Raw genomic sequence first — 57458 nt, 5'->3', positions numbered from 1 at the left:
GCGCGCTGCTCGCCGATCGGGTCGCGGTGCTGGCACATCGCGGCGTCGACGGGCCGATGGCTGTCGCCTGGGTTGATCGCGACGCACCGGGCCTCGAGATCATCGACGACTGGGATGCCGTCGGGCAGCGAACCACGGCGAGCGGCACCGTCCGGTTGACCGAGGTCGCGGTCACCGACGAGTGGATCACGCCGTACGCCGTCATGTTCGACACCCCGCAGACGTACGGCGCTTATGCGCAGCTTCTGCACGCGGCGATCGACGCCGGGATCGCTCGCGCGGCGCTCGACGATGCCGCCGAATTCGTCCGCACGAAGAGCCGCCCGTACCCGGATGCAGGCGTGGAACGCGCCGCGGACGACCCGCTGGTCGTGCAGGCGTTCGGCGAGCTGGAGCTTGCCGTGCGGGCCGCGGACGCCGTACTCGCTGAGGCGGGTCGCGCGCTCGATCGCGCGAACGGCGACCTCACCGCGGAGTCGGCAGGTGCCGCCAGTCTCGCGGTGGCCGCGGCGCGGGCGATCACGACGAAGACGTCCGTCGAGGTGTCGAGCAGGTTGTTCGAGGTGTCCGGCACCCGATCCGCGCTGGCCGAGCTCGATCTCGACCGGCATTGGCGCAACGCGCGCACGCACACCCTGCACGATCCCGCGGCGTGGAAGGTCCAGCACCTGGGGCGCTGGGCCGTGGACCGCGTACTCCCGCCACGGCACGGACAGATCTGAGAGGACCTGGATGTCAGAACAGCTCAAGTTCCATTGGTTCCTGCCGACCAACGGCGGCGACGGCCGTCAAGTGGTCGGCGGCGGTCACGGCGTGACGGCCGGTGCGTCCGGGCGTCCCGCCTCCGTGCCGTACCTGGGCCAGATCGCGCGCAGTGCGGAGCAGCTCGGTTTCGAGGCCGCACTCACCCCGGCCGGTGCCTGGTGCGAGGACGCCTGGATCAGTACGGCGATGCTCAGCACCGTGACCGAGCGCCTGCAGTTCCTGGTCGCGTTCCGTCCGGGGTTGATCTCGCCGTTCCTGGCGGCCCAGATGGCGGGCAGTTTCCAGAACCTCTCCGGCGGGCGGTTGCTGCTGAACGTGGTGACCGGCGGGGAGAGCCACGAGCAGCGGATGTTCGGTGACTTCCTGGACAAGGAGGGCCGCTACGAGCGATGCGGCGAGTTCCTCGAGATCGTCACCCGGCTCTGGGCGGGGGAGACCGTGACGTTCCAGGGCCGTCACCTCCAGGTCGAGGAGGCGACGCTCGCGCAGCGACCCGACCCGGTCCCGGACATCTACTTCGGAGGCTCGTCCGACGCGGCGCTCACCGTCGCGGCGCGGCACGCCGACGTCTACCTGACCTGGGGCGAACCGCCGGAGGCGGTCGGGGAGAAGATCGCCCGGGTGCGCAAGTTGGCTGCCGGCGAAGGGCGTGAGCTGCGGTACGGCATCCGGCTGCACACCATCGCTCGCGAGACATCCGAAGCGGCGTGGGCCGAGGCGGCGCGACTGCTCGACGGGATCTCCGACGAGCAGATCGCCACCGTGCAAGCAGGTCTGAAGCGCAGCGAGGCAGAGGGGCAGCGCCGGATGCTCGCACTCAACGAGGGCACGAAGGACGGCCTGGAGATCTACCCGAATCTCTGGGCCGGCGTCGGCTTGGTGCGCGGCGGCGCGGGCACCGCGATGGTCGGTTCCTACGGCGACATCGCCGACCTGGTCGAGCAGTACGCCGCCGTCGGGATCGAGGAGTTCGTGCTGTCCGGATACCCCCACCTGGAAGAGGCGTACTGGTTCGGCGAAGGCGTGTTGCCTGAACTCGCGCGCCGTGGCCGCTGGCAGCATCCGGCGCCGGTTGTGTCACGGGCGTCCGTCCCGTTCGCCGGACCGGCCGGAAAGGCGGCCTCGTGAGCACGGCAGTCGTCGTCGGCAACCCCAAGCCGCAGAGCCGCACCCTGACAGCCGCCACGCTGGTCGCGCGCGAGCTCACCGGTGTGGAGCCGGATCTTGTCGTGGATCTCGCCACGCTGGGGGCAGAGGTCCTGGACTGGCACTCGACTGCCGTCAGCGAGCTGGTCGACCGGGTCGGCTCGGCAGACCTCGTCGTGGTCGCGAGTCCGACGTACAAGGCGACCTACACCGGATTGCTGAAGCTGTTCCTCGATCGGTTCGCCGGCGGGACCGGCCTCCGAGGCGTCGCCGTACCGCTGATGCTGGGCGCGGGACCGGGACACGCGCTGGCACCTGAGCTCCACCTGCGGCCTTTGCTGACCGAGCTCGGTGGGATCGTGCCCGGGCGCGCGCTCTATGTCGTCGACAGTCAGTACGACGATCCGTCGGCCTACGCGGACTGGCTCGAGATCACGCGTCCGAGGGTGTCCACGTTGCTCGGGCGGCTCCCGGCATGAGTACGTTCCCGACGAATCAGGATCTTGATCCGACGTTGTTGAGGGCTGCGTTCGGCGCCTTCCCGAGTGGTGTGGTGGCGGTGGCGGCCGAAGTCGATCGGACGCTGGTCGGGCTTGCGGCAAGTTCGTTCACGTCGGTGAGCCTGGATCCGCCGCTGGTCTCGGTGTCGGTGGCGAAGGCCTCCAAGACGTGGCCGGCGCTGCGGCGCGCCGCCAGGCTCGGACTCACGGTGCTGGCCGATCACCACGGCGAGGTCTGCCGTCAGCTGGCCGGGCCGGTCAACCGGCGGTTCGACGGGGTCGCCATCAGTGCGACCGCGGAGGGCGCGGTCACCCTCAACGACGGGCTCGCGCGCTTCGACTGCTCGATCTACCGCGAGGTCGAGGCCGGCGACCATGTCGTGGTGCTGCTCCAGTTGCATGCCGTCGACCACGCGGACACATCCCCGCCGTTGATCTTCCATCGCAGTGGCTTCGGCCGACTGGCCGCCTCAGCCTGAGGCGGCCGGCCAGCGGGTTCAGCCCCGAGCAGCGTTCCAGGCGCTGCTCGGGGCGACGTCGTTCAGCAGGTAGTCGCCGATCAGGCGGGACTTGTAGATCGCCGGATTGTGATTCGCGACGGTGCGGGCGTTGCGCCAGTGACGGTCGAGCTGGCGGGTCGTGCTGGTCGCCGACGCACCACCCACCTCGAACAAAGTGGTTGCCGCGCGCAACACCAGGTCGATGACCGTCAGCTGCGCCTGGTACGTGGCGACCTCGGCCGCGTCGACCAGGCCGGGGGTGAGTACGCCGGCTCTGGCGGCGTCGGCTGCCTCGCCGGTCTGCTCGGCCGCGGCCAGTACGGCGGCCTCTGCGGTGAACGACCACGCCGACAACTGTCCGACGACCTGCTGTACGAGCGGATCTTCCCGTGGCACCGGGTTCACCGCCGCGGCGTACGTCCGGTCGCGGGGCTTGACGAAACCGACAGCGTCCCGGACGACCGCGCGCCCGATACCCGCGAGTGTTGCCAGCAGCACCAGCTGGAAGAACGCCAGCAGGTGGCTCGGCCCGCGATCACGGAACTGGTAGATGTTCTCCGGTGCGACCTCGACGTCCTCGAATACCGTCGTACCGCTGCCGGTCAGCCGCTGACCGAATCCGTCCCAGTCGTCCGACCGCGTGATGCCGGCGGAGTCGGCGGGCACGCTCACCGACACCCGGTCGTCCGCGCGTACCCCGCCGACCGAGATCCAGTCGGCGAAGAGCGTCCCGGTGCTGTAGTACTTCGTCCCGTTGAGCAACCCGTCCGGGCTCAACGTGGTCCTGGTGTCTGCGAGTGAGCTGTTCCCCAGCTCGCTGGAGGCGTTTCCGATCAGCGCCCCGCCCGCGATCTCGCGGCCCCAGCGCTCCCGGGCGTGCTGATCGGTGTCGATCAGTCGCGCCTCCGTGAACGCGAAATGGCCACGCAGCAGCTGCGGGAGATTCGAGTCGGCTTCACCGAGCTCGATCAGCAGCCGGAACAGTTGCGGCAGGCTCGCGCCCGATCCGCCGTACGCCACCGGGACCCGGACCGCGCCGAATCCCGCCTCTCGCAACCACTCGATCTCCTTGAACGGCAGCTCCCGGTCACGTTCGCGGGCGACCGCACCTTCCGCGATGCGCTCGAAGATCGGCCGGAAGCGGCTTGCCAGGTCTTCGTAGTCCACTGTTGGTCCTCTCATCGGGATGCGAGCCAGGCGCCGGTGAGCACCGGCTGCGGGTGGGAGGTGTCGACGGCGACCCCGTGCAGTCGCTTGTGATAGGCCCACTGCGCGTTCGCCTCCCACAGCGGCAGCGCGGGGACCAGTTCGATCAGCCGGTGCTGCGCGGCGCTGTACAGCTTGGCCGCCGCGGGACCGTCCGGGGTCTGGCGTGCCTTCAGTAGGAGGTCGTCGAGCTTCGCGTCCTTCAGGTACGACGCGTTCTGGCCGATGCGGGCACTGGTCGAGATCTCCGCGGAGCTGTAGCGGATATAGAGCACGTCGGTGGTGTTGGTGTGCCAGTAGCCGGAGGTCAGGTCGTAGTCGCCGGCGTACCGGCGGTCGGTGACCTGGGCCTGCGGCAACTGTTCGATCCGCAGGTCGATGCCGACCGACTTCAGCTGGCCCTGGATCTGGACGAGTTGCGGGCTGGGCGTAGCGCTCTCGACCGTCGGCAGCGCGAGCGAGAGTCGCTTGCCGGCCTTGGTGCGATAACCCTGTGCGTCGCGTGCGGTCCAGCCGGCCTGGTCGAGCAGTTGGTTGGCGAGGGGTACGTCGTACTTGAGGATGCCCTCGGTGGTTTTGTCGTAGTACTTCGAGTTCGAGGCGAGGTAGTTGTCCTTCACCGGGAAGTACCCGAAGCCGACGCTCTTCGCGACCGCGGCGACGTCGACGGCCGCCACGACGGCGCGTCGTACCGCCAGATCGTTGAGCGGCGCGCGGGAGGTGTTGAACCAGATCGCGTTCGGATGACCGGTTCTCGTCAGGTTCTCGAACGTCAGGTCCTTGTTGGCCTCGACGGCCTTCGCGTTCTGCGGCGGCACCAGGTCGGTGATGTCGTACTGGTTGCTGTTGAGCGCATTGAACCGTACGACGGCCTCCGGGACGATCGTCACCTCGATCCGGTCCAGGTACGCCTCGCCGGTGTGGTTCAGCCAGGTCGGTGCCCAGTTGTAGCCCTTGCGCTTGACGTAGGTGATGCTCTGGTTGCGGTGGTAGCTCTCGACCTCGAACGGTCCGGTCGTGATCGGCTTGGCGCACAGCGTTTGCGGCGATTCCTTGATCGCCTTCGGTGAGAGCACGCCGAGCCACGACTGTGCGAGCACGTAGGTGAACGGGGTGTACGGGTACGACAGGTGCACCTCGAGGGTGCGGTCGTCGACGACCTTCGAGTCCTTGTACGGCGCGATGTACGCGGCCGCGAGTGGTGACTTGGTCTTCGGGTCCCGCATGTGCTCGAGGTTGACCTTGAAGGCTTCCGCGTTCCACGCCGTGCCGTCGGAGAACGTGACGCCCGGCTTGAGCTTGAACGTGTACGTCTTGCCGTCGGGGGAGACCGTCCAGGAGTCGGCGAGGTACGGCGCCGGGTTGCCGTCGCGATCCAGCGTGGTCACGGTGTCGTAGGCGATCCGGCCGAGGAACTGGTTCAGGCCGGAGGAGATCGCGTGCCCGTCCAGGCAGAGCGGATCACCGGACACAGCGAACTTCAACGTGCCGCCGCGCACGGGTTGCCCGTCCGCAGCCGGTCGACCGGCCGTTGCGCTCGCGCCGCATCCGGCCACGGCGGCTAGAGCGCCCAGGGCAACGACTGCTGCCAGAGCGGAAACGATGCGGTGCCGCGCGGCGCGCATCACGCCACCTCGGCTTCGGGAGCGCTCGGCTTGCCGGTCGTGAAGCCGGCGGCGTCGCGGACGGCCGGGTCGCGGTAGCGGGCACCCGGATGGGTGTCTGGCAGGTAGTTGCGGCCGGCACCGAACAGTCGCTCCCGCAGCGTCTCGCCGTCGGCGTACGACTCGCGGTACCGGCCGCGCCGCTGGAGCTCGGGGATGAGCAGCGTGGCGATGTCCTCGGCCGTTCCGGGCGTGAGGAACTGGCGCAGGTTGAAGCCGTGCACGCCGGACTCGTCGACCCAACCGATCAGGGTGTCGGCGACCTCCTTGGGCGTACCGGCGACGAAGAACGCGCCGCGTGAGATCTTGCTGAACTGGTCGACGATCTCACCGACCGTCTTGTCCTGGTCGTAGCGGCGCTCGATGCGCTGATAGCCGGGGTCCTTGCGGGCGATGATGTCCGCGATCCTGGTGTCCCGGGGGTACTTCGCCCAGTCGAGCCCCGCGCCGGCGTGGGCCAGGTGCCCGTCGACGCTGCGCAGCCGCTCGAACTCGGCGACCTTGCGGGCCACCTCGTCGTCGTTCCGGCCGACGATGACGGCCGCGCCGGGGAAGAACCGGACGGCGTCGCGGCCGCGTCCGTTCCGCTCGGCCTGGGTCCTGATGTCGTCGGCGTGCTTGCGCAGGTCGTCGACGGAGCGGCCGCCGAGGAAGACCGCCTCGGCGTGCTTGGCGGCGAACGCCTTGCCGGCGTCGGAGACCCCGGCCTGGAAGATCACCGGCGTCCGCTGTGGTGACGGCTCGGACAGGTGCGGGCCGGCCACCTTGTAATACGCGCCTTCGTGGTTGACGTAGCGGACCTTGGCCGGATCGGTGTAGATCCGTTGGTCGCGGTCGAGCTGCACCGCGTCGTCGTCCCATGACCCTTCCCAGAGTTTGTAGGTGACGTCGAGGTACTCGTCGGCGATCTGGTAGCGGTGGTCGTGCTCGATCTCATCCGCGAGGCCGAAGTTGCGGGCCGCGTTCGGCAGGTACGACGTGACGACGTTCCAGCCGACCCGCCCGTTCGTGAGATGGTCGACCGTGCTGAGCCGGCGGGCCCACGCGAACGGCGGCTCGTAGCTGGTGGAGAAGGTGACTGCGAAGCCTAGATGCTTGGTCACGGCGGCCATCGCCGGCACCACCAGCAGCGGGTCGTTGTTCGGGATCTGCACGCCCTCCCGCAGCGCCGTCTCGGGTCCGCCGCGGAAGCCGTCGTACGCGCCGATCACGTCGGCGATGAAGACGGAGTCGAACAGGCCGGCCTCGAGGATCTGGGCCAGCTCGGTCCAGAAGCCGAGCTCGTTGAAGCGGTGCCGGTTGTTGTCCGGATGGGTCCACAGGCCGTGCGAGATGTGGCCGGGGGTGTTCATCTCGAACAGGTTGAGATGGATGTGTTCAGGCCGGTGATCAGACATTGACGGCCACTCCTTCGTCGTACCGGTCGGTGTCGAGGGCGGGGATCGCGTGGAGAAGTTCGCGGGTGTAGTCGTGCCGGGGTGCGCTGAAGACCTGCTCGATGTCGCCGGACTCGACGACCTTGCCGTCGCGGAGCACGAGCACCCGGTCGGCGATGTGATGCACGACTCCGAGGTCGTGCGAGATGAACAGGTAGGCGACGCCGAGCTCCTGCTGAACGTCGGCGAGCAGGTCAAGGATCTGGGCCTGTACCGAGACGTCCAGCGCGGACACCGGCTCGTCGCAGACGACGACCTGGGGTTCGGAGACCAGCGCCCGGGCGATCGCGACACGCTGGCGTTCACCGCCGGACATCTCGATCGGGCGGCGCCGCAGGAAGTCACTGCTCAAGCGCACGAGATCGAGCAGTTCGCCCGCACGCTGCCGGCGGGCCGCGCGGCTGGGCGCGGAGATGGCCTCGTCCAGAACCCGGCCGACGGTGAACCTGGGGTCGAACGAACTGAGCGGGTCCTGGTAGATCACCTGCAGGTTGCGGTGCGCCCGCCGTCGCTCCGCGCCGCGCAACGCGTGCCAGGACCGGCCGTTGACGAGCACCTCGCCGCCTGATGGGCTCTCGATGCCGAGGACGATCCGCGCCGTCGTCGTCTTGCCGGATCCGGACTCGCCCACGATCCCGAGCGTTTCACCGGCGCGGAGCTCGAACGACACCTCGTCCACCACGGTGCGGCTGACGTGATCCGGTCCGGTGAACTGCTTGACCAGATCTCGGGCCTCGACCACCACCTCGGTCCGCGGTTCCCGCCGTACGACGGGTTCGCTGGACGTCAGCCGGCGGCCACGGGAGCGCCGGGACGGTACGGCGTCGAGCAGTGCCTTGGTGTACGAGTGCTGGGGATTGCCGAGCACTTCGTCGACGGTGCCGGTCTCGACGATCTCGCCCCGTCGCATCACCGCGATCCGCTCCGCGATCTGGGCCACCACGGCGAGGTCGTGGCTGACCACGAGCATCGACGTACTGCCTGACTTGAGCGTTCGCAGCAACTCCAGGATCTGCGCCTGCACAGTCGTGTCCAGCGCGGTCGTCGGCTCGTCGGCGATCAGGAACGTCGGCGCCGTACCGATCGCGGACGCGATCAGCGCTCGTTGCCTGAGGCCACCGGACAGCTCGTGCGGGTACTGCTTGGCTCGCAGTTCGGGCTCGGGTACGCCGACGGAGGTGAGGAGCTCGACAACCTTGCGTTCACGCTGCGGCCGGGTGAGCTCGGTGTGCAGCGACAGCGGTTCGGCGATCTCCTTGCCGACCGGGCGGAGGCCGTCGAGGGACGCCAGTGCGTCCTGGAGTACGAATCCGATCCGGCCTCCGCGCAGCCGCCGCCAGTCGCGTGCGCCGAAGCCGAGCAGGTTCTCGCCCTCGAATCTGAGCTTGTCCGCGGTCACGGTCGCACCGGTCCCGGTGAGCCCGACCAGGGTCCGGGCGGTCACGCTCTTGCCGGATCCCGACTCGCCGACCAGCGCGAGCGCCTCGCCGTCGGCGACGCTGAAGCTGACATCGCGGACGACCTGCTTGGCGCCCCGGCCGGTGCCGAACGTGACGGACAGGTTCTGGACGTCGATGGTCATCGGCCGGTCCTTCCCTCTGAGCGGCGGCGCAGTTCGCGGCCGACGACGGCGATCGAGACGACGGTCAGGGTCAACGTGATGCCCGGGACGAGGATCAGCCAGGGCGCGTTGTCGATGAAGTTCCGGCCGACCGACAAGGTGGCGCCCCACTCCGGACTCGGCGGTGCCGCGCCCAGGCCGAGAAAGCTCAGCGAAGCGCCGGCGCCGATCATCGCGCCGACGCCGATGGTGGCCAGAACCAGCAGCGGCTTGATCGAGTTCGGCAGCACGTGCCGCACCACGACCCGGAGGCGGGACAGGCCGAGCGTGGTCGCGGCTTCGACGTACGTCGATCGGCGGACGACGTGAGCCTGCGCCCGGACCAGCCGTGCGTAGTACGGGATGCCGCCGACGCCGAGGGCCCAGATCGCGTTCTGCGTGCCGCCGCCGAGCAGGGTGATGACCACGAGGGCGAGGAGCAGTTCCGGTACGGCGAGAGCCACGTCGAGGAACCGCATCACCGCGCCTTCGACGACCCGGTGCGACAGACCCGCGACCAGTCCGATGATCACCCCGCCCAATGCGGCGATGGCCGTCGCGGCGAATCCGATGGTCAACGACAAACGCGCGCCGTAGATCATCCGGCTGAGTACGTCCCGGCCGGAGTCGTCGGTGCCCAGCAGGTGCCCGGATCCTGGTGGCAGGAAGCTGCTCGCGGAGTCGACCAGCAGCGGATCGTGCGGTGCGAGCAGGTTGGGTACGGCGACGGCCAGCGCGAGCAGGAACAGGAAGAACCCGGCCAGCGTGAGCCCTGGACGGAAAGTCATGCGGTCACCACCCTCGGGTCGATCGCGGTGTAGGCGAGGTCGACGATCAGGTTGACGACGACGTACACGCCCGCGGACAGGATCACCACGCCGAGGACGAGCGGGATGTCCTTGGAGTACACGGCGTTCAGCAGCAGCGAGCCCACGCCCTGGCGGGCGAACAGCGTCTCGGTGATGACCGATCCGCCGAGCAGCGCGGCGACCAGGAAGCCTGACATCGTCACGGTCGGGATCAGCGCGTGTCTGAGCGCGTGGTTCACCCGGACGGCCGCGTCGGTGAGGCCACGAGTCCGTGCGGTCAGGATGAACGGCTGCTCGAGGACGTCCTCGAGTTCGTTGCGCAGCACCTGGGTCAACGTGCCGATCACCGCGAGTGCCAACGTTGCCGCGGGCAACACCAGCGCCAACGGCCCGTTGTTGCCGCCGATCGGGAACAGCGGCACGGTGAACGCGAATGCGATCAGCAGACCGAACCCGATCACGAATGTCGGCGTGGAGGCGAACACGACCTCGATCCCGGAGAACAGCGAGCGCAACCACGGACGTCGGTGAGCGGTGATCAGTGCGAGCACGATCGACGACACGACCGCGAGAACGCCGGCGCTGAAGGCCAGTTGGGCCGTCGCGCCGAGCTGCTGCGTGATGGCGTCCAGCACCGGGATCCGCAGTACGTAGGACTGTCCGAGGTCGCCGTGGGCGAGTCGTCCGATGTAGTGGAGGTACTGCAGCCAGACCGGATCGTTCAGTCCGTATTCGAGCCGGACCTGGTCGAGAACCTCCTGGGTGGGCCGCGCGTCGGGTCCGCCCAGGATGGCGAGCGCCGGGTCCCCAGCCGTCAGCTGAAGCGCGAGGAACGAAAGCGTTGCGGCACCCCACAGGACCAGTACGGCGAGCACGAGGCGCACCGCGATGCGTTTGACATAGCGCATGGTCAGCTCCCGATCCAGGCGGTGGTGAAGACGGGGATCGGATGCGAGGTGTCGATCTGGATGCCCTTGACCAACTTGTTGTAGGCCCATTGGCTGCTGTTCTCGTAGAGCGGCAGACCTGGTACGAGTTCGACAAGCCGTTGCTGAGCTTCGCCGTACAACTTGGCTGCCTCCGGACCGTCCGGCGTCTCTCTCGCGGTCTGCAGGATCTTGTCGAGTTGCGGGTCGTTCAGGTACGCCGCGTTCTGGCCGATCCGCTTGCCGGTGATCTCGGAGGAGTGGAAGCGGATGTACAGCACGTCCGGGGTGTTGGTGTGCCAGACACCGCCCATCGCGTCGTAGTCGCCGTCGTAGCGTCGTTCGGTCAGCTGCGCCTGGGGGAGTTGCACGATCTGCAGGTCGATGCCGACCTTCTTCACCGCGCCTTGGATCTGGACGAGTTGCGGTGTCGGCGTGGCAGCTTCGACGGTTGGTGCGATCACGATCAGGCGCTTGCCGTTCTTCGTGCGGTAGCCGTCCGCGTCCCGGCCGGTCCAGCCGGCGGCATCGAGCAACTGGTTGGCGCGCGTGACGTCGTACTTGAGCTTGCCCTCGGTCGACTTGTCGTAGTATTTCGTCGGCGTGGCGAGGTAGTTGTCCTTCGGGGTGAAGGTGCCGAAGCCGATGCTGCGGGTGATCGCCGGTGCGTCGACGGCGGCGACGAATGCCTGGCGAACCTTGAGGTCGTTGAACGGCGCCCGGGACAGGTTGAACATCAGGACCCACGGGTTGCCGGTGCGGACCAGGTTCTCGTAGGTGAAGTTCGGGTTCTTCTTCAGCGCTTCGGCGTTCTGCGGTGGGGCGGACTCGGTGATGTCGTACTGGCCGCTGAGCAAGGAGTTGTAGCGGACGACCGGTTCGGCGACGACGGTGATCTCGATTCGATCGATATACGCCGAGCCCTGGTGCTTGAGCCAGGACGGTGCCCAGTTGTAGTCGGGACGCCGTACGTAGGTGATGCTCTGCTGGCGCTGGTACTTCTCCAGCACGAACGGGCCGCTCGCGATCGGCTTGTCGCACAAGATTTGTGGCGACTCCTTGATGGCCTTCGGCGAGAGGATCCCGAGCCACGACTGCGCCAGGTTGTAGAGGAACGGCGTGTAGGCGTAGGACAGCTGGACCTTCAGCGTGTACTCGTCGACGACCTGACTGCTCTGGTACGGCGCGATGTACGCGGCCGCGAGGGGAGACTTGGTCTTCGGGTCGCGCATGTGCTCGAAGTTCGCCTTGAGCGCCTCGGCGTTCCAGTGCGCACCGTCGCTGAAGGTCACGCCCTTGCGGAGCTTGAACGTATAGCTCTTGCCATCCGGTGAGACCTTCCACGACTCCGCGAGGTACGGCGCTATGTTGCCGTGCTCGTCGACCGTCGTCAGCGTGTCGTACAGGATCCGGCCGAGCAGCGCCTGCTGGGTGGCGGAGACGGCATGCGCATCCAGGCATCCCGGCTCGGCGGAGATGGACAACTTGAGCGTCCCGCCGGTGCGCGGAGGTCCGTCGGGGGAGGCCGGTTTGCTCGGCCCGCCGCAGCCAGTGATCAGAACGGCGACGGCGATGAAAAGTGTGGTCAATCGGGTACGACGTGGAATGGCGGCCACGGCAGTCCTCTGAAGGAAGGCGCCGTCGAGCGACGGCGAGCATGACAGGGCGGACGACAGCACCGCGACGGGCCGCGATGCTGTCGCCAGAGATGTGCGACGTCAGGTGCTCAGCAGTTGCAGATCCCGCCGGGCAGACGCATCAGGTCCACCACCAGGCGTGTGGTGAGCAGCGGAGTCGCGTACATAAAACTACTATCTCAACCTTTTTACTACACTTAGGGGTCGTCTCGCGTTCCGGACGTCCCTCGGCAGTTGACGCTCAGGCGTCGTACGTACGGCGGTGGTCGGTGACCTGGGCGCGGGTGTTCTCGGCCCATTTCGTGAGCTCTGTGAGCGGTTCGAGCATCGATCGGCCGAGTGGGGTGAGGGCGTACTCGACGCGCGGTGGCACCTCGGCGTACGCGGTCCGGGTGACGAGGCCATCGCGCTGCAATGAGCGCAGTGTCTGGGTGAGCATGCGGTGGGAGATGCCGGGCAGGTCGCTCATCAGTTCGGTGAACCGGCGCGGCCCGTCGATGAGCCGGGAGATCGTCGCCAGCGACCAGGTGTCGCCGACTCGGCGGAGGACCTCTTTGGTGTGCTGCCGGGACGCCTCGGACGCGCACAGGTCGGTGGTGGCTTCCTGTTCCATTTCTTCCCTCCGTGTGCGTGACGCACTAAATAGTGCGGGTGGCGAGGCCGGTATGGAAGGCGTTCCTGGCCGGTTGGCAACTGTCGACGGTCCGCTCGGGATCGATCATGACAGACAAGGTGGAAGCCCATGACGAATATCGCGATCATCGTCGGAAGCACCCGTCCGGGGCGGCACGGAGCGGCCGTCGGACAGTGGGTTCTGGAGCAGGCGTCGACACGTAGTGACGCCAAGTTCGAACTGGTGGATCTGCTGGACCACCCACTGCCGCACCTCGACGAGTCGCTGCCGGCGTCGGCAGGTCAGTACGCCGGTGAGCACACGAAGCGCTGGTCGGAGACCATCGATCGGTACGACGGGTACGTGTTCGTGACGCCGGAGTACAACCACTCGACACCGGGTGCGCTGAAGAACGCGATCGACTACCTCTACCGCGAGTGGAACAACAAGGCGGCCGGCTTCGTCGGGTACGGCGTCGTCGGCGCGGCCCGGGCCGTCGAACACCTCCGCCTGATCGCCGCCGAACTGCAACTGGCAACCGTCCGCGGCCAGGTGGCGCTGTCGTTCTACACCGACTTCGAAAACTTCGTGACGCTCCAGCCCGAGCCGCGCCAGCTCGACGCGCTCTCCGAACTACTCGACCAGGTCATCGCCTGGTCCAACGCCCTGGCCGTCGTCCGCCAGGGCTGAAACGCCCACGGCGCCGGGCAGGCGAGCTGCCCTGCCCGGCGCGCGGCAGGTCTCTACACAGCCAGCACGATCTTGCCCTGGTTGGTTCCGCCGGCGAGGCGGTCGAGAGCGGCACCGGCTTCGGACAGGGGCAGTACATCGGTGACGTCGATGCGGACCTGCTTCTCGGCGACGAGGCGAAGGGCTGCGCGGGCGAACCGTGTGACGAGTTCCGGAGCCCGCCGTGCCAGGTCGCCGATGTTGAATCCACCGACGAGCTGGTTGCTCTTCCACAACGGCCGCACCGCGAGGGTGAGGTCCGGATGGTTGCCGGCATCCCCGAACGCGGCCAGGCGTCCGAATACCGCGAGCACCTCGAGACCGTCCGCGCGGGTCTGCCCGCCGACCGAGTCCAGGACCAGGTCGACACCCCGGCCGTTCGTCAGCTCGGGAACCTGTTCCGCGAAGCCGTCCCGCAGGACCACCTCGTCGTACCCGAACTGCTTCGCGTAGGCCACCTTGTCCACCGAACCGACGGTGCCGATGACCTGACCTGCTCCGAGCGCCTTGGCGATCTGGACAGCGACCGACCCGACACCACCGGCAGCCGCGTGAATGAGCACGGAGTCGCCGGGCGTCAGGCGCCCGGTGCCGGCCAGCAAGCCGTATGCCGTCGTCAGTACCGTCGGCGCGCCGGCCGCGGTTACTGGGTCGAGGTCGCCGATCGGATAGGTGAACGCAGCGGGCGCGACGGCGTACTCGGCGTACCCTCCGAAGTTCGGCAGATACGCCGTCACCTGGTCATCGACGGCGAGCCCGTGGACGTCCGGACCGACGGCAGCAATGACACCGGCGGTCTCTAGTCCCGGGACGTCGCCATCAGGCTCCGGTGCACCGAAGTCACCACGGCGATGCTGAACCTCCGCGAAGTTCACCCCCGCGTGGGACACCCGAATGAGCACCTCACCGGCCTTTGGCTCCGGCCGCAGCCTGTCCAATTCGACGATCTCGCCGTCGATCTCCTTGAATCCAAACGCACGCACCAGACCACGCTGCCACCTGCCCGACCGAGCAGACTCACGATCTCACCTGTCGATCAGGCCCCTCGTGTCAGGCGTGCGAGCGGCTCCATGAGCACAGCTTCAGTAGCCGGTCTGGTCCGTCCCTGGTCCGTGGGACATCGGAAAGCATCGATCACTGGTGGGTGCTGATGAGAAGCAAACCCCCAGGTCAGGAGCCGATCGACGAGCCCTCGCCGATCGGCGCGCTCAGCACCGGCAAGATCCTCGACATCTTCGAGGGGACCCAGCAGATCCAGCAGCTGATCGTGGCGCGGCGGCTGTTGGGGAAGACCTCCGCTGAGCTGAAGTAGCTCTGTTTCCAAGGGCTTTCGGCGTGCTGCTCCGCAGGTCGATCATGATGATGTGTGCCTGAGCCGGGATCTCAGCTGTTCGCGAGCGAATTCGGAGGCTGATCTGTATGTCGCGCTTCGACGACGTGCCCAACCATCCTGGTGAGCCGCATCGCGGGGGTCTGGCCGGCCGGTTGAACTGGCTACGTGCGGGGGTCCTGGGTGCGAACGACGGCATCGTCTCGACCGCCGGTCTGGTAGTCGGCGTCGCCGGAGCGACGACGTCGACAGCCGCGATCCTGACAGCGGCCGTTGCGGGCGTGACGGCGGGCGCGGTGTCGATGGCGCTGGGTGAGTACGTCTCCGTGAGCAGTCAGCGGGACAGCGAACGGTCGCTGCTGGCCAAGGAACGGGCCGAGCTGGCCGCCTCACCCAACGATGAGTTGGCTGAGCTGACCGCTATCTACAGAGGTAAAGGTCTGCGCCCCGAAACAGCGGCGTTGGTCGCGGCCGAGCTGACCGAAAAGGACCCTTTGGCGGCGCATGCTGAGGCGGAGCTCGGTATCGATCCGGATGAGCTGAGCAATCCGTGGCACGCGGCCGGAGCCTCCGCTCTGGCGTTCACAGTCGGCGCTCTGCTACCCGTCGTCGCGATCCTGCTCCCACCACCTGGTGTCCGGGTGCCGGTGACCTTCGGCGTTGTCCTGCTGGCGCTCGCTGGAACCGGTGCCTTGAGCGCGCATCTGGGTGAGTCACGCAAGACCCGTGCAGTGATTCGCTTGCTGGTGGGCGGTGCGCTCGCGATGGTGGTCACGTTCGGCCTGGGCCAACTCGTCGGCTCCACCGGCCTCTAGGCCCATGGCGACGGCGGTTCCGAGCGAGCTGAGGCCGGTACGGGCTGTCAGGCGAGTTCGGGGAATCGATGTCGGACCGGCCGGTTAGGCTTGGCGCCATGGCTCAGACGCTGTACCGAAACAGCAGGGGCAATCAGTGGGTTTACGGCGGACTCTCCATCGTGGCACTCGCGCTCATTGGCGGTGGTGCTCTGCTCGCTCAGCCGGTGCTTCTCCTGACCGGTGTCGTAGCGCTTCCGGTGGCGATCTACTTCTTCGCCCAGGCGCGCTACGGCAATGTCATGGTGACCTGGCAACACCTGACTGTCGGCAAGCACACTCTCGCGTTGCGTGAGCTGGATCGGTCGTTCGGTGCGCACCCGGCGGAGGCGGTGCTGAGCAACGTCCAGCTGGACAGGCTCAACACGCAGACCGCGAGCGAAGTAGTCGGGGACACCGGTATCCGTATCGTCGGCGGCGCGTGGGGGCGGCTGGGCCGCGGGATGCGATGGGTCGTGATTCGCCGAAGCGGCTCTCCTGACCTCCTGGCCGTTCCGGCGAGGCAGCAGGAGCATCTCCTGACGGCCCTCAACACAGCCCTGGCATAACTGTTGCGAGCGACATGGAGGGCGTCGAGGTAAGGCTGCAGCGGCGAAGGGTCAGGCTGATGGGACGCCGGTGACGCGCCGCATGAGTGTGTCGAAGGTGCGGTCGGGGAGTACTTGGTGGAGGAAGATCATCGGTTTGGCGCCGAAGCCGACGGCGTAACGGGTATTCGCCTTGCGAGCTGTGACGGCCTTGCGGATCGTGCGGGCGATCAGCTCGGGTGGTGAGGAGCGCCGCTGAGTGGACTCGGACGAGAGCGAATCGGCGACGGCGTTGCCCTGCGCGGCGTAGGGGCCGTCGGAGGAGACGGCGCGGACCTTGCCGGCGGCGATGCCGGCCCACTCGGACTTGATGCCGCCGGGTTCGATGACGATGACGTCGATGCCGAAGGGCTTGACCTCCAGGCGCAGGCAGTCGCTGATGGCCTCCAGCGCGAACTTGGTGGCGTGGTACCAAGCGCCGAGTGGCGTATGGATCTTGCCGCCCATCGAGGTGATGTTGACGATCTTCCCGGCGCGGTTGACGCGCAGGTGCGGGAGAACGAGCTGGGTGAGTCGTGCGGCGCCGAAGACGTTGACCTCGAACTGATGGCGGGCCTCGGCCATGGGTACGTCTTCGAGTGCACCGTAGGAGCCGTAGCCGGCGTTGTTGACCAGGACGTCGATGCGGCCCGACTCAGCGATGATCTTGTTGACGCCCTCCTGCATGGAGGCATCGTCGGTGACATCCATGGAGATCGTCCGGATGCCCGACTCGATGAGGTGGGCCATACGCTCGACGCGACGGGCGGCGGCGTACACGGTGTAGCCGGCCTCTGCGAGTTCCAGTGCGGTGGCTTCGCCGATGCCTGAGGAGGCGCCGGTGACGAGGGCGACGGGGGCGGTAGTGCGAGTGGTCATGGCTATTTCCCTTCGTACAAGGTGATTCGGGTCGGTCTGTCTCGAACTTGGATCCAACGCTAGGTATCGCGGCACATGACGCCACTAGCACAAGGCGCCGACCGACTTGCGGTTCACGCCAGGTCGCGGCTGGCGTGATCTGCGAGTGTGATGGCGACTGGTGCATGTCCGTCCAGGCGGCCCAGTGGCTACGCTCGAGGCATGGCCGGCGAACGTTTCGATCTGGAACCGAGCTTCCGGGCGCTCCTGCTCGACCTCGGCATCTCTCCGGTGAGGGTCCTTCGGCGCGCCGCTCTGCCTGCCGACCTGTTCATCCGCCGGCCGATCGAGTTGTCGATCCCGGAGTACTACCGGTTCTGGAATGCGCTCGACGCCGAAGGCGGTACGGAGGGTGACCGCGACCTGGCAGTCGATATCGGCAGGGCGATCTCGGTCGAGCTCTTCTCGCCGCCGATCTTCGCCGCGCTGTGCAGCCCGAACCTGACCGCAGCCGTGCAACGGCTTGCTGCGTACAAACCGCTGATCGGGCCGGTGCGGCTCGATGCCGACTCCACCGACGCGTTGACGATTACCTACAGGTGGCCGTCCGGGGCAACGCCCCCGGCGCTGCTGGCGACCACCGAGCTGATCTTCTGGGTTGCGCTGGTGCGCATCGCCACGCGCGAGCAGGTTCGACCGGTGCGCGTCACCATGCCGGCCCCGGCGATCAACCGGACGGAGGTCGAGAGCTACCTCGGCGCCCGGCTGCGGAGAGGCCCGGGTTTCTCGATCGTCTTCACAGCCGCCGACGCTGGTCGCCCGTTCCTGACCGAGAACGACCAGATGTGGCGCGTCTTCGCCCCGGAACTCCGCCGACGGCTCGCCGACCTCGAAGCATCGTCCACGCTCGCCGACCGCGTTCGGGCCGCGCTCAGCGAGACGCTGCCCGCCGGCAACGCCTCGATCAGTGCGGTCACCCGGCAGCTCGCCATCAGCGCTCGTACACTCCAACGGCAGCTCAGCCAGGAGGGTACGTCGTACCAGGCGATCCTGGCTGGCACCCGGGAAGACCTCGCCCGGCACTACCTGACCAACGGCGACCTGCGCACCTCAGAGGTCGCCTTTCTTCTGGGCTACGACGACACCAACTCGTTCTACCGGGCCTTCAAAACCTGGACCGGAACAACACCGGACGCCATCCGATCAACCACACCAGCCGACGCCTAGCAACCGGGCCAGGTGAGGCGGTCGCCATCAGCTGAGCGACACCGTCGCGCCGGCAGGCTTCGTGAGGCGGCCGTCGTGGACTTCGGTGAGTTGGTCGGCGGCGGTGAGGTGGGTTCGGTCATGGGTGACGAGGACGGTTGCGGTGGAGTGGTCGTGGGTGAGGCGGGTGATGAGGTCGAGGACGGCCGCGCCGCGTTCGTGGTCGAGGGCGCTGGTGGGCTCGTCGACCAGGAGCAGGGTGGGGTCGTTCATGAGGGCGCGGGCGATGTTGACGCGCTGACGTTGGCCGCCGGACAGCTGGTGTGGCCGCCGGCCGGCCTGGCCGCCGAGGCCGACGGCGTCGAGGAGTTCGGCGGCCTTGCGGGCGACTGACCGGGGCTTGCGGCCGTCGATCTGGGCCATCACCTGGAGCTGTTCGGAGGCGGTGAGGGACGGCAGCAGGTTCGGTTGCTGAAACACGATGCCGATCTTGTGCCGCCGGAGGTCCGCGAGTTCGCCGCGGGTCAGGCCCGCGGTCGTGGTGCCGTCGATCGTGACCGTGCCGGAGTCGGGGGTGATGAGAGTCGCGGCGACCGCGAGAAGGCTGGATTTGCCCGATCCGGACGGACCGACGACGGCGGTGAGGCTGCCCGGCGGCACGTCGAGGGTGACGTGGTCCAGCGCTGTGATGCGGGAGTCCCCGTCGGGGTAGGTGAGGGTGATGTCGGACAGGTGCAAGCTCATCGGGCGCTCCCTAGGGCGGTCAGTGGGTCGACAGACGTGATGCGGCGGACGGACAAGGCGGCGCCGAGTGCCCCGAGAACCACCATCACGGCGGCGGGGAGGACGACGACAGCAGGGGTGACGACGAACGGCACGGCGGAGCCGCCGATGACGGCGCCGAGGGCAGCGGCCAGCCCGGTGCCGATCAGCGTGCCGCCGGCCAGCAGAACGAGCGCCTGACCGAGCGCGTCCTTCAGGAGGTTCTTCGTCGAGGCGCCCAAGGCTTTGAGTACGGCGATGTCGCCGCTGCGCTGGATCGTCCACACCGTGAAGAACGCGCCGATGACCAGGGCCGAGATCGCGAACAGGAACCCCCGCATCAGCTGCAGTGATCCGTTCTCGGAGCGGTACGAGCCGATGGCCGAGAGCGAGTCGGCCTTGCTGACAGTCTCGGTGCCCGCGGCCTCGTCCGCGGCGCGAAGGTCTGCGTCGGAGGTCGTGGTCAAGGCGATCACAGTGGCTTCCGGGCCCGCAGCCGGAGGCGTGACCTCTCGCCACGCGTTCAAGCTGACCCAGATCACGGGCGCATGGCTGAACGACGCGTCGCCACGGACGCCCCCGACCGCCAGCTCCCGCCCCGCAAGGGTGACGGTGTCGCCCGCGATCACACCGAGGTCTTCGGCAGCGGCTGTCGAGAGCACCGCCGTACGGTCGTCGATCCTGCCGCTGTCCGGAGCGAGTGTGGAGGCGGGCAGGACGCCGAACGCGGATACGCCGATGCTCTTGGCGCCGGCGCTCGCTTTGGTCAACGTGATGCCGAGCGGCTCGGCGCTCCGGACCCCGGGCACCTGGGCCCACTGCTGCCACTGCTTCTCAGTGACAGTCGAGTTCGAGTACGACGGCGTCTGCCCGTCACGCGGTGCTTCGAACGCGATCCTGTCCACCGGGAGACCGGTGATCGCCGACACGTTCTGCCGGCCGAGCCCGGCCGTCAGGCCGGACAGCAGTCCGACGAGCAGCGTGATCAGCACGATGACGGTCCCCATCAGGGCGAATCGCCCCTTGGCGAATCTCAGGTCTCTCCAGGCGACGAACACGGCGGTGGCCCTGCGCTTTCATGACGGGGAAGTGGGATGTCTCCAGGGTGTCGACCGGACCGCGTCCAGCCATCTGGCGCAGGAGTGCTTTCGGCCAGCCGAAAGCATGCCGACGGGTTCCACCTTTCGATAGACGTCCGGCGGCCGGTTCACCCCTAGCCTGGGAGCACTGTGATGTCCCTTGTCCTGACTCCGACCGCCCGACGACTGGCGTGGTGCCTGCATCTGCTGGTCGTCGCACTGCTGGCCCTGACGGCTCTTCGAGCCGTGGCCGACGACAGTCCCCATGCCGGGCTGGTCGTCGCCGCGGCCGCAATCTGCGCGGTGATCTATGCCGCCGGCCCGGCGCTGCCCGGCGTACGGCGTTCGCAGCGCAACGCCCTCGTCTGGTTGAGCGTCCTGGGGGCAGCGTGGCTCGTTGTGCTGGTGTTGTCCGCCGACGGGGTGTGGCTGGCGTTTCCGCTGTACTTCCTCGAGTTGCATCTGGCGCCCCGGCGTACCGGTCTGATGGCCGTCGTCGTCACCGCGATCGTGGCGATCGTCGCGTTCGCTGCGCATCAGGGCTCGTTCAGCGTCGCGATCGCCGTCGGACCGGCCCTCGGTGCCGCCGTGGCGGTGGCCGTCGTGTGGGGCTACCAGGCCCTGTACCGCGAGAGTGAGAAACGCCGGCGTCTGATCGAGGAACTGACCGCGACCCGCAGCGACCTCGCGACCGCACAGCACGCCGCGGGCGTCGCGGCCGAGCGTGAACGACTGGCGCGCGAGATCCACGACACCCTGGCCCAGGGCCTGTCCAGCATCCAGCTGCTGCTCCGCGCCGCCGGCCGATCGCTGCCGGACGACCCGCAGACCACAGCGGAGTGCGTCGAGCAAGCTCGGCAGACCGCCGCGGACAACCTGGTCGAGGCGCGGCGGCTCGTCGCTGCTCTCACGCCGCCAGCTCTGGAGGGCGCCTCGCTGGCCGGCGCGCTGGAACGGTTGTGCACCACCACCAGCGCCCGGGACCGGATCACCGCACGGTTCCAGCTGAAGGGCAGCGCCGACCCGTTGCCGACGTCGGGTGAGGTCGCGCTACTCCGCGTCGCCCAGTCCGCCCTCGCGAACGTCGTCCAGCACGCCGAAGCGACCACCGCCGAAGTCACGCTCGACTACTCCGGGGACCATGTCGTCGTGAGCATCACCGACGACGGCTGCGGCTTCGACCCGGACCAGCTGCCCGACCGGAAACCGGATGGCGGCGGATTCGGGCTCTCCGCGATGCGTTCCCGACTCGAGGAACTCGGCGGCACGCTGAGCATCAGGTCCGCTCCCGGGACGGGTACGACCGTGGTCGCCGAGCTCCGGATCGATCGGACCGCCGAGGCCGGCCTGTGAACGGCACGCCCATCCGGGTACTCCTGGCCGACGATCACCCGGTCGTGCGGGCCGGACTACGCGCAGTGCTGGCCACCGAACCCGGCATCGAGGTCGTCGCCGAGGCAGCCACCGCCGAGGAAGCCGTCAGTCGCGCCGGCCGCGGCGATGTCGACGTCGTGCTGATGGACATCCAGTTCGGCAAGGGCATGAACGGCGCCGAGGCGACCGCAGCGATCACCCGCCGCACAGAAGCGCCGCGGGTGCTGATCGTCACGACCTACGACACCGACTCCGACATCCTGCCCGCCATCGAGGCCGGGGCCACCGGCTACCTGCTCAAGGACGCGCCGCCAGAGGATTTGGCGGCGGCCGTGCGGACTGCCGCGGAAGGCCGCACGGCACTGGCACCGACCGTCGCGGACCGCTTGATGACCCGGCTCCGGACACCTGGCACAACCCTGACCCGGCGTGAGACCGAAGTTCTCACCCTCGTCGCCGAAGGACTGTCCAACCAGGCCATCGGCGCCCGTCTGCACCTCACCGAAGGCACCGTGAAGTCGCACCTTGCCCGCATCTACACCAAGCTCGGAGTCGACTCCCGCACCGCCGCCGTCGCCACTGCCACCGCCCTCGGCCTCATCCGCCGGTAGCCATCAATCCGGTCGATCCGTCGCCGGCGGCTGCTTGGATGTGAAGTATCTTGGGATCCGGTGTGTCAGCGGGAGATTGGGGATGTGATGCCGGGCCGGTCCGAGGGGTTCCCGCCTGCCGCGCAGCAAGGCAGTGCGGAGGGCGGCTACCGTCCCGGATACGAGATCGCGGCGGAGCGGATCCTCGAGTACATCGTCCGGGCGCGCCTGGAACCGGGGGATCGACTGCCGACCGAGAAGGATCTCGCGGAGGCGGTCGGGATGTCGCGGACCATTGTCCGGGAGGCGCTCAAGATCCTGTCCGCGCTCGGACGGATCTCGGTGCAGATGGGTCGCGGGATCTACGTCGCGGAGCCGGAGGCCGCGCTGTGGCGGGAGTCGCTGGTGCACTTCCTGCCGACGGATCTCGGGCAGGTCGAGGAGATCTTCGAGTTCCGCCGGTTTGTGGAGACCAAAACAGTGGAACTGGCCGCGCAGCGGGCGACTCCGGCGCAGGTGAAGGCGTTGCGCGACGCGGCACAGCTCACCCTGGACGCCGCGGCGGAGGGTGATCTGGAGGCGTTCAACCGGGCCGACGAGAAGTTCCACGGGGCCATCGGGGACGCGTCGTCGAACATGTTCCTGTCGGCGAGTGTCGACTCCGTGCAACGGCTGCAGCGGCAGATCAGTGTGATCGGACTCGCGGGGGTCGCGGGTGGTTCGACCGTGGTGGCCGCGCAGCAGCACGCGGCGATCGCGACGGCGATCGGGTCAGGGGACGAGCAACAGGCGGTGGCGCTGATGATCGAGCACATCGACACGACCTTGGCGCAGTTCAAGCAGGAGATGCACACCCGCATGTTTTCCGCCGACGGCACCAAGTGAACGGTCAGGTGCCCGGTCCCGAGTCCGGACAGGGCACCTGACGCGAACCTACTTACCGTTGACCGCCGCCTCGAGCAGGTCAATTGCCGCACCGTTCGCCACGCCGTCGAACATCAGCCGGACGTATTTGCCCTGCACATTCAGCGGGTACCGGTTGTAGACACCGAAGTACGCCTTGCCGGTCGGACCGTTGACGGTGCTGACGTCGTTCCAGGTCACTCCGTCGGCACTGGTCTGGATCGTCATCGTTTTCGGCGTGTTCAAGTACCGCTGATCCTGCGTGTTGAAAGTCAGGTCGAGACTCGACAACGCCGACGTCGCCGAAAGGTCGAACTGGACCCAGGTCGGAGTGCCGGCCGCAGCGGACCACTTCAGGCTGTCGAAATGCATCGCATCGATGACCTTGCCGTCGGTCAGTCTCCCGATGTCGTCCTGGTCGCTTCCCGCGGTGATCGTTGCGGTCTTCGCGAGGTCGCGGTACGGCTGCAGGTCGAGGAAGACCCGGTTCGTCGTGGCCGTCTTGCCGTTGAGCGTGACGCCCGCCCAGACGACCCCTCGGGTGAGCTGGTCGACCTGCGGCGTGACGATCTTGTTCTTCTCGAACGTGAAGCCGCCCTCCTTGATCGTGACCGGCGTGTAGTTGTTGCCTCCGGCAAGATCAACGATCCCGCCGTGCCAGGTGACCTGGGCGGCGTCGAGCCCGATCGCGCCGCCCTTCGCGGAGCGGCCCTCGATCTGGTACGAGAGCCCGTCGTTCAGGCCGAACTCGCCGTACGTCTCCTTTTCTCCGACCCGTAAGGACGCGCCGATCATGTCCTCGCCGACCGAGACGACGCCGTCCTTGACCGATACCTTCAAGGTGTCCGACTTGGTGACGCCCTCGTGGGAGCCCGTGACCGTGATCGTGGTGGTGCCGTTCGCGACACCGATCACGACTCCGGAGGGCACGACCTTCGCGATCCCGGGATCCGCACTGGTGTAATGGACCTCGGAGAGGTAGGCCTTCAGCGCCGGGTAGGTCATGTACCCCTCGGGACGGATCCGTAGGACCCGCGGTGAGAGCTGTTCGCCGGTGGCGACGACGTTCGTGAGCTTGTACGTGCGCGCCGGGTTGTCGGTGACGATCTTGACGATCGAGTCGATCGGATCCTCCTCGACGTTACCGAGGTCGATGGTCAGACTGTCGCCGGTCTGGCGGAACGAGGTCACCGGAACGTTCTGATTCAGCGAAGTCACCGAGGTCACCCGGTCCTTGACCGGGCTGATGGTGAGGGTCCGTCCGGGGATCGCCTCGAAGCCCTTCTTCCCGTCCGGCCCCTTGAGGACGTGCAGATAGACGTTGTTGTCGCGGGCGGTCGCATAGCCCCATTGCGGCCCCGACGTGCTCTTCGGGAACGCGAACTTCTCGTAGTTGCCGCGGCCGTCGTCCTCGTAGCCGTACCCCGCCAGGAAGTACGGCCTCGTACCGGTGGTGGCCTCGTGCCGCTCGGGAAGGCCGGCGGGCGCGAACCAGGCGGCTAGGTTCTCCCGAAGGTCGATGAATTCCTGCACGCCTTTCGGGTATCTGGTGGCGATCACGGCGGGGGAGTCCCAGTTCGGGCCGCGGCTGTCGATCACGGTCTGGTCGTTGTTGTCGACGTACCCGCGGCCCGCGTTCATGATCATCTCTTGGGCGACCTGCCGGAAGTCGTCGCGCTGGCCGTAGTACGGCGACACCTGGTTCTTGGTGCGGATCATCTTCCACGGTTCCATCGGTGTCCGCTTGACCAGGTGGTTCGCGGACGCGTTGGAATAGATGCCGGATGCCTCGCCGGTGCGGAGGTCCGGGTCGCCGTACTCCTGACCCCAGGCGTTGGAGTCGATGACGATGTCGTTGTTGTGGTCGCGTACGGCGCTGTACATCACGTCGTAGTTCGCGTTCGGCATCGCCTGCGGACCGTCGAAGTACAGGTACGCCGGGTCGTAGCGCCCAATCAGGTCCTCGACGTTCTGCACGAACACATCGGTCGAGTAGTGCTGCAGCCCGCCGCCCTCGGTCGCGTAATACAGCCCGAACTTCATGCCGTACCGCTTCACAGCCTGCTCGTACTGCTTCAGACCGTCGACCACCTGACCGTTGGAGTCCTTGGGCAGGTAGAGCTGCCGGATGTGCTTCGGGTCCGCGAACTTCGACGGCCAGAAGTAGTTCTGCTGCAAGGCCTCGATCGAGACCAGCGAGTGCCCTTCACGCTTGGCCCTCGCCGCCCAGAGGTCGACCGAGTAGTTGGGATCGACGAAGTAGTTGTACGTCGGGGTCGCGTGCGTCAGCGCACTGATTCGGCCCTCCTCGAACCACTTGTTCGGACGGTCCTGCACCGTGGTGGTGAAAGTCTTCCGCGCGGTGCTGCCGGCCTTGTCGGTGACCTCCACGGTAAAGGTGTAGTCGCCGGTTGCGGCGTCGCCGCTGATGATGCCCTTGGTGCTGGTCAGGTCGGCCTTCCCGTTGACGAGACCGTCCGCGATCGTGCCGTCGGCATTCAGTTCCAGGCCGTCCGGCAGGCGGCCGTCGACGAGCTTCCAGGTGTAGCCGGGTTCACCGCCGCCGGCCATGAACTGGAACGCCGACGCGGTGACACCATGGTTCGCCGTCGAGGTGGACTTGTTCCAGACGTACGGCCATTCCTTGTACCCGGTCGGCATGGTGTTCCGCGGGAACGGCACCTTGACCGGGTCGTCGGTCGACAGGCTGCCGGAGACGATCTGGAGCGCGGGCGACGGCCCAGCCACCGAGGTCGTCAGGCCGCTGACCGCGTTGCCGTTCTGATCAGCCACGCGTCCGTAGAAACCGAGGTAGGCAACGTTCTGATCCTTGGCGATCGGCACGCCGTTGGCGTTCACGTCCTCGGTGTAGGTGTGCTTGATCTGGATCATCAGCTTGTTCCAGCCGTGCTGGAGGTGGACCGCCTGTTTCGTCAGGTCCTTCTGCACCTCGACCGGCGTGCTCGGCGGCGTCATGCAGCGGTCGTTCACGTAGATCCGGTACGACCCGCTCGCGCCGACGTCGAAGTACGCGTCCCGGGCCTCCGGGCTGTAGACGTAGGTGCTGGCATAGACGTACTTGTTCCGGGTGTCGACGCCCTTCTTGACCGTGTAGTACCCGTACAGGTCCTGGTAGTCGTCGTAGTTGCGGTTGTAGAGCCGGTCGTCGAAGTACTCCCAGTCGTGGTGCTCGCCCGCGGCGCCGAACGCCGCACCCAACTGCGGCGTGATCGGGGTCTTCCCGTCGACCGGCACCGGCCGGTTGTAGACCTCGATCTCGGAGATCCCGGTGATGGACGGGTACGGCGTCCGGCCCTTGTCGATCTCGATCTTCATCCCGACCACGTTCGTCAGGCCGGGGTCCGCGGAGTAAACCGTCGGCGCGGACGGACTGGAGGAGGTGCTGTTCAGCTGACCCGACGCGACCGACCTTCCGTCCGCGAGCATGAAGGTGAGGTGGTACCAGTTGTTCACGTGCCGGCCGTCGCCCCACTGGGCGATCCGGACCTCGTTCAACGAGATCGGGGTGCTCCACGTGAAGCTCACCCATGGACCCGCGTCGTTCTCCGTCACCCATTGCTTACTGGTGCTCCCGTCGACCAGATAGGACACCGGATTCACCGCCAGCGTTGACGAAGACGCCGTGATCGACGATGCCCGCTGGGCGTAGTTCACCTGCTCCGCGGCCTCGCATTCGTACAGCTTGTCGGCGACCGGCGCCTCGAATGGACCCGACACCAGCCAGGAGTTGACGAACGGAGCACCGCCTGCAGTCTGCTGCGCGTACGCCGGCAACTTGGGCGGTGCGACGAGGAACGAGGCGGCGAGGATCGCCGCCGGGGCTGCTAGCGACGCGGTTCTTCTGTGTCTCACTGGCGATCTCCTAATCGGCATGCATCTGATTCTTTGTGCCGTGAATTAAGACCTAGGTCCATCGGCCGGACCCCCGTGTCGTCCGCCGGATCGCCTCTCTTGCAGGCGTTCGAGGTGCGTTGAGTATGGCTAGAGCGATGTATTGCGTCAACCCTATGGATCTGCTCTACTGACCGAGCATTGATCAAATGAATCTGAAGCATCTGCCTGTGACGGGTACAGCTCTTTCCGACCTGAAGGACGACATGCGAATCACAGACGTGACCCTTGACCTGGTCGACCTGCCGGCGCAGCCGCCGTTTCGGTGGCGTGCAGGACTCCCCGGGTCGGAGGGACCGGTCGTCGGCGGCATCCTGCGGATCCACACCGACGAGGGACTGACGGGCGAGGCGCGAACCCGCCGTGGGCGTATCGTGTCCGACCTCGTCGACCGCCGCATCCGCGCCGATCTGATCGGTGCGGATCCGCTCTGGCGGGAGCTCCTGTGGCATCGCCTGTGGGAGCTGGACCGGATCGAGGAACTACCGATCTACGCCCTCGGCCTGGTCGACGTCGCCCTGTGGGACCTGGCCGGAAAGGCCGCCGGCCTCCCGGTTCATCAACTGCTCGGCGCCTTCCGCGACGCCATCCCGGCGTACGCGAGCACCGTGACGTTCTCGTCGGTGGAGGAGTACCTCGACGTCGCCGACCAGTGCCTCGAGGCCGGGTACCAGGCGATCAAGCTGCATGCCTGGGGCGATGCGCGCGCCGACGCCGACCTGTGCCAGAAGCTGCGCGCCCATGTCGGCGACGACGTCCCGCTGATGTACGACGGCTCCGCCGGCTTCGATCTCACCGATGCGGTGTACGTCGGGAGAGCCCTCTCGCAGCTCGGTTACACCTGGTACGAGGAGCCGATGCGGGAGTTCGGCGTGACGGCGTACCGGCGTCTCGCCGAGCGTGTCGACGTACCGCTGCTGGTCGCCGAGACCTCCGACGGCGCGCACATGAACGTCGCGGACTTCATCACCGCCGGTACGGCGGGATACGTGCGGACCAGTGCGCAGTACAAGGGCGGCATCACCGGCGCGATGCGGATCGCGCACCTCGCCGACAGCTTTCAGCTGCGCGCCGAGGTGCACGGCTCGGACATCGTCAACGCCCACTTGTGCATGGCGATACCGAACACCTCGTACTACGAGTCGCTCGTCCACACGAACCCGATCGTCCGCGAACCGGCCGTCGGACCGGATGGCCTCGTCCGCGCTCCCACCGCGCCCGGCATCGGCTACGAGTGAGCGCGTAGTTCGGCCTTCACCAGCTCTCATCGCCGTCAATTCGAAGGAGTTTGCGTGAAAAGATTACGGAGGATCCGGTACGGCGTTCTCGTGGCCGTGACCGCGCTGGGTCTCGCGACCGGCAGCAGCGTGCTGGCCCAGCCGCAGGCGCGGGCGGCGCAGACGGGAGGAACGGCGCCGTACCTGAACCAGTGGGTGGTGTCCGGGCCCTACGCCGTCGCGGAGGCGATCGGTAAGGACACGTCCGGTTGGCAGTACTTCGACGACCGGATCTTCAACCGGAACTACGACGACTACAACGACTTGATGGGCTACTTCGACGTCAAGCAGGGGCAGCCCACGGTCGACAAGTGGGTCGGGGCCGCCAGCTACGTCTTCAGCCCCACGGCACAGACCGTGCAATGGCAGGTCGGCGGATCGGGCCTGTACCGGCTGTTCGCCAACGAAGCTCCGGTCGGGCAGCAGACCCAGATCCCGAGCCGGGTCAGCAAATCCGGCACGAAGTACCCAGTGCAGTTGAACCAGGGCTGGAACAAGCTGGTCATCGAGATCCAGCACAAGAACCCCGGCAAGAACAAGAACTTCCTTGGCTTCTACGCGAGGATCGGCGACGGCGCCGGCAACGCCGTACCCGGCCTGACCTACTCGGTGACCGGGCCGAACGCGGCCGGTGACCAGCTCAGCATCGTCACGAGGGGCCTGAGCGTCGATCGGCAGGCCTTCGCCGCACGCAACGCCGATACGCCGGCCAATGACTATCCGTCCAACATGCTGCCGTACGCCTACGACGAGAACCCGTACGTCGGCATGGTCGCGACGATCGACGGCAACCGGAACACCTCGAGCATCGCCCCGCAGGCGGCTCCGTTCACGTTCCAGGCAGCCGGCGGGAGCCCGGGGTACTCGTGGGCGATCGTCGCCGGCCAATTGCCGCCCGGCCTGACCCTCGCGGTGGACGGTCACATCGACGGCAAGGTCTCGGACGGCGCCAACGGGGCAGCGCAGAAGGACTACACCTTCACCGTGAAGGCGACGGACGCAGCCGGCGCCACGACCACGAAGCCGTACACGATCACGGTCAAGAAGAACCCTGTCGACTGGTTCATCGACGGCAAGATGTCGGCCCTGTCGCACACCACGGGCACGATGCCGAACCTCTACGACCCGAACTTCAACTACGATGAGTGGGCGCAGACCGCCAAAGAGATGGGCATGACCATGCTCTCGACGGAGAGCCTGCAGAACACCATCTACTACTGGCCGTCGCCGAACGCGAACCTGACGCCGGACAACTCCAACAAGCTGTACAAGTACAACGCCCTCTACAAGTCCCCGGACGGCAGCTGGCACGTCAAGGACCGCGTGCTCCAGGCCAAGCAGGCCGCCGAACGCTACGGCCTGAAGTTCGGCGTCTACGTGTCATCGTTGTACGAGGGATCCCAGATCCTCGAGAGCGACATCCAGAACCTGGTCGCGCGCTACGACCCCTGGTACGTCTTCGCCGACGGCGGACCCGAGAGCTACTCCAACCCGGACGTCGCCTGGAGCTCCGCACGGAACTACAACGACCGCGTACTGATCGACGCCAACCCGAACGCACAGACCGGCGACCAGGACATCACGCTGCACGAGCGCCCGTTCTGGAACAGCGAGCCGTACACCGACGGCGGCTGGATCAACGGGATCAAGCCGCAGGGCCGGAAGGTCGCGCACGAGGAGTGGAACGATCCGTACACGACCGCGCTCGACGTATGGACGCAGTACGCCGGAGGCAACGAGCGCGACGACTGGGCCGAGGCGACCAAGGAACTGATCAACCAGTACGGCCACGGCTACGTGATGAACTACGACTCGTCCATCACCGTGAGCCGCGGCATGGACAACCTGAGCAGCAACCTCGACAACACCAACATCTTCTCGATGGTGCCGGTGTCGTCGCAGCAGCTGTCGGACATGCGGTCGTCGATCGTGAAATGGATGGACAACGGGCGCGGACCCGATCTGCGCGAGTCGATGTACGGCACCACGCCGTACACGCTGGACTACACTCTCAAGCCCGGCTGGTACGCCGACCCGCAGAAGGCGATCGCCCACGGTCAAGGCCCGGACTGGGGCTACGCGATGTCCCGTGACCAGTACGTGTACCTGCACATGGTCAAGAACCAGATCCAGGGGACAGCGAAGACGGGCTTCACCGGGCAGCCGGCGATGAACCACATCGGCCCGTTCGACTACCCGGTCCAGCAGGTGCAGTGGCTGAACAAGGCCAGGTCGCTCCCGTTCACCACAGAGACGTCGAACGGGAAGTACTACGTCACGATCGACACCTCCGATGTCACGGCCGATCCGATCGACACCATCCTCAAGGTTCAGACCGCCGACCCGGTCCGGACTTACAAGATGACGAGCGTCAAGCTCTTCAGCAGCCAGACCGATCCGACCAGCCTCCAGTTGCGGGCTGAGAGCTACATGAACAACTACACCAACGTTTTCGCGCCCGCGAAGCTCAAGTACACGAGCAGCAACCCGCAGGTCGCGACAGTAGGCGCGGCGACCGGGGTGGTCCGGCCGACCGGCGACGGTACAGCGACGATCACCGTGACGGCGACGTACGACGACGGCGTCAACCGCCCGCAGGTCCTGACGGACACCTACCCGGTCGAGGTTCGGAACCGGGCGATCTCCGCTGCTCTTCCACTGGTCGGCGTGAACCTGCTGACGAACGGCGCGCAGTTCTGGGGGCAGTTCGGCACCGACAAGGACGTCCCAGTGGCGTTCAAGGGTTATACCCGCAAGGGCGGCGACGTCGACGTTCTCGACCCGGCGACGGTGAAGTTCCATTACGCGACGGTGGACGGTCGGCGGGACAATTCGACGGGCAGAGTCACGGTCACGGAGATCCCCGCCGACCAGTCACCCTTCGTTGTCGAGGGCAAGAAGATGCGCTTCACCGGAAAGGTGTCCGCGCCGACGACGTACAGCTACTGGGCCGATCTCACGGTGGACGGGAGGACCTACACCTCGACGCGGAACTTCGTCACACTGCTCCCGGACTCGGATGTGGCGGCCGGCATCACGCCGAAGGTGACCACCGACAACGCGCACGCCAAGCTGCTGTCCGACGGCGTGATCAACGACGCGACTGGCGGCAATCTGGCCAAATGGTCGGCGCCGGCCGGTGACGAGAACGCTGCGATCACCTACGACCTCGGCAAGATGCAGGACCTGTCCCGGGTGAACGTCTACTTCAACCATCACATGCCGAACGCCGACACCGTCACGTACGACAACGTGCCGAAGAAGGTGAAGATCGAGTACAGCGAGGACGGCGAGCACTGGACCGCCGGCAACGAGACGAACACGGTGTCCGGCCGCGGCCTGCCGACCGCCCGCAACACGCTCGCCGTTCCGGGCAGTGACACGACGCTGTACGGCTGGGAGCAGGACGGTCTGTACTACAACTACCCGGTCGATCCCACCAAGCCCAGCGTGCACGCCCGCTATGTCAGGGTCTCGTTCCCCGGCGGCGGGCAAGGTGGCAGTCCGGTCGACGTACTGGACGTCCGGGCGTACTCACTGCGGGACCTCACCGCCCTCGGCAGCATCAAGGTCCAGCCTCAGGCCGGGACGGACGGCCGTACGGCGACGATCGAGGTCAAGGGCTCGTCCTTCCTCGGAGCACCTCTAGACCTACGAGGCGCTGACCTGAACGTCTCCAGCGACAACCCGGCCGTCGTGGCTGTGGGTGCCGATCGGGTTCTGTCGTCCGGTACGGCCGGGAGGGCGCGGATCATGGTCTCGGCCGAGCTGGGCGGGTACCAGGCCGACGACTATTTCTACGTCGATGTGGATGCGTCGGGGCGGATGTCGTTCCCAGCCTTCCTAAAGCAGGTGACGCTTGCGCTGAGCAACAGCTCGGTGAAGGTGAACGAGCCGACGGTCGCCACGATCCAAGGAACCCTCAACACCGGCGAGACGGCGAACCTGTCGCACGCCACGACCGAGTACGTCCTCAGCGACAGCCGGCTCCAAGCGGTGCCGGGCAGTCACACGATCGTGCTGAAGGATCCGATCGCGAGCGCGTTCCAGGCCACGGCGAAGGCAGTGGTGACGCTGGACGGCGTACCGGTCGAGTCGAACGTGGTCGCGCTCGCGGCGCTGGCTGACAACATCGCGATCTCGGCAACCGTCACCGTCTCCTCCGTCCGCGACCGCAACGGCGTACCGGACGGCAACAACCAGGACGACCGATACCTGGGGCCGAAGGCGACGGACGGAACCAACGCGACGTCCTGGGCGGCTAAGCAGGCCGATCGCAGCCCGTGGATCAAGCTGCAGTTCCCGGCTCCGGTCACGATCGACCACGTCAACCTCGTCGACCGCGGCCATGACGTCAACCAGATCGTGGAAGGCATCCTCGAATGGGACGGCGGCAGCAAGCGGGTGACCGGCATCCAGTGGGACGGCCAGCCGGACAACATCGTGAAGTTCGACGCTCCGGTGACGACGGGTTGGGTCAAGTTCACGCTTGATCCCGACAACGCCTACGACAACCCGAGCGGTGCGGAATGCGGGCTGGCCGAGTTCGGTGTGTACACGGTTCCGAAGGCGAAGGCGATCGTGGATTTCAAGCCGGTCGCGGTCGACACCAGGCCCGGCGTGCTTCCGGTGCTGCCGGCCCAAACCGACGCGGTCTCCAGCGATGGCTCCGTCGCACCGGTCGACGTGGCCTGGGACCCAGTCGCCCCGGACAAGGTGACCAAGCCGGGCTGGTTCGTCGTCACCGGCACCGTCGCGGGAACGCCGGTGAAACCAACCGCTGTCGTCACCGTCCTGGACCACTGACCCGTCACGACGCAACACAGCGAAGCGCGTGTACTGCCGGCGACGGCAGTACACGCGCTTCACTCAAGTAGCCCACCGATCAGACGTCCGCGGGACTGAGCGATACGACGGTGCCGGTGCGGCGGGCTTCCTCGGCGGCGAACACCACGCGGTGGCTGGCCATGCTCTCGGTGATGCTCGTGCTGAGTTGGCCGGGGGAGTCGTCCCGCAGCGCGGCGACGAAGGTCTCGACCAGCTGCCGGTCGCCGCCGCCGTGACCCGCTGCCGCGTCGAAGCCGAGTTCGTCGGTGTCGTACACCGTGGTCTTGAGCGTGCGGAAGTCGTAAACGCTGATCATCCGACCGTCGCCGGTGATCTGTCCGGCAGTGCCGAACAGCCGGGTCTTGCGGTTACTGCCTTCGGTGAAGGCCGAGAGGCTGAAGCTCGCGAGACGTCCGTCGCCGAACTCGAGCTGCACGGTCTGGTGGTCGACCACGTCGTTGTCGCAGAGGTACGCACACCGCCCCCACGGTCCGCTCTCCAGGGCGCGGTCGATCGCTTCCGGCGTCACCTCACCCGCCATGACCAGGGCGTTGTACTCCTCGGCGGAGCCGGGGTTGTTCAGACCGCTGCGATAGAACCGCACCGCGGAGTACGCGCAGGAGGACTCCACTGCACAGGTCACGCAGCGTTCGGACGCGCGGGACGGCCGCGATTCTGGGCGGAAGTACCCGAGTGAGCCGAAGGACGTCACCCGTTGCACCGGGCGTCCCATGATGTGCAGCAGCCAGTCGATGTCGTGGCACGACTTCGCCAGCAGCAAGCTGTGGCTGGTGGCGGAGCGGGCCCAGTTCCCGCGCACGAACGAGTGCGCGAAGTGGAGATGACCGATCGGCTCGAGATGCTCGATCTGCATGACCTCGCCGATCGCGCCGGCATCGAGGAGCTGACGCAACTTCTTCGTGTACGTCGTGTACCGCAGCACATGGCACACGGTGATGCTGACGCCGTTCGCCTTCGCGGCATTCTCGATGTCGTCGCAGTCCTCGGGGCTGGTCGCGATCGGCTTCTCCAGGAGGATGTCGTATCCGGCCTCGGCGAAGGCCACGCTCGCGTCGCGGTGATACTCGTCGGGCAGCGCCACGACGACCGCATCGGCGAGACGCGGCAGCGCGGCGACGTCGCGCCAGTCGTCGAACACTCGCGCATCCGGGAACAGGCCGGCGAAGCGGGCGAGCGTCGTCGGGTTCCGGTCTGCGACCGCGACGACCTCGACGCCCGGAAGCGCGGCAGCCTCCGCCGCGTACGCATGCCCACGCATTCCGGCGCCGACGACGGCCAGGCGGATGTCCCGCGTGCCGTGCACGACAGCGTCATCCCTTTGCTGCACCACTGAGCAGTCCCTTCACGAAGTACTTCTGCAAGAAGACGAACAGGATGACGATCGGGATCGTCGCGAGCACCATGTAGGCGAACACGGCTCCGTAGTTCGACACGTGTTCGCTGATCTGGCGGTACATGCCGACCGTGACCGTGCTTCCGCTCGCCGGTCCGAGAATGATCAGCGGAGTGATGAAGTCGTTCCACAGCCCGACCGCGAGGAAGATGACGACGCTCGCTCCGGCCGGCCGCAGCAGGGGAAACACGATCGCCCAGAACGTGCGGACAGGACCCGCGCCGTCGATGGCGGCAGCCTCCTCGATGCCCTTCGGGATGGTCCGCATGAAGCCGGTGAAGACCAGTACTCCGAACGGCAGGTTTCCCGCGACGTACACGATGATCAGGCCGAACACCGAGCCGATCAGCCCGAAGTCCCGCAGCATCCGCAGCAGCGGCAGCAGTGTCGTCGCCTGGGGGATCATCAGCCCGAGCGGGATGGTGATCCAGAGCAGCTTCGCGAACCAGCTCGACGAACGCACCATGTAGTGCGCCATCATCGCGGCGACGACTGTGGAGACCAGGGTGCCGATCACGGTGATCTGGATGCTGTTGAGCAGGCCGGTCCAGAACAGCGCGTCGGGACGCGTGAACACGTCGACGAAGTTCTGCACCGTGAGCGGCAGTACCGGAAGCCCGGGGTACTTGTAGATGTCGTCCTGCGTCTTGAACGCGTTCAGGACGACGAGGTAGATCGGGTAGATGAAGATCGCGGTCACGACCAGTGCGATCCCCGTGTGGACCGGTCCGGCGCTGCTCGCCTCCACACTGCGCCGACGATGCGTGCGGCGACGAGCGCGACCCGTGGTGTCTTCGGTGGTGTCTTCGATGACATCGGTCGACTCCGCGGTGATCACAGGTCCACCTCCCGCTTGCGCATGAGCCGGATCGAGAACAGTGAGATCACGGCGATGATGAGGAACATCACGGCGGCCTTGGCGGCGGCGTACCCCACAGCTCCTGCATCGAGGCCGGTGTGTACGACGTCGAACGCGAGGGTCGATGTGGTGCCGACGCCAGGCCCGCCGTTGGTCATCACCTTCACCTGGTCGTAGATCTTGAAGCCGCCGATCATCGACAGCACCGTCATGATCGTGACCGAGGGTGCCAGTAGCGGCCACGTCACGGCCCTGAATTGGCGCACCTGGCCGGCGCCGTCGATCGATGCCGCTTCGAGGAGCTCCTTGGGAACGCTCTGCAGACCCGCGAGGTACAGCACCACGCACACACCGACGGACTGCCACGCGACGATGGCGCCCACGCTGTAGAGCGCGAGGGAGGGGTCGGACAGCCAGCCGGGTGGGTGCGGCACGAAGGAGTGCAGGGCGGAGTTGACCAGGCCGTCGTCCTTCAGCAGCAGTTGCCAGATCACCGCCACGACGACGGACGACAGGATGACGGGCACGAAGAACACGGCTCGCATCGCGTTGAAGACCCATCCGCTGCGGTCGAGGAGAAGCGCGATCCCGAGTCCGAGTGCGTTCGGCACGACGATGCAGATGACGGTGAGGATCACGGTGTTGCCCAAGGTCTGGAGGTACGCCGGATCGGAGAACAGCCGCGCGTAGTTCTCGAACCAGACGAACGAGGTGCTGACCCGATAGGCGTCCTCGTTCGTCAGGCTCGACCCGAACGCGACCAGCAGCGGCCAGAGCACGAGCACCGTGTAGAGGGCGGTACCGGGCAGTGCGAACAAGAGGAAGTGGAGTGGATTGCGCAGGATCCTCCTGCGCTTCGTGTGCGCGTTCATGGCCTCTTCGCCTACTTCTGCGCGGCGGTGTACTGCTCGTCGAGGTACGTCGCGAACTTCTCGGGCGTTGTCTTGCCCGTCAGAAGGTCGACGCCGGCCGCGATCAGCTTGTCGTTGAAGCCCGGCGGGAGGGCGCCGTCGCCGGTGATGTTGCCCCAGGCCGGGACGGTCGCCTTCTCGGAGACGGCCGCGTCGTAGCCGGCCGCCATCTCCTTGTAGAGCGCACCCACACCGGCCGGGATCGCGTAGTCCTTCACCGTCACGATCGCACCGTCGGTGATCACGGAGGAGTCGAGATTTTCCTTGTCGGTCGCGAACGCCAGGGCCCACTTCTTGGCGAGATCGACGTTCTTCGACTTCGCGTTCACGTTCATGCCCGCGCCCGTGACGACCGGGTACGCCGACTTGCCGCTGTCGCCGGGCCAGCCGAACACGCCGATGTTGGTCAGCTTCTTGCCGTCAGCCGCGGCGGTGAACCACGATCCCATCGGATACATCGCCGCCTTGCCGGCGAGGAACGCCTGCTCGAGGTCGGCGTAGGTTCGGGTCATGCCGTTCGGATCGGCGAACCCGTCCTTCACGATCTTCGCGACCTTCGCCGCCGCGCCGACGAACTCCGGGTCGCTGAACTTCACGTCGCCCTTCTCGCGCTTGAGGAACCATGCGGGATCGGCGACCTGGACGTCGGCCGACACGGTGGCGTTCAGCGCGAACGAAGTCGCCCAGGTGTCCTTTCCACCACCGCCGATCTCGAACGGGGCAATACCGGCGGCCTTCAGCTTCGCGCAGTCCTCGAGTAGCTCCGCGTAGGTCTTCGGCGGTGCGCTGATGCCCGCCTTCTTGAACAGGTCCTTGTTGTAGTAGACGAGCGGAATCGCCTGCGCGCCGGTGGGGATGCCGTAGAACTTGCCGTTGATGGTGCCGGAGGTGAAGTCGGTGATGCCGGCGGCCGTCAGTTCGTCGCGGCTGTACTCGGCGAGTTCGCCCTTCTGTGCGAGGCCGTTCGCGATACCGGCGGCGAAGATATCGGGCGCCTGACCCGACGCGAACAGCTGCTGTGCGTACGCCGGTGTGTTCTCGCCGACGACTTTCTTGATCTTGACGCCCGGGACCGCCTTCGACGCCCGGGCGATCGCGGCGTCCCAGTACTGCGGGGTCAGGTTCGGGGACTCCGAGACGAGGAAGGTCAGAGTGACCTCGTCGCCGGAATCGGACGAGGCGGGTGCGCCGGCCGTGCAGCCGGTGAGCGCGAGAGCAGCTGCGGCCAGGGCTCCCAGGACCAGGGACCGCGTTGTACGCCGTTGTGTACGCACGGATGTCTCATTTCTCGAGTCGGGATCGCGGCGATTATCCAAAAAAGTTTAATAATCCGCGGTTGAGGTAGTCTGGCAACGGGCTCAGGTACTGTCAACCCTTCGGTCTTTCCCTTATCCTGGGGCGGAGCGTGAGCGTCCAAGCGATTAAGAAATGAGATTGTGTATGTCGGTCAAGGGTGCCGGTGGCGGGCACGCGGGGGACCCCTCCGCGTTGCGGAAGCTGAATGTGGCCGCGGTGTTGCGGCTGCTCTACGCCGCGCAGGCGAGCGGCGCAGCCCGCTCGGGCGAGGTCACGGCGAACGACCGATACACGGTGACCGAGATCGCGCAGACGGTTGGCATCTCACGTCCGACCGCCGAGGACGTGGTGGACGCTCTGGTCGAGCACGGGTGGCTGGTGGCCGCGGCCCCGAGTCCGGCGGTGCCCGGCCGTCGTTCGGCCGGCCGGCCCGCCCGGACGATTGCGTTCGACTCGCAGGCCGGCTGTGTGGTCGGCGTCGACCTCGCCCGGCATTGGGTGCGAGCACTCGTCGCGGATCTGGCCGGACGAGTGATCGGGCGTGCGGACTATCCCGTGGCCGACGGCGCGAGCGCCGCGGAGCGCAGCGCTGCTGCACGCACGGCGATCACGGAAGCGCTGCGCCTGGCCGATCGGGACCCTGCGCAGATCGTCGCCGCGGCCGCGGCGACGGTCGGCATCGCGCGCCCCGATGGTCAGGTGGTGCGCTCCACCATCCCGCAGATGGAGGGGCACAGCATCGGCGAGTTGCTGGGTGCGTTCCTCCCGGTCCCCGTCCGTGTGGCGAACGACATGCGCGCCGCTGTCCTCGCCGAGTACTGGGCCGGCGCGGCGGTGGGCTGCAGCAGTGCCGTGTATCTCCATGTGGGTCGACGGATCGGATCGTCGTACCTCATCGACGGTGTCTCACCACTGGGGCATCACGGCGCCGCGGGGGAGATTCCGCCGGAGTCCGGCCGCCAGTTGGTCGATGCCTACCGCAAGCTCGTGAGCTTCACCGGCGTCGGAGTCGATACGTTACCGCGTGACGAAATGCTCGGGATCGATCCGCTGACGGTCTTCGAGGCGGCACAGCGAGGAGAGACCGACGCCCGCCAGGCGGTCGTCGACTTCGCGGATGAGTTCGCCGCAGCCACCGAAGGGCTCGTGATCACCGTCGACCCCGAAGTGGTGGTCGTCGGCGGTGGCGTGATCGTCGCCGGCGACATCGCGGCGGACGCGATCCGCTCCAGACTCGCCCGAGTGTGCATGTTCGAACCCCGCGTCGTCGTCTCACCCCTCGGCGAGAGCGCCGCAGCTCTGGGAGCGGTGCGTCTCGCACTGAGCGAGGTCGAGGAGATCCTGTTCACGAATCCCTTCGACCGTGGGCAGACCGCTGAGGAGGCCGGATAATCGCTTCTGCCGCATGCGTTGCCACCGCCGGCGCGTGGTCGAGGCCTCGATGGATGAGCGTCAGCGATGGCCGGACGTAGATGCTGCGGCTGCGCGGTACTTTCGGTGGGAGTTGCTCGGGCTACAAGTGGTTGGCCATGAGCACCGGCGTACGGCGCCCTTCACGAGGTGCCGCATCTCCGAGGGGTGCCCAGGGGTGTACGGCGGCGGCCCTCGCGGCCACGCGTCGAGCCATCGGGCGCTCGACCGGAGCGAGTTGCCGGCGTCGACCAGGAAAGTTCAGTCGGTCAGCCACTGACCCAGGGTGGGAGCGGTGCGTTCCGCGACCTTGGCGACGAACTCGGCCGGCCATTCGACGCCGGTTCGTTCACACAGGAGGCGCGCGGCTGGCGCGAAGTGCTGAGCGCAGTACCGGTGGACGTCGATGGTTGATGCTTCGGTGGCCTCGATGGCGGGCATTTGGGTGATGACCGAATAGTGGTTTTCGGGCAACAGCCGCCGCAAGTACAGCGCGCCGCCGCGGTCCTCGACGGCGACAAGCTCCTGGAACGCCTGGATGAGCATCGAGCGCAGCAGACCGGACCCGGATGCGCCGACGGCGAAGTCGGCTCTGCCGAGGACGATCGGCAGCATCGACAGCACGCGGAAGAACTCCGGAACGAGCCGACGTACCACGACCGGCGACGGCTCGGTCAAAGGCAGTCGCTCAGGCAGCCGCTTATAGACACCTGTGCGGTCGAACAAGACCTTGACCGTGCTCTGCGAGCGATGTCCGATGCCGGCCTCGGTCGTGGCCATCACGTCGTACCGGACGAAGTCGTCGGTGATCTGGTTGAAGAGTCTGGTGGTGCCGAAGTCCAGAGCAGCCTCGTAGATGAGCGGAATCACCGAGTCGCAAATCGCGGCCCATCGCTCGGCGAATTGGTCCAACGCGCCGTCCGCGACGATGACGAGGAAGTCCACGTCGCTGTAATCGTCGTCCGCGTCGCGTCCGATGCTGCCGGTCAGAAGCAAGGCGTCAACGTCCTTGTCGTCGGCAAGCACCCGATGGACGCCCTCGATGATCTCGCGCTGCCCGTCAGCCACCATCGACTCACTCTACCGTCGTCCAGCAATTGCCCGGTGCTCCACGCCTGAGCGGACGAGACTTTGCGCGCGTAGCCCGGCTGGGACCGATGGTTTTCGGTACAGATAAGAACTCGCTGTGCCTTCCGGCGCCGGAGTGCGCGACGACGCCTCGAAGGCGGCCGGCTTCGAGGTCGTCCAGGTCGACTATGTCGTCGGCGGAACGAAGTACCGGGCGACAGCGTCGATCGCTCTTGAACTCAAGGACAAATGCTTCTAGTCGCGCGCGCCGCGTCACGGCTCGAGGAGGCCTGCGCGGATGGCGTAGCGGGTGAGGTCGAGGCGGTCGCGGAGTCCGAGCTTCTGGAGCATGTTCGAGCGGTGGCGCTCGACGGTCTTGACGCTGATCGTCAGGAGTTCGGCGATCTCCTTCGACGAGTTGCCCTCCGCAACCAGTTTGAGCACCTCTTCCTCGCGTGCTGTGAGGATCTGCTGGGGCACGTCGACGCCCTGACGGACGCGGTCCAGGTAGCTGCGCACCAACGCGGTCACGGCGCCGGCGTAGAGGAACGGCTCCCCGCGCATCGTTGCCCGGCAGGCTTCCACCAGGTCGCGGTCGAGGACTGATTTGAGGACGTACCCCGATGCGCCGGCCTTCAGCGCCTGGAAGAAGTACTGTTCGTTGTCGTACATCGTCAGCATCAGCACCCGCAGGTCGGGGCGTACGACGGACAGCTCACGGGCCGCCTGGAGCCCGGTCATCCGCGGCATCGCGATGTCGAGGATCGCCAGGTCGACCGGCTGGCTACGGGCGAGCGACACGGCCTCACTGCCGTCAGATGCCTCCGCGACGACCTCCAGATCGGGCTCGCGGTCGAGTATCAGCCGGATCCCGCGGCGTACCAGTGCGTGATCGTCGGCGAGAAGAATCTTGGTGGGCTGCATCTCAGGCTTCACTTCCGTGCACGGGTACTGTCAGGCTGACCTCTGTCCCGCCGTTCGGCGCAGTGGCGAGCTCGAGGGACGCTCCGATCAGAAGGGCACGTTCGCGCATCCCGCGAAGGCCGGCGCCTTCGTGTGCCAGGCCGATCCCGCGCCCGTCGTCCTTGACCCGCAGTACGACGACGCCATCGTGACCGGTGAGGTACAGATCGATGCGTTCGGCGGCGGCATGCCTGGCGACGTTCGTCATGCTCTCCTGCGCGACCCGGTAGAGGACCAACTCAGTCTGCTCGTCCAGCCTCGGTAGGCCGGCTTCCAAGTGCCGGCGGATGAGCAGACCGGTGTGGTCGGACAGTTCGGTCGTCAGGGCAGTGAGTGCGCTGACCAGTCCGAGATCTTCGAGTACGCCGGGCCGCAGGCGGTGGGCGAGTCGGCGTACCTCATCGAGGCTGGATCGGGTGGTCTCCTGAGCCTGTGTGAGTTCGACACGCAGAGCATGATCGACCGACAGGTCCGCCGCGCGCTTGAGGTCGAGGAGTACGGCGGTGAGGCTCTGGCCGACCTCGTCATGAAGCTCCCGGGCGATCCGCCGACGTTCGGACTCCTGGGCCGACAGGGCCCGGGCGGCGCTGGTGGCTCGCTCACGCTCCAGCCGCTCGATCATGGCGTTGAACGCGCGGAGCAGGTTGGGTACTCCGCCGTGGCCGCTCACGGAGAGGCGCTGACCGGGGCGGAGAAGGTCCACCGTTGACATCTGACGGGTCAGCCGCGCGAGCGGGGCGAGTCCGATCCGCAGTAGCGCCGCGTTCGCGACGAGCATGACCGCCAGGCCACCGATCAGAACGGTGGCCTCGGTGAGCAGAACCGGGACAGAAACCGTTACGGGCGCCCACAGGAGCAACGCGGTCGCCGCTCCGAGCACGATGGCGTTCAGCACGAAGATCCGCCAGAACAACGACACCGCCAGGATCCTCTCTTCTTGACCAACAGCCTCCACTATCTCGCGAGTCCGTCGAGTCTGCTGCCCACGCCGTCAGGATGCTCCCTCGCCGCCAGGATGTCGATCGGTGCTGACACCCATCTGAGGACCAGAGGCAAAGATGGGTGCTGGTCCCGATGGGAAATGCGAGCGCCAGTGGCGATGGTGGAGCCATGAACCCACCACGGACGGTCTCCAGCAGCGGCGGTTCGGCCGGTCAGCCCGGCCTGGCGCGCAAGCACGAGATCCTGCAGAGGCTGCAGCACGAGCGAAACACCCGGCTCGCCCAGGTGACAGCCATGGAATCGGACAAGCCCAACGCGAACCAGGACCTGGTGACCGCGCAGACCACGGCGATCCGGATGGTTCTGGCCGAGATCGAGGCAGCCGTGGCCCGCGTGCACGACGGCACGTACGGCGTTTGTCACCGCTGCGAGGGGCGGATCCCGGTTGGGCGGTTGGAGATCTTGCCCTACGTGCGTTACTGCGTGCGCTGCCAGCAGTTGGCACTCTGACGTCGGCGAACGATCGAGGAATCGAGCCCATGACGAGCGATGCGGGCACTGTCATCAACGCCGGACTGTCTCGGCAGGAGCTGGCGACCCTGCGGGTGACCCTACTCGAGCAGCGAGCCTTCCGCCGGGAACAGTTGAGCGCCATCCGCCGGTCGGCCCGGCCGCAGCAGCCGAGCGGTGGTCCGGGATCGGCGCTGGGCGAGGTACAGGACCTTCTTACTGTTGCGGCGCGGCTGGTCCTGGCGGACGTCGAAGCCGCTCTCGACCGGATGAATACCGGCCACTACGGCCGGTGCCACGGATGTCGTGGTTTCGTTGACGTACAACGGCTGCGGATCTGCCCACAGTGCCTGTACTGCGGCGAATGTCACCGACTGCGGGAATCCGGTCGGTGACTTCGTTGCCCGCCGTCGTTCGGTCGCGGCGGTTGAACGAGCTGGCCAGACGGACTGCCGCCGCGGGCATTGCCATCGATGTGGGCAGCGCACGGACCAGGGCTTGGACGCCGGAGCACGGTGTGGTGGTCGATGCGCCAACGGTGGCCCGCGGTGGGACGAGGAAGCCGGTGCACCGAGGCAAGATCATCGACGCATCTGCGATGGCAGACGTTCTCGGCAACCTGGTCTGTCCGCGAGCGGGTGGACGCGGGCGCCGTACTGTTGTGGCGACGGTCCCGGTTGCCTGCGACGAAGATGATCGCCTCGAACTCCTCTCCGTACTGGAAGTCCTCGACCCCGAAACCGTCATGACGATCACCAGCGTCAAGGCCGCCGCGCTGGGTGCCCGTGCCGACCTGGCGCGGCCGCTCCTGGTCGTGGACGTGGGCGCCGAGCTGACTGAGACCGCTCTGCTGGCGAGCGGTGCCTTGAGGAGCGCACGCAGTACGGCGCTGGGGGTCAGCGACCTGGGACGTCATCTTCCGGCGTCACAGCTCATCCAAGAAGTGGCAGAGTCGATCATCGATCTCATGCGCGGAGACGACGGTCCGCAAATGGTCGATGCGCTTGATCGAGGCATACTCCTGACCGGCGGCGGCGCACTCCGTCCGGAAATCACCTTCAAACTCTCGACACAGCTGGGTGCGACCGTCCAACCGGCGCCCGCCCCCCACGTAGCTGCGCTTCGCGGCGCCGGAGCCGTCCTCCAGTCCGCCCGCCGACACCCAGGCGCTGTATGAGTCGGAGCAGCCGTCGTGCCGCTGGTACGACGGCTGGATCGGGCCCGCAGTCGGCTCGCGGTCAGTTGAGCTCAGGTGAACCACGTCCACGGATCGGCGGCTTGGTGTGGTTGCCGGCGGCTAGGCGGTATTCGGTGGGGGAGAGGGTGGTGGCGGCTCGGAAGCGGCGTGAGAAGTTCAGCGGATCGCGGTAGCCGACGCGTACGGCGATCTCCGCGATGGGGAGGTTGGTCACGAGCAACAGCTGGCCCGCGAGGTCCATCCGTTGCTGCTGAACGTGGAGCATGAGACTGGTGCCGAGCTGCGCGCGGGCCAGGTGAGCCAGCCGGGTCGCGGACATGTCGGCGATCCTGGCCAGCGACTGAACGGTGTGCGGCTGATCGAGATGTTCCGCGACATGTTCGACCACTGCCAGCAGCCGTGCGTCCAGCGCGAGCCGGTCCGGGTTCTGCGTGTCGCACCACAACAATGCCTCTTCGACGGCGTTCATCGCGAACTGCGAACTCAACCGCAGTCCGTTGCGCGCGGCTGCGGTCGCGCGATCGAGACTCTGTACGACGCGGTCGCGCACTGCCTGATTGACGCGGAGTTGCCGGAACCCCGGCAGCGGCGACGGCCAGTCCAGCAGCGGCAGCCAGTCCGGGCGTGGATCAAGGTGTGCCCACCGCAACGACCATCGCCGGGCGTCGGGATCAGTGCCGTAGTCGTGTGGGGTGTACGGCTCGACAAGGGTGATCTCGCCCGGGCCCGTACTCAGGTCCTGCCCGCCCGTCAGGCGAAGGCGCCCGCGCCCGGCAGTGGTGACCAGGAGCAGCCAGTCGGTCGTACCGCCGGCACGCACCGTCCGGTAGGTGTCGCTGCCGTCCAGCTGCCCGGCGACCGCTCGGACCCTCGAGGACGCGACCTGTTCGGCACCCGCGGCCGAGACCGAGCGTGACTTGTCCATGACAGGATTGTCCATGGGAACGAGTGTCTGTGCACTGTCGTCGGTGGTCCGTGGTCGGCCATGCTCGGCTCGTGACAGCCACTCATCACGAGCTCGCAGTACCTGCCGACGATCCGGTCGCCCTGCGGCAGCGGTATGCCCGCGACGGTGTTCTGCAGGTCGACAACGTCCTCGGACCTGACGAGATCGACGAGATCCGCTCGGCGTTCATGCACCAGGTGCAGGCGGACCGGGAGGCGCTCGGGGCGATCCAGGAAGTTGCCGAGGGCGATATTCTCGCCCGCTACCCGCGCTTCATGCAGCCGCATCGCCGGCCGGATCTGCTGGTCGGGCAGATCGCCCGGCGCCTGATCACCGATCCGCGAATCTTGGAGGTGGTGACAGCACTGATCGGCCCGGCGTACGGCGCCCAGTCCATGTTCTACTTCAAGCCGCCGACGGCGCGCGGGCAGGCGATGCACCAGGACAACTACTTCCTGCGCTCGCATCCGGAGACCTGCCTCGCGGCCTGGATCGCGGTTGATCGTTGTGACGCCGCCAACGGTGGCCTCGCCGTCGTACCGGGCAGCCACACGATGGAGGTGGTCTGCCCGGAGGAAGCTGACGCCGAGGAGTCGTTCACCCGGGGGCTGGTTCGGCCGCCCGCGGGGATGAGCGCCGTACAGACCGATATGCAGCCTGGAGACGTGCTGTTCTTCCACGGCAGTGCGGTCCACGGGTCGCTTCCGAATACCACCACCGACCGCTTCCGCCGGTCTCTGATCTTTCACTACGTCCCACAGGCGAGCACCGAGATCTCCAAGGGCTACATGCCGCTGATCGCCCCCGACGGACAGGAGATCCGGATCGGTGAGGCCCACGGTGGCGGCCCGTGCGGCGACGGTTGGGAAGGCGCAATGCACTAGGCCACTCGAGAATCCCTCGGGCCGGAGAGCGAACGCCCCGACGCAGCTCAGAATCGAAGGGAAGAGTACATGGCGGCATTGACTCGGAGGAGGCTCCTGACCGGTGCTGCCGGCCTCGGCGCGCTGGTCACCGCGGGAGGCCTGTCGGGGTGCGGATCGCGGACGTCGATCTCGTCCGACCCCAACGAACTCGTGCTCTGGTACTGGAACCGGTCGGCCGATCCGGCGCAGCTTCGGCAGGCTGCCGGACAGATACCAGGAACCGACGGCAAGCGGCTGCGCGCCGACATCATCGGCCAGGACTTCGACACGAAGTTGCGGACGAGCCTCGCGGGCAATGCCTACATCCCGGACATCACGTTCATCAACTCCAACGTCTCGCTCTACTTCCCCGACGAGGAACTGTTCCTGGACCTGAACGAGCTGGGAGCCCAGAAGTACGAGGACTTGTACTTCGACTGGAAGTGGCGCCTGGGACTCACACCGACCAACCGGTTCTGCTTCTTCCCCGGTCCGTGCGGTCCGACCGGTCTCTACTACCGGAAGGACATTTTCGACAAGGCCGGAATCGCCTCCGACCCGGAGGACGTCAGCGCACAGATCAAGACCTGGGACGGTTACATCGAGCTCGGGCAGAAACTGAAGAAGAACGCCGGTTCCTTCCTGAACGTCACCGGCTCCGTCATCTTCGGTCAGTACATCAATGCCAGCGCCGAGCGGTACTTCGACACGGCCGGGAAGCCGCTGTACATGCAGCCGGACAGCACCGTCCGCAAGGCCTGGGACACCGCGGTCAAGGCGATCAAGGCGGGAATCACCGGTAACCAGCAGATCAGCGCCGACCAGAACGCGGCCTGGACGACCGGCAAGACCGCGGGCCACATCGAGGGCAACTGGTGGACGCAGATCCTCACCGAGATCGCACCGCTGACGAAGGGAAAGTGGCGGTTGGCGACGCCGCCGGTACGGGCCGGCAACAGCGGCGGGTCGTTCGTCTGCCTGCCGCGCACCTGCAAGGACCCCGAGGCCGCCTTCAAGTTCATCACCTGGCTGAACAGCCCGGAGAACCAGGCCAGTGCGTTCACGACCATGCAGCTCTTCCCGGCCGCGAAGAAGTCTGCCGGCCTCGGGGTGATGAAGGACAACTCGAAGTTCTTCGGGGACCAGGACACGCTCACGTTCTTCTCGAGGTCCGCCGAGGCGGTTCCCACCGCCTTCATCAGTACCTACGAGGCCCAGGCGCAGTACTTCAGTACCGAGATCGTCAACGTGGAGAGTGCGGGCAAGGATCCCGAGGCGGCCTGGAACGACGCCGTACAGCAGACCAACAAGATGCTCCGCAAGCGGGGTGTCGACGTATGACGACCACCGACACCACCGTCGTACCGGCCGGTGTGAGTGCCGCAGCGGGCACGAAGGGCCTACGGCCCAATCCGTTCAAGAAGTTCTGGCCGCAGTACGTCGCGGTCGCTCCGTTCTACATCCTCTTCCTGGTCTTCGGGCTCTTCCCGCTGCTGTTCTCCGTCTATCTGTCGTTCACCGACTGGGACGGGACGGGCAAGATCAAGTTCGTCGGCCTGACCCAGTACCGGTACCTGGTCAGCGACGACCGGTTCTGGAACGCAGTGGGGAACACCTTCGCGATCTGGTTCATCTCCACGATCCCGACGCTGTTCCTGGCGCTGGTGATCGCGTTCCTGCTGCATCAGAACATCCGGTTCAAGGGTTTCTACCGGGTCGCCTACTTCATTCCGAACGTCACCAGCATGGTCGCGATGGCGATCGTGTTCGGGTCGGTCTTCTCCGACAGCTTCGGCCTGATCAACTCGGCCCTGACTGCCCTGCACCTCGACCAGATTTCCTGGTTGTCCGATCCATGGGGCGTCAAGGTCACCATCGCGGTCATGGTGATCTGGAGGTACACCGGCTACAACGCGATCATCTATCTGGCCGGCCTGCAGGCGATCCCCACCGAGCTGTACGAATCGGCGCGCGTCGACGGCGCGCGGATGTGGCAGATCTTCACGCACGTCACGGTGCCGATGCTTCGCCCGGTGATCCTGTTCACGGTGATCACCTCCACGATCGGAGGTCTGAGTCTCTTCACCGAACCACAGGTGCTGCTCGGTGACACCGGCGGACCCGGCGAGGCTGGCATGACCATCGTGCTCTATCAGTACAACCAGGCGTTCACCCAGTTCGACTTCGGTTACGGCTCGGCGATCGCGTGGGCGTTGTTCATCATCGCCGCGATCTTCGCTGCCATCAACTGGCGGCTGGTCAGCGAACGCGAGGTCGACGGACAGCAGATCTTTCGGAGCCGCCGGCGCAAAGGGGCCGTCAAATGACCACGATCTTCGCCAGGGGAGCGCGGCTGGGCGATCCGACCGGGGCCACCAGCGACGGGGGCCGGCGTCGCGGGATCGTCGGCCGGCTGGTCACCCACGCCTGCATCGTGGTCGGCGTTCTGCTGTCACTCTTCCCGTTCTACTGGTTGCTGATGATGTCGACCCACACCACGGCCGAGATCTTCGGCTATCCGCCGAAGTTGTGGATCGGTGACAGCTTCGGACAGAACCTCCGGGGCGTGGTCGACAACGTCGATCTGCTGCAGGCGCTGTTGATCACGTTCCTGATCTCCGCAGCGGTGGCAGTACTGGTGATGTTCTTCGACTCACTGGCGGCTTACGCCTTTGGGAAGTACGACTTCCCGGGGAAGAACCCGCTGTTCCTGGTGCTTCTCGCCACCTTTCTGGTGCCCGGCAGTCTGTCGTTGGTGCCGAGCTTCGTGCTGATGAGTTGGCTCGGCTGGATCGGCGGCTTCCAGGCACTGATCGTCCCCGGGGCGGCGAACGCGTTCGGCATCTTCCTGCTCCGGCAGTTCGCGCAGACGTCCATCCCGAACGAACTGATCGACGCCGCGCGCGTCGACGGCGCCGGTTTCTTCCGCACGTGGCGAAGCGTCGGCGTCCCGATGATGCGTGGCGGCATCGCGTTCCTGGGCATCTTCACCTTCATCGGCACCTGGAACGACTACGTCTGGCCGTTGATCGTCCTGGTCAATCCGCAGCGGCAGACCCTGCAGGTCGCGTTGTCGACGCTGAACTCGGTCTACCAGATCAATTACGGCATGGTGATGGCCGGCGCCGTGATCAGCGTGGTGCCACTGATCGGGATCTTCATCATCGGCTCCCGGCATTTCATCGCGAACATCGCGGCGGGCGCGCTGAAAGGCTGAACGCATCACCCCGCGGGACCGGCTGCTCTTCGAGTTCAGGGCGTCAGGTGGTTCCGTCTGACGGCTGGTCGTCGGTGCGGCTGGACTTCTCCTCTGGATGCCCGGCGCGGTGTTGCTCCTGATAGAGCTCGAGGCCGAGGTGCCGCAGGATCGCCTGCTCGGGGACGGACGAACCGCCGCCGCGGCGACTGGCAACGGCGCGTTTCGCGTCTCGCTGGACGCGGCCTTTCTCGAGGTCGCTCATGGCCGACTCCTCTCTCGCACTTCCAGCACACGCGCGATCCCGGTGGCGCGACAGGGCACAAGTTCCCGGACCGGGTGGACCGGACGGCCCTGGCGACTGCCGGTCCGGCTTCCGACGATGGAAACGAGGATGGGAGTCCCAGGCGGAAGGACAAGACCATGACCACGAGAATCACGAGCAGGCGCTGGCGGGTCGACGTCTTCGTCGACGAGCACGAGGACGACCGGACCACGCACGCCGAGGCCCGGCTGCACACCAACGACAAGACCCAGCTGGTCGGCCGCGGGGCCGCCCACCGAAACCCCGACGACGCCGCGATCGCCGAGATCGGCGACGAACTGGCTGTGGCGCGGGCGCTGTCCGACCTGGCGCACAATCTGCTCCACGCCGCCGCGTCGGACATCGAAGCAATCACGCATTCCCCCGTCCGCCTGCACGGGTAGTGCCGTGACAAGAAACGTAGCAGCTCAGCGCGTCCCCCCGGTCATCCGACCTCGGAGGCTTTCCCCAGCCAGGCGCCCCGGGCAGGCATTCGAGGGGTTCACCCCTGATGTTGTCCGTGAGCAGTTGGTATGCCGCGTGGGAACGGACCATTTCCGAGGTGAACCACTCAAACGGCGGCACGACGGCGCCCGGTTTGATCGTTGCAGCAGGCAACGTCGCGCGAGCCGGATTTAGGAGAACGAGGGGACGCACAAGTGACGGGAGGCAGTGTGATGAGTACGACGACGTACCCCGTCCGGGTGGACGGGAGGCTCGACGACCGGCTGAACCGGTGGTTGTGGCTGGTGAAATGGCTTTTGGTGCTACCACATCTGTTCGTACTGGTGGCACTGTGGATCGCGTTCGCAGTGCTGAGCTTCGTGGCGTTCTTCGCGATCCTGTTCACCGGGCGCTACCCGCGGAGCATCTTCGACTTCAATGTCGGAGTACTGCGGTGGACGTGGCGAGTGGACTTCTACGCGTACAGCGCGCTCGGCACCGACAAGTACCCGCCGTTCACGTTGCGCGAGGTTCCGACGTACCCGGCGCATCTCGAGGTGGAGTACCCCGAGCACCTGTCCCGCGGACTGGTCCTGGTGAAATGGTGGCTGCTCGCGATCCCGCAGTACATCGTGGTCGGGTTCTTCGTCGGCGGTGGGACCTGGTTCGCGAGCCAGGCGGACAACCGCACCTGGGGCTGGGGCGGCGGCCTCATCGGGCTGCTGGTCCTGATCGCGGCGATCGCGCTGCTGATCACCGGGCGGTACCCGCAGTCGATCTTCGACCTGGTGCTCGGAATGAACCGGTGGGCCTTGCGCGTCGCGGCGTACGCCGGATTGATGGTCGACCAGTACCCACCGTTCCGCCTGGACATGGGCGGTGACGACCCCGGTACGACGAGGTTGCAGGAGCGTCGTCCGGCAGCCGAAGCCGGGACCTTCGGCCCTGCAGACACCCCGGGTGCCGCCGTTGGAATCAGAGCGACGGATACCACCAGTTGAGGGATCGATGAGTTCAGGTGACGGCCATGTTCGAGGTGCGGATCCACGGCCGGGGTGGCCAAGGCGTGGTGACGACGGCCGAGCTGCTGTCGGTCGCGGCCTTCGCGGAAGGACGCGAGGCACAGGCGTTCCCGACCTTCGGGTCGGAACGGACCGGTGCGCCGGTGGTCGGCTTCTGCCGGATCGACAATCGTCCGATCCGCGCCCACGAGCCGATCGCCGAGCCGGATGCGGTGATCGTCCAGGACGCGACGCTGATCCATCACGTGGACGTCTTCGGTGGTCTGCGAGGCGACGGCTACCTGCTGCTGAACACGTCCTGGTCGCTGGCGGAGCTCGGGCTGGATACGTTCGTACGGCGGTTCCGCTCCGAGCGGGTGCTGACGGTGCCGGCGACCGAGCTGGCGTTGACCCATCTGGGTCGCCCGCTGCCCGGCGCCGTACTGCTGGGCGCCTTCGCCGCACTCACCGGGCAGGTGAAGGTCGAGTCGGTGGTCACCGTGGTCCAGGACCGCTTCACCGGTCCGGTCGCGGCCGGCAACGTCGCCGCCGTGCACGCCGCCTACGAGCTGGCTCGCCGCACCCTCGAGGAGGCCGCTGATGCGTTCGCAGATTGAAGGATCACGTGCCGTTGCGCAGACAGTGGGGCGCTGTCGTCCCGAGGTGATCTGCGCCTATCCGATCTCCCCGCAGACGCATATCGTCGAGGCGCTCAGCGTGCTGGTCGCCAACGGCGAACTCGCTCCGTGCGAGTTCGTGAACGTCGAGTCCGAGTTCGCCGCGATGTCGGTCGCGATCGGCGCGTCGGCGACCGGCGCCCGGGCGTACACCGCGACCGCGAGCCAGGGTCTGCTGTACATGACCGAGGCGCTGTTCAACGCGTCCGGACTCGGACTGCCGATCGTGATGACGGTCGCCAACCGGGCCATCGGCGCGCCGATCAACATCTGGAACGACCACAGCGACGCCATGTCGCAGCGCGACTCCGGCTGGATCCAGCTCTATGCCGAGAGCAACCAGGAGGCGGCCGACCTGCACCTGCAAGCGTTCCGGATCGCGGAGGAGCTGTCCTTGCCGGTGATGGTGTGCATGGACGGGTTCGTGCTGACCCATGCCGTCGAGGGCATCGACGTACCGTCGCAGGAGCAGGTGGATGCGTTCCTGCCGGCGTACCAGCCTCGGCAGGTGCTGGATCCGGACCATCCGATGACCATCGGCGCGATGGTCGGGCCCGATGCTTTCACCGAGGTCCGGTACCTCGCCCACGCGCGGCATCGTGACGCGCTGACGGTGATTCCGCGGGTCGCGGACGACTTCGCGCGGGAGTTCTGGCGTAGCTCCGGCGGATTGGTCCGGCCGTACGGGTGCCTGGGCGCGGAGACCGTCGTGGTGGCGCTGGGGTCCGTGCTGGGCACGCTGAAGGACACCGTCGACGAGCTGAGGGTCGAGGGCGAGAGCATCGGCGTGCTGGGGCTGACCACGTTCCGGCCGTTCCCGGCCGAGGCTGTCCGGGCTGCGCTCCGCGGTGCGCAGCGCATCGTCGTACTCGAGCGAGCACTCGCGGTCGGCGTCGGGGGGATCGTGTCGGCGGACGTCCGCGGGAGTTTGCCAGAGGCAACTATATTGACGGTGATCGCCGGGCTCGGCGGGCGGCCGGTGACCAAGGCGTCGCTGCGCGCGATGCTGACCGACGCTGTCGCCGATCGGCTGGAGCCGTTGACTTTCCTGGATCTCAAGCGCGACGTGGTCGAGCACGAGTTGAGCTGAGAGGACTTCGCCATGCCAGTGCAGCGGATCAAGTTCTACCAGACCGGCAGCTTCGCGGTGGGGAACCGCCTGCTGGATCCCGACCAGCGAACGGTGCAGGCCGACCCCGCGCGGACGAACTCGCTGACGATGGGTCATCGTGCCTGTCAAGGGTGTGGCGAGGCGCTGGGGGCGCGGTACGTGCTCGACGCGGTGATGCGTGCCGCCGGAAACCGTGCGGTGACGGTGAATGCGACCGGGTGCCTGGAGGTCTTCTCGACGCCGTACCCGGAGTCCTCGTGGCGGGTTGCCTGGCTGCACTCGTTGTTCGGCAATGCGCCCGCTGTGGCGACCGGTGTCGCCGCGGCGCTGAAGGCCAAGGGGCGCACCGATGTCCGGGTCGTCGGGCAGGGCGGCGACGGCGGTACCGTCGACATCGGTCTGGCGTGCCTGTCCGGGATGTTCGAGCGCAACGACGACGTCCTGTACGTCTGCTACGACAACGGTGGTTACATGAACACCGGCGTCCAGCGGTCTGGAGCGACCCCGCACGGCGCGGTGACGACCACGACACCGGCCGGCAACTCGTTCGGGCAGGGCAAGAGCCTCCCACTGATCGCGATGGCACACCGGATTCCGTACGTCGCCACCGCGACCGTGGCGGACCTGCGCGATCTCGAGTACAAGGTGACCAAGGCGATGCGGTACCACGGGGCGCGGTACCTGCACGTGCTGGTTCCGTGTCCGCTGGGCTGGCGTAGCGCGTCCGACCAGACGATCCGGATCGCCAGACTGGCGACGGAGACGGGGATCTTCCCGGTCTTCGAAGCGGTCGACGGCGAGGTCGTCGACGTGACCCGGATCCGCCGGCTCCGGCCGGTCGTGGACTATTTGCGGCCGCAGGGACGGTTCGCGCAGTTGTTCGCCGACACCCCGCGCGACGACGTGATCAGCAGGATCCAGGCTGAGGCGGACCGCAACATCCGCACCTTCGGCCTGACCGAACCCGACGAGGTGAGTTAGATGCCCGAGGCAAGTAAGCGACAGCCGTACGCGATCACTCTTGACGTCGGATCGAGCCTGGCCAACAAGACCGGCTCGTGGCGCACCGAGCGCCCGGTCTACTTCGACCGGATGCCGCCCTGCAACGACGCCTGCCCGGCCGGAGAGAACGTACAGGAGTGGCTGTCGCATGCCGAGGAAGGCAACTACGAAGCCGCGTGGCGGCAGATCATGGTCGACAACCCGTTCCCGGCGATCATGGGCCGGGTCTGCTACCGGCCCTGCGAGACCGCCTGTAACCGGGCCACCCTCGACGAACCCGTCGGGATCAACTCGGTCGAGCGGTTCCTCGGCGACGAAGCGATCAGGCAGGGCTGGTCGGTGGCCGTCGAGGCGGCGCCGAGCGGGAAGCGGGTGCTCGTCGTCGGTGCGGGTCCGTCCGGACTGTCCGCGGCCTATCAGCTTGCGCGGTTCGGTCACGAGGTCACGGTTCGCGACGACTCGCCGCGGGCCGGGGGCATGATGCGGTACGGCATCCCGTCGTACCGGCTGCCCCGGGACGTCGTGGACGCGGAGATCCAGCGGATCGCCGACCTCGGGGTGCGGTTGGAGCTCGGTACGGCGGTGACCGACCTCGACGACGCGTTGACCGACTTCGACGCGGTGTTCCTGGCGGTCGGCGCGCACGTCGGGCGGCGGGCGGACATCCCGGCCGGCGACTCGGCGCGGATCGTCGACGCCGTCTCGATGCTCGCCGGGCTGGAGCAGGGCGAGCAGCCGCTGCTCGGGCGCCGGGTCGCGGTATACGGCGGCGGCAACACCGCGATGGACGTCGCCCGGACCGCGCGCCGGCTCGGTGCCTCGGATGCGGTCGTGGTGTATCGCCGTACCCGGGACCGGATGCCGGCGCACGACATCGAGGTCCGTGAGGCGCTGGAGGAAGGCGTCCGGATGCGGTGGCTCTCGACGATCGTCTACGCCGGCTCCAACCGGGTGAAGATCGAGAAAATGCGACTGGACGAGACCGGGTTCCCGCAGCCGACCGGTGAGTTCGAGGAACTCGACGCCGATTCGGTCGTCCTCGCGCTTGGGCAGCAGGCCGATCTGGCGCTGGTGCGCGACGTCGCAGGCGTGACGATCGCGGACGGTGTGGTGGAGGTCGACGCGCGGATGATGACCGGCCACGCCGGCCTGTTCGCCGGCGGTGACATGGTGCCGGGCGAGCGGACGGTCACAGTCGCGGTCGGACACGGCAAGCAGGCCGCGCGGAACATCGACGCATGGCTGCGCGGTGGAGCCTACGAACACCCTGAGCGGCCCGAGCTCGCGTCGTACGACCGGTTGAACACCTGGTACTACGCGGACGCGTCGGCGGCCGTGCGGCCACAGCTCGACCTGGCCCGCCGGATCAGCACCTTCGACGAGGTCACGAACGGGCTGACGGCCGAGAACGCGCTGTTCGAGGCGCGGCGATGCATGTCGTGCGGGAACTGCCTCGAGTGCGACAACTGCTTCGGGGTCTGTCCGGACAACGCGATCATCAAGCTCGGCCCCGGCAAGGGCTACGAGATCGACCTGGACTTCTGCAAGGGCTGCGGCCTCTGCGCCGCCGAATGCCCCAGCGGCGCCATCACGATGTTCCGCGAGCGCTCCTGACCTGCGGGCCGGCCGACGGGCCCGCCACGCACGGGACGTTCGGCCCTGCTCGACCGTCGGTGTGCGACGGACGGTGGACACATGAGGGTGTCGACCGACGACCGATCGTCAGTGCGCGAACTGATCGACCACTGGCTCGGTGAAGGTCTGATCACGGCCGCGCAGGCTGACCGGATGCGCGCTGACCTCGGCTACGCCGAGCGGTTGCCGGTGGAGCCGTCGCCCGTCGAGCCGCACCGCTCGAGGGATGCGCGCCAGGTGACGTTGCTGGTCACCGAAGCACTGGCCTACTTGGGTGGGGTGATCGTCCTGGTCGCCGCCGGCTTGATCGCTGGGCGGTACTGGCAGCCACTGGGGTACGGCGGCCAACTCGGGCTCCTCGGTGGAGTCGCGGCGCTTCTGTTGCTGGCCGGACTCGCGGTCCCGGCATCGCGTGGCCCCGCTTATTGCCGGCTGCGCTCTGTTCTGTGGGTGCTGTCGACGGCTGCCGCCGCGGTGTTTCTCGCGCTGCTCGCTGATCGCGTGCTGCACCTGGACGGCGAGGCGGTCGCGCTGGTAGCTGCTTCGGCCGCGACCGCGTTGGCGGCGGCGTTCTGGTGGCGACTGCGCGTTCTTCCGCAGCAGGCGGTGTTCTTCGTGGCAACGATGGTGGCCGGCGCTGCCGCGGTGGCGGAATTCACCCCCGAACCACATCTTCCGGGTCTGGCGGTCTGGGGGATCGGTGCGGCCTGGTTCCTGCTCGGTCTGCGCGGGAGGCTGGCGCCGCGGCGTCCGGTGCTCGCCCTCGCCGCCTGCGCCACCTTGATCGGCGCGGTGATGACGTTGCCCGCCGATGCCGGAGCTGTCCTCGCGCTTTGCACCGTCGTGGCGGTCGTGGTCGTCGCGGTGATCGTCCGCGATCTGCTGCTGTTGGCCGTGGGCGCCATCGGCGCGCTGAACATCCTGCCGGCTGTGGTCACCCAATGGTTCCCCGGAGCCCTGGCGGCGCCGCTGGTCCTGCTCGTGGCGGGAGGCCTGCTGGTGACGGGCGCCGTCTACACAGCAACAGCCAGACGAAGCCATGGGCCTCGGGACCCAGGTGGGCCCGGGCGTTGAACGACTGGAGGTGACCATGCGATGGACGTGGGCGGTCTGGGGCTGATCTTCGGCCGCAACGAGTGGCAGCGCGGGTACGACGAGTCGCTGGCCTTCGTCGACGGCCTGAAGGAAATCCTCGTCAAGCACCCGAGCTCCTGAAAGGAGCGACGTAGTGAAGAAGCCCGTGTTTGCGGGTGTGAACAGCACACGTGAGAGTCACGGGTCGGTGACCACGACTGACGTGCCCGCCACGGGTTTGACGAATGACCCGAGGGAGCCGGCCGACCGACTGTTCCGCGACCTACGGACCACTGCGAACGGCCTTACCGGCAGGGAGGCGCAGCGCCGGCTCGAGGCCTACGGGCCGAACGAGCTGACGCGGCGGCAGGGCAATGGCTGGGCGGGCGAGTTGGGTCGGCAGCTCACCCACCCCCTCGCGTTGCTGCTCTGGCTGGCCGCGGTGCTCGCCGCGGTCGGCGGTACGGGCGTCCTTGCAGCGGCGATCGTGGTGGTGATCTCGCTGAACGCAGGGCTCGCGTTCGCACAGGAACGTCAGGCCGAGCGGGCTGTCGAGGCGCTGGCCGCCTACCTGCCCGCGCTTGCGACCGTGGTGCGTGACCGTGACGTCCGCACGGTCGAGGCCCGGACCCTGGTACCGGGCGACATGGTGGTCATCGCCGAAGGAAACCGGATCTCGGCCGACGTACGCCTGGTGACCGGTGCGGTCGAGATCGACAACTCGACGTTGACAGGTGAATCGGTGCCGGTGGTGCGGTCGGCCGACCAGACGGACGCATCCGGCAACCTCTTGGACGCCGGCGATCTCGTGTTCAGCGGCACCAACTGCACCGCCGGTGATGCCCGCGGTGTCGTCTTCGCGACCGGCATGCATACCGAGCTGGGCCGGATCGCGGCGATGTCGCAGCGGGTGACCCGGGAGGACAGCCCGCTGGAGCGGCAGGTCAAGCGGGTGGCCTGGCTGATCGCCGCGGTTGCCGTCGGCGCCGGCGTGCTGTTCCTGATTCTCGGTACGGCGGTAGCCGGGCTGTCGTTGCCGGATGCACTCAATTTCGCGATCGGCTTGCTGGTGGCGAACGTACCCGAGGGTCTGCTGCCGACGATCACGTTGGCACTGGCGGTCGGCGTACGGATCCTCGCGCGGGCCGGAGCGGTGGTGAAGCGCCTGTCGGCGGTGGAGACGCTCGGCTCGACGACGGTGATCTGCACGGACAAGACCGGCACGCTGACACAGAACCGGATGCATGTCACGGACGTGTGGACCCCGTCGGGTCCGGTACCGCTGCGGCCGGCCGAGACGACCGGGGCGCGCCGTCTGGCCGAGGCACTGGCGTTGTGCTCGAACGCTGCACACGATCCGGCCGGGACCGACAGCGGGGATCCGACGGAGGTGGCGCTGCTGCGGGCCGCGGGTGAGCTGGGCGCGGATCTCGATCCGGTCGCGCGGGCCCGGCGGCGGATCACAGAGTTCCCGTTCGACCCCGCGTTGCGGTTGATGTCGACGCTCGACTCGGTCGGCGAGG

53 protein-coding genes (2 of these 53 running past the window's edge) are annotated in these 57458 nt (G+C 67.1%); 30 read left to right on the top strand and 23 right to left on the bottom strand.

Annotated elements, in window-relative coordinates; all coding sequences use genetic code 11:
* The 4 genes in view from ACFYRH_RS18260 to ACFYRH_RS18245 are tightly spaced (at most 10 nt apart) and all read left to right on the top strand, a layout consistent with a single transcriptional unit that may run on beyond the window.
* A protein-coding gene (locus ACFYRH_RS18260; RefSeq protein ID WP_387775926.1) for an SfnB family sulfur acquisition oxidoreductase crosses the window boundary here: on the top strand, nt 1-722 show its 3' portion. Its footprint begins 487 nt before the window's first position; 722 of the gene's 1209 nt are visible here — the last part of the coding sequence; the start codon falls outside the window, past its left edge; its stop codon occupies nt 720-722.
* A 10-nt stretch (nt 723-732) separates the two neighbouring features.
* Complete coding sequence (locus ACFYRH_RS18255) at nt 733-1893, top strand: LLM class flavin-dependent oxidoreductase (RefSeq protein WP_387775923.1); 1161 nt, start codon at nt 733-735, stop codon at nt 1891-1893.
* Nucleotides 1890-2390, top strand: a complete 501-nt coding sequence (locus tag ACFYRH_RS18250; protein ID WP_387775920.1) for an NAD(P)H-dependent oxidoreductase — start codon at nt 1890-1892, stop codon at nt 2388-2390. The genes ACFYRH_RS18255 and ACFYRH_RS18250 overlap by 4 nt, the downstream gene beginning before the upstream one ends.
* Nucleotides 2387-2890 (top strand): flavin reductase family protein, encoded by a 504-nt coding sequence (locus tag ACFYRH_RS18245; protein WP_387775917.1) that lies wholly within the window; start codon nt 2387-2389, stop codon nt 2888-2890. Before ACFYRH_RS18250 ends, ACFYRH_RS18245 begins: the two co-directional genes overlap by 4 nt.
* Before the next feature lie 18 nt (nt 2891-2908).
* Here ACFYRH_RS18245 and ACFYRH_RS18240 read toward each other — a convergent pair whose 3' ends face one another.
* The 8 genes from ACFYRH_RS18240 to ACFYRH_RS18205 form a co-directional block, all read right to left on the bottom strand.
* On the bottom strand, nt 2909-4078 hold the full coding sequence (locus tag ACFYRH_RS18240; protein ID WP_387775914.1) for an acyl-CoA dehydrogenase family protein: 1170 nt from the start codon (nt 4076-4078) through the stop codon (nt 2909-2911).
* An 11-nt stretch (nt 4079-4089) separates the two neighbouring features.
* Nucleotides 4090-5742: an ABC transporter substrate-binding protein gene (locus ACFYRH_RS18235; protein WP_387775911.1), complete on the bottom strand. Its 1653-nt coding sequence runs from the start codon at nt 5740-5742 to the stop codon at nt 4090-4092.
* Nucleotides 5742-7178 (bottom strand): LLM class flavin-dependent oxidoreductase, encoded by a 1437-nt coding sequence (locus ACFYRH_RS18230; RefSeq protein WP_387775908.1) that lies wholly within the window; start codon nt 7176-7178, stop codon nt 5742-5744. Before ACFYRH_RS18230 ends, ACFYRH_RS18235 begins: the two co-directional genes overlap by 1 nt.
* The gene (locus tag ACFYRH_RS18225; protein WP_387775905.1) at nt 7171-8799 is read right to left on the bottom strand and encodes a dipeptide ABC transporter ATP-binding protein; all 1629 of its coding nucleotides are present in this window, start codon (nt 8797-8799) and stop codon (nt 7171-7173) included. The genes ACFYRH_RS18230 and ACFYRH_RS18225 overlap by 8 nt, the downstream gene beginning before the upstream one ends.
* Complete coding sequence (locus ACFYRH_RS18220) at nt 8796-9605, bottom strand: ABC transporter permease (RefSeq protein WP_387775902.1); 810 nt, start codon at nt 9603-9605, stop codon at nt 8796-8798. Before ACFYRH_RS18220 ends, ACFYRH_RS18225 begins: the two co-directional genes overlap by 4 nt.
* A complete protein-coding gene (locus ACFYRH_RS18215) occupies nt 9602-10534 on the bottom strand; it encodes an ABC transporter permease (RefSeq protein ID WP_387775899.1) in 933 nt (310 codons plus the stop codon). Before ACFYRH_RS18215 ends, ACFYRH_RS18220 begins: the two co-directional genes overlap by 4 nt.
* A 2-nt stretch (nt 10535-10536) precedes the next feature.
* Nucleotides 10537-12141: an ABC transporter substrate-binding protein gene (locus tag ACFYRH_RS18210; protein WP_387775896.1), complete on the bottom strand. Its 1605-nt coding sequence runs from the start codon at nt 12139-12141 to the stop codon at nt 10537-10539.
* Nucleotides 12142-12430: 289 nt separating this feature from the next.
* On the bottom strand, nt 12431-12802 hold the full coding sequence (locus ACFYRH_RS18205; protein WP_387775893.1) for a winged helix-turn-helix transcriptional regulator: 372 nt from the start codon (nt 12800-12802) through the stop codon (nt 12431-12433).
* A 129-nt stretch (nt 12803-12931) separates the two neighbouring features.
* Here ACFYRH_RS18205 and ACFYRH_RS18200 point away from each other — a divergent pair, with 129 nt between their 5' ends.
* Complete coding sequence (locus ACFYRH_RS18200; RefSeq protein WP_387775890.1) at nt 12932-13492, top strand: NADPH-dependent FMN reductase; 561 nt, start codon at nt 12932-12934, stop codon at nt 13490-13492.
* A gap of 53 nt (nt 13493-13545) precedes the next feature.
* Here ACFYRH_RS18200 and ACFYRH_RS18195 read toward each other — a convergent pair whose 3' ends face one another.
* Complete coding sequence (locus tag ACFYRH_RS18195) at nt 13546-14514, bottom strand: zinc-binding alcohol dehydrogenase family protein (RefSeq protein ID WP_387775887.1); 969 nt, start codon at nt 14512-14514, stop codon at nt 13546-13548.
* A 167-nt stretch (nt 14515-14681) separates the two neighbouring features.
* On the opposite strand from ACFYRH_RS18195, the gene ACFYRH_RS18190 reads away from it, so the two are divergent.
* From ACFYRH_RS18190 to ACFYRH_RS18180, 3 genes are all read left to right on the top strand, one after another.
* Nucleotides 14682-14843 (top strand): hypothetical protein, encoded by a 162-nt coding sequence (locus ACFYRH_RS18190; RefSeq protein ID WP_387778342.1) that lies wholly within the window; start codon nt 14682-14684, stop codon nt 14841-14843.
* Nucleotides 14844-14950: 107 nt separating this feature from the next.
* Nucleotides 14951-15676: a VIT family protein gene (locus ACFYRH_RS18185; protein WP_387775884.1), complete on the top strand. Its 726-nt coding sequence runs from the start codon at nt 14951-14953 to the stop codon at nt 15674-15676.
* 98 nt (nt 15677-15774) lie between these two features.
* Complete coding sequence (locus ACFYRH_RS18180; protein ID WP_387775881.1) at nt 15775-16263, top strand: hypothetical protein; 489 nt, start codon at nt 15775-15777, stop codon at nt 16261-16263.
* A gap of 51 nt (nt 16264-16314) precedes the next feature.
* Here the strand turns inward: ACFYRH_RS18180 and ACFYRH_RS18175 are convergent, their stop codons facing one another.
* Nucleotides 16315-17160, bottom strand: coding sequence for an oxidoreductase (locus ACFYRH_RS18175; protein ID WP_387775878.1), 846 nt, complete (start codon nt 17158-17160; stop codon nt 16315-16317).
* Between the two features lie 201 nt (nt 17161-17361).
* Between ACFYRH_RS18175 and ACFYRH_RS18170 the strand changes: the two genes are divergently transcribed.
* A complete protein-coding gene (locus tag ACFYRH_RS18170; RefSeq protein ID WP_387775875.1) occupies nt 17362-18366 on the top strand; it encodes an AraC family transcriptional regulator ligand-binding domain-containing protein in 1005 nt (334 codons plus the stop codon).
* 27 nt (nt 18367-18393) lie between these two features.
* Here the strand turns inward: ACFYRH_RS18170 and ACFYRH_RS18165 are convergent, their stop codons facing one another.
* Nucleotides 18394-19089, bottom strand: coding sequence for an ABC transporter ATP-binding protein (locus ACFYRH_RS18165; RefSeq protein ID WP_387775872.1), 696 nt, complete (start codon nt 19087-19089; stop codon nt 18394-18396).
* Entirely contained in the window at nt 19086-20114 is a 1029-nt protein-coding gene (locus ACFYRH_RS18160) for an ABC transporter permease (RefSeq protein WP_387775869.1), read from the bottom strand. The genes ACFYRH_RS18165 and ACFYRH_RS18160 overlap by 4 nt, the downstream gene beginning before the upstream one ends.
* Before the next feature lie 225 nt (nt 20115-20339).
* Between ACFYRH_RS18160 and ACFYRH_RS18155 the strand changes: the two genes are divergently transcribed.
* From ACFYRH_RS18155 to ACFYRH_RS18145, 3 genes are all read left to right on the top strand, one after another.
* A complete protein-coding gene (locus ACFYRH_RS18155; protein ID WP_387775866.1) occupies nt 20340-21539 on the top strand; it encodes a sensor histidine kinase in 1200 nt (399 codons plus the stop codon).
* Nucleotides 21536-22171 (top strand): response regulator, encoded by a 636-nt coding sequence (locus tag ACFYRH_RS18150; protein WP_387775863.1) that lies wholly within the window; start codon nt 21536-21538, stop codon nt 22169-22171. Before ACFYRH_RS18155 ends, ACFYRH_RS18150 begins: the two co-directional genes overlap by 4 nt.
* Before the next feature lie 87 nt (nt 22172-22258).
* Entirely contained in the window at nt 22259-23035 is a 777-nt protein-coding gene (locus ACFYRH_RS18145) for a FadR/GntR family transcriptional regulator (protein WP_387775860.1), read from the top strand.
* Between the two features lie 48 nt (nt 23036-23083).
* Here the strand turns inward: ACFYRH_RS18145 and ACFYRH_RS18140 are convergent, their stop codons facing one another.
* On the bottom strand, nt 23084-26926 hold the full coding sequence (locus ACFYRH_RS18140; RefSeq protein ID WP_387775857.1) for a discoidin domain-containing protein: 3843 nt from the start codon (nt 26924-26926) through the stop codon (nt 23084-23086).
* 245 nt (nt 26927-27171) lie between these two features.
* On the opposite strand from ACFYRH_RS18140, the gene ACFYRH_RS18135 reads away from it, so the two are divergent.
* A complete protein-coding gene (locus tag ACFYRH_RS18135; protein ID WP_387775854.1) occupies nt 27172-28203 on the top strand; it encodes an enolase C-terminal domain-like protein in 1032 nt (343 codons plus the stop codon).
* A gap of 54 nt (nt 28204-28257) precedes the next feature.
* On the top strand, nt 28258-33048 hold the full coding sequence (locus ACFYRH_RS18130) for an Ig-like domain-containing protein (protein WP_387775851.1): 4791 nt from the start codon (nt 28258-28260) through the stop codon (nt 33046-33048).
* A gap of 79 nt (nt 33049-33127) precedes the next feature.
* Here the strand turns inward: ACFYRH_RS18130 and ACFYRH_RS18125 are convergent, their stop codons facing one another.
* The 4 genes from ACFYRH_RS18125 to ACFYRH_RS18110 are packed head-to-tail and all read right to left on the bottom strand — an operon-like array spanning nt 33128 to nt 37527.
* The gene (locus ACFYRH_RS18125) at nt 33128-34393 is read right to left on the bottom strand and encodes a Gfo/Idh/MocA family protein (protein WP_387775848.1); all 1266 of its coding nucleotides are present in this window, start codon (nt 34391-34393) and stop codon (nt 33128-33130) included.
* Between the two features lie 7 nt (nt 34394-34400).
* Nucleotides 34401-35321: a carbohydrate ABC transporter permease gene (locus ACFYRH_RS18120; RefSeq protein WP_387775845.1), complete on the bottom strand. Its 921-nt coding sequence runs from the start codon at nt 35319-35321 to the stop codon at nt 34401-34403.
* Nucleotides 35318-36214: a carbohydrate ABC transporter permease gene (locus ACFYRH_RS18115; RefSeq protein WP_387775842.1), complete on the bottom strand. Its 897-nt coding sequence runs from the start codon at nt 36212-36214 to the stop codon at nt 35318-35320. Before ACFYRH_RS18115 ends, ACFYRH_RS18120 begins: the two co-directional genes overlap by 4 nt.
* 11 nt (nt 36215-36225) lie before the next feature.
* Complete coding sequence (locus tag ACFYRH_RS18110) at nt 36226-37527, bottom strand: ABC transporter substrate-binding protein (RefSeq protein ID WP_387775839.1); 1302 nt, start codon at nt 37525-37527, stop codon at nt 36226-36228.
* 166 nt (nt 37528-37693) lie between these two features.
* On the opposite strand from ACFYRH_RS18110, the gene ACFYRH_RS18105 reads away from it, so the two are divergent.
* Nucleotides 37694-38941, top strand: coding sequence for an ROK family protein (locus tag ACFYRH_RS18105; RefSeq protein WP_387775836.1), 1248 nt, complete (start codon nt 37694-37696; stop codon nt 38939-38941).
* 279 nt (nt 38942-39220) lie between these two features.
* Here ACFYRH_RS18105 and ACFYRH_RS18100 read toward each other — a convergent pair whose 3' ends face one another.
* The gene (locus ACFYRH_RS18100; protein WP_387775833.1) at nt 39221-39985 is read right to left on the bottom strand and encodes a hypothetical protein; all 765 of its coding nucleotides are present in this window, start codon (nt 39983-39985) and stop codon (nt 39221-39223) included.
* Between the two features lie 160 nt (nt 39986-40145).
* Here ACFYRH_RS18100 and ACFYRH_RS18095 point away from each other — a divergent pair, with 160 nt between their 5' ends.
* A complete protein-coding gene (locus ACFYRH_RS18095; RefSeq protein ID WP_387775831.1) occupies nt 40146-40286 on the top strand; it encodes a hypothetical protein in 141 nt (46 codons plus the stop codon).
* A gap of 14 nt (nt 40287-40300) precedes the next feature.
* Here ACFYRH_RS18095 and ACFYRH_RS18090 read toward each other — a convergent pair whose 3' ends face one another.
* On the bottom strand, nt 40301-40951 hold the full coding sequence (locus ACFYRH_RS18090; RefSeq protein ID WP_387775828.1) for a response regulator: 651 nt from the start codon (nt 40949-40951) through the stop codon (nt 40301-40303).
* Nucleotide 40952: 1 nt separating this feature from the next.
* Entirely contained in the window at nt 40953-41909 is a 957-nt protein-coding gene (locus ACFYRH_RS18085; protein WP_387775825.1) for a HAMP domain-containing sensor histidine kinase, read from the bottom strand.
* A 191-nt stretch (nt 41910-42100) separates the two neighbouring features.
* On the opposite strand from ACFYRH_RS18085, the gene ACFYRH_RS18080 reads away from it, so the two are divergent.
* Nucleotides 42101-42442 (top strand): TraR/DksA family transcriptional regulator, encoded by a 342-nt coding sequence (locus ACFYRH_RS18080; RefSeq protein WP_387775822.1) that lies wholly within the window; start codon nt 42101-42103, stop codon nt 42440-42442.
* Nucleotides 42443-42543: 101 nt separating this feature from the next.
* Here ACFYRH_RS18080 and ACFYRH_RS18075 read toward each other — a convergent pair whose 3' ends face one another.
* Nucleotides 42544-42813 carry a hypothetical protein gene (locus tag ACFYRH_RS18075; RefSeq protein ID WP_387775819.1) on the bottom strand — a complete coding sequence of 90 codons (270 nt, stop codon included), beginning with the start codon at nt 42811-42813 and terminating at the stop codon, nt 42544-42546.
* 56 nt (nt 42814-42869) lie between these two features.
* Here ACFYRH_RS18075 and ACFYRH_RS18070 point away from each other — a divergent pair, with 56 nt between their 5' ends.
* Nucleotides 42870-43619, top strand: coding sequence for a rod shape-determining protein (locus ACFYRH_RS18070; protein ID WP_387775817.1), 750 nt, complete (start codon nt 42870-42872; stop codon nt 43617-43619).
* 61 nt (nt 43620-43680) lie between these two features.
* Here ACFYRH_RS18070 and ACFYRH_RS18065 read toward each other — a convergent pair whose 3' ends face one another.
* The gene (locus tag ACFYRH_RS18065) at nt 43681-44580 is read right to left on the bottom strand and encodes a helix-turn-helix domain-containing protein (protein ID WP_387775814.1); all 900 of its coding nucleotides are present in this window, start codon (nt 44578-44580) and stop codon (nt 43681-43683) included.
* Nucleotides 44581-44636: 56 nt separating this feature from the next.
* Here ACFYRH_RS18065 and ACFYRH_RS18060 point away from each other — a divergent pair, with 56 nt between their 5' ends.
* The 4 genes from ACFYRH_RS18060 to ACFYRH_RS18045 all read left to right on the top strand — a co-directional run bounded on the left by ACFYRH_RS18060 (nt 44637) and on the right by ACFYRH_RS18045 (nt 48708).
* Nucleotides 44637-45470 (top strand): phytanoyl-CoA dioxygenase family protein, encoded by an 834-nt coding sequence (locus tag ACFYRH_RS18060; RefSeq protein ID WP_387775811.1) that lies wholly within the window; start codon nt 44637-44639, stop codon nt 45468-45470.
* Nucleotides 45471-45539: 69 nt separating this feature from the next.
* Nucleotides 45540-46832 carry an ABC transporter substrate-binding protein gene (locus ACFYRH_RS18055; RefSeq protein WP_387775808.1) on the top strand — a complete coding sequence of 431 codons (1293 nt, stop codon included), beginning with the start codon at nt 45540-45542 and terminating at the stop codon, nt 46830-46832.
* Nucleotides 46829-47818 (top strand): carbohydrate ABC transporter permease, encoded by a 990-nt coding sequence (locus tag ACFYRH_RS18050; protein ID WP_387775805.1) that lies wholly within the window; start codon nt 46829-46831, stop codon nt 47816-47818. The genes ACFYRH_RS18055 and ACFYRH_RS18050 overlap by 4 nt, the downstream gene beginning before the upstream one ends.
* Entirely contained in the window at nt 47815-48708 is an 894-nt protein-coding gene (locus ACFYRH_RS18045; RefSeq protein WP_387775802.1) for a carbohydrate ABC transporter permease, read from the top strand. Before ACFYRH_RS18050 ends, ACFYRH_RS18045 begins: the two co-directional genes overlap by 4 nt.
* 43 nt (nt 48709-48751) lie before the next feature.
* Here the strand turns inward: ACFYRH_RS18045 and ACFYRH_RS18040 are convergent, their stop codons facing one another.
* Nucleotides 48752-48952, bottom strand: coding sequence for a hypothetical protein (locus ACFYRH_RS18040; RefSeq protein WP_387775799.1), 201 nt, complete (start codon nt 48950-48952; stop codon nt 48752-48754).
* Between the two features lie 158 nt (nt 48953-49110).
* Between ACFYRH_RS18040 and ACFYRH_RS18035 the strand changes: the two genes are divergently transcribed.
* The 8 genes from ACFYRH_RS18035 to ACFYRH_RS18000 form a co-directional block, all read left to right on the top strand.
* On the top strand, nt 49111-49395 hold the full coding sequence (locus ACFYRH_RS18035; protein ID WP_387775796.1) for a DUF1876 domain-containing protein: 285 nt from the start codon (nt 49111-49113) through the stop codon (nt 49393-49395).
* A gap of 273 nt (nt 49396-49668) precedes the next feature.
* Entirely contained in the window at nt 49669-50436 is a 768-nt protein-coding gene (locus ACFYRH_RS18030; RefSeq protein WP_387775793.1) for a DUF4389 domain-containing protein, read from the top strand.
* A 26-nt stretch (nt 50437-50462) separates the two neighbouring features.
* Nucleotides 50463-51053, top strand: coding sequence for a 2-oxoacid:acceptor oxidoreductase family protein (locus ACFYRH_RS18025; protein ID WP_387775790.1), 591 nt, complete (start codon nt 50463-50465; stop codon nt 51051-51053).
* Nucleotides 51037-52203 carry a transketolase C-terminal domain-containing protein gene (locus tag ACFYRH_RS18020; RefSeq protein WP_387775787.1) on the top strand — a complete coding sequence of 389 codons (1167 nt, stop codon included), beginning with the start codon at nt 51037-51039 and terminating at the stop codon, nt 52201-52203. The genes ACFYRH_RS18025 and ACFYRH_RS18020 overlap by 17 nt, the downstream gene beginning before the upstream one ends.
* 12 nt (nt 52204-52215) lie before the next feature.
* Nucleotides 52216-53205: a thiamine pyrophosphate-dependent enzyme gene (locus tag ACFYRH_RS18015; RefSeq protein ID WP_387775784.1), complete on the top strand. Its 990-nt coding sequence runs from the start codon at nt 52216-52218 to the stop codon at nt 53203-53205.
* Entirely contained in the window at nt 53206-54840 is a 1635-nt protein-coding gene (locus ACFYRH_RS18010) for an NAD(P)-binding protein (protein WP_387775781.1), read from the top strand.
* Between the two features lie 81 nt (nt 54841-54921).
* Entirely contained in the window at nt 54922-55935 is a 1014-nt protein-coding gene (locus ACFYRH_RS18005) for a DUF2157 domain-containing protein (RefSeq protein WP_387775778.1), read from the top strand.
* A 208-nt stretch (nt 55936-56143) separates the two neighbouring features.
* Nucleotides 56144-57458, top strand: partial view of a cation-translocating P-type ATPase gene (locus ACFYRH_RS18000; protein WP_387775775.1) — the 5' end (the start) only. It continues 1397 nt past the right edge of the window; 1315 of the gene's 2712 nt are visible here — the first part of the coding sequence; the start codon lies at nt 56144-56146; its stop codon lies beyond the right edge, outside the window.

It is taken from the genome of Kribbella sp. NPDC004875 (assembly GCF_042873375.1).
GTDB lineage: Bacteria > Actinomycetota > Actinomycetes > Propionibacteriales > Kribbellaceae > Kribbella.
The sequence above is the reverse complement of the archived record's forward strand: the minus strand, read 5'-3'. Positions and strand labels throughout refer to the sequence as shown.

Coding starts and splice junctions, on each gene's coding strand:
- ACFYRH_RS18175 (WP_387775878.1), bottom strand. CDS start 17,160: ATGACCACTCGCACTACCGCCCCCGTCGCCCTCGTCACCGGCGCCTCC.
- ACFYRH_RS18025 (WP_387775790.1), top strand. CDS start 50,463: ATGTTCGAGGTGCGGATCCACGGCCGGGGTGGCCAAGGCGTGGTGACG.
- ACFYRH_RS18225 (WP_387775905.1), bottom strand. CDS start 8,799: ATGACCATCGACGTCCAGAACCTGTCCGTCACGTTCGGCACCGGCCGG.
- ACFYRH_RS18190 (WP_387778342.1), top strand. CDS start 14,682: ATGAGAAGCAAACCCCCAGGTCAGGAGCCGATCGACGAGCCCTCGCCG.
- ACFYRH_RS18235 (WP_387775911.1), bottom strand. CDS start 5,742: ATGCGCGCCGCGCGGCACCGCATCGTTTCCGCTCTGGCAGCAGTCGTT.
- ACFYRH_RS18015 (WP_387775784.1), top strand. CDS start 52,216: ATGCCAGTGCAGCGGATCAAGTTCTACCAGACCGGCAGCTTCGCGGTG.
- ACFYRH_RS18160 (WP_387775869.1), bottom strand. CDS start 20,114: ATGGGGACCGTCATCGTGCTGATCACGCTGCTCGTCGGACTGCTGTCC.
- ACFYRH_RS18255 (WP_387775923.1), top strand. CDS start 733: ATGTCAGAACAGCTCAAGTTCCATTGGTTCCTGCCGACCAACGGCGGC.
- ACFYRH_RS18230 (WP_387775908.1), bottom strand. CDS start 7,178: ATGTCTGATCACCGGCCTGAACACATCCATCTCAACCTGTTCGAGATG.
- ACFYRH_RS18165 (WP_387775872.1), bottom strand. CDS start 19,089: ATGAGCTTGCACCTGTCCGACATCACCCTCACCTACCCCGACGGGGAC.
- ACFYRH_RS18135 (WP_387775854.1), top strand. CDS start 27,172: ATGCGAATCACAGACGTGACCCTTGACCTGGTCGACCTGCCGGCGCAG.
- ACFYRH_RS18220 (WP_387775902.1), bottom strand. CDS start 9,605: ATGACTTTCCGTCCAGGGCTCACGCTGGCCGGGTTCTTCCTGTTCCTG.
- ACFYRH_RS18030 (WP_387775793.1), top strand. CDS start 49,669: ATGAGTACGACGACGTACCCCGTCCGGGTGGACGGGAGGCTCGACGAC.
- ACFYRH_RS18145 (WP_387775860.1), top strand. CDS start 22,259: ATGCCGGGCCGGTCCGAGGGGTTCCCGCCTGCCGCGCAGCAAGGCAGT.
- ACFYRH_RS18055 (WP_387775808.1), top strand. CDS start 45,540: ATGGCGGCATTGACTCGGAGGAGGCTCCTGACCGGTGCTGCCGGCCTC.
- ACFYRH_RS18050 (WP_387775805.1), top strand. CDS start 46,829: ATGACGACCACCGACACCACCGTCGTACCGGCCGGTGTGAGTGCCGCA.
- ACFYRH_RS18090 (WP_387775828.1), bottom strand. CDS start 40,951: ATGCAGCCCACCAAGATTCTTCTCGCCGACGATCACGCACTGGTACGC.
- ACFYRH_RS18245 (WP_387775917.1), top strand. CDS start 2,387: ATGAGTACGTTCCCGACGAATCAGGATCTTGATCCGACGTTGTTGAGG.
- ACFYRH_RS18180 (WP_387775881.1), top strand. CDS start 15,775: ATGGCTCAGACGCTGTACCGAAACAGCAGGGGCAATCAGTGGGTTTAC.
- ACFYRH_RS18105 (WP_387775836.1), top strand. CDS start 37,694: ATGTCGGTCAAGGGTGCCGGTGGCGGGCACGCGGGGGACCCCTCCGCG.
- ACFYRH_RS18020 (WP_387775787.1), top strand. CDS start 51,037: ATGCGTTCGCAGATTGAAGGATCACGTGCCGTTGCGCAGACAGTGGGG.
- ACFYRH_RS18185 (WP_387775884.1), top strand. CDS start 14,951: ATGTCGCGCTTCGACGACGTGCCCAACCATCCTGGTGAGCCGCATCGC.
- ACFYRH_RS18155 (WP_387775866.1), top strand. CDS start 20,340: ATGTCCCTTGTCCTGACTCCGACCGCCCGACGACTGGCGTGGTGCCTG.
- ACFYRH_RS18010 (WP_387775781.1), top strand. CDS start 53,206: ATGCCCGAGGCAAGTAAGCGACAGCCGTACGCGATCACTCTTGACGTC.
- ACFYRH_RS18005 (WP_387775778.1), top strand. CDS start 54,922: ATGAGGGTGTCGACCGACGACCGATCGTCAGTGCGCGAACTGATCGAC.
- ACFYRH_RS18080 (WP_387775822.1), top strand. CDS start 42,101: ATGAACCCACCACGGACGGTCTCCAGCAGCGGCGGTTCGGCCGGTCAG.
- ACFYRH_RS18045 (WP_387775802.1), top strand. CDS start 47,815: ATGACCACGATCTTCGCCAGGGGAGCGCGGCTGGGCGATCCGACCGGG.
- ACFYRH_RS18065 (WP_387775814.1), bottom strand. CDS start 44,580: ATGGACAATCCTGTCATGGACAAGTCACGCTCGGTCTCGGCCGCGGGT.
- ACFYRH_RS18040 (WP_387775799.1), bottom strand. CDS start 48,952: ATGAGCGACCTCGAGAAAGGCCGCGTCCAGCGAGACGCGAAACGCGCC.
- ACFYRH_RS18205 (WP_387775893.1), bottom strand. CDS start 12,802: ATGGAACAGGAAGCCACCACCGACCTGTGCGCGTCCGAGGCGTCCCGG.
- ACFYRH_RS18215 (WP_387775899.1), bottom strand. CDS start 10,534: ATGCGCTATGTCAAACGCATCGCGGTGCGCCTCGTGCTCGCCGTACTG.
- ACFYRH_RS18115 (WP_387775842.1), bottom strand. CDS start 36,214: ATGAACGCGCACACGAAGCGCAGGAGGATCCTGCGCAATCCACTCCAC.
- ACFYRH_RS18170 (WP_387775875.1), top strand. CDS start 17,362: ATGGCCGGCGAACGTTTCGATCTGGAACCGAGCTTCCGGGCGCTCCTG.
- ACFYRH_RS18200 (WP_387775890.1), top strand. CDS start 12,932: ATGACGAATATCGCGATCATCGTCGGAAGCACCCGTCCGGGGCGGCAC.
- ACFYRH_RS18035 (WP_387775796.1), top strand. CDS start 49,111: ATGACCACGAGAATCACGAGCAGGCGCTGGCGGGTCGACGTCTTCGTC.